We start from the raw sequence: 57,671 nt of genomic DNA, 5'->3' as shown, positions 1-57,671 counted from the left end.
GATAGAAGCGCCGGACGCGGGTGATCCCTTGCGCCAATGGCGGGTATTGAAAGATGGCACTTCGTTGTGGTGGAGTGTGCAGGCACGCAATAAGAAAAGTCTGACACTGAATATGAAGTCGGATGAAGGGCAGCAGATCGCCAGACAACTGGCGCTGGATGCCGATATCATCATCGAAAATTATCGGCCTGGCGTGCTGGAAAAATGGCAGCTCGGCTATGAGGATCTGAAAGCGATGAATCCGGCCACCATTATGGTACGCATTTCCGGTTACGGTCAGACTGGTCCTATGCGCGATTTGCCGGGCTTTGGTGCGATTGGTGAATCTATGGGCGGACTGCGTTATGTGTCTGGTCATGCCGACCGGCCGCCGGTACGGGTAGGTATTTCCATTGGCGATTCGGTGGCGGCTTTACATGGCGTGATCGGCGCGATGATGGCGCTGCGGCATCGTGATGTGACCGGTGGTCGCTGGAACGGGAAGCAGGGCGCAGACTGTGTCGCTGGTCAGGGGCAGATGGTGGACGTGGCCTTGTATGAATCAGTATTCAATCTGATGGAATCGCTGGTGCCGGAATTTGATGTGGCCGGTGTGGTCAGGGAGCGCACTGGCGGTGCTTTGCCCGGCATCGTGCCATCGAATACCTATACCACCGCTGATGGTGAAAATATCGTCATCGCAGGCAATGGCGATGCGATTTTCCACCGCCTGATGAAGGCGATAGGGCGGGATGATCTGGCTAATGATGCGCAATTGCTCAGAAATGATGGCCGGGTGCCGCGCACCGCAGAAATTGATGCCGCCATTCAGCAATGGTGTGGCACGCAGACTATCGATACGGCACTGGCTTGCCTGCAGCAAGCGGATGTGCCTGTCGGTAAAATTTACTCAGTCAGGGATATGATGCAGGATCCGCAATTTCTGGCGCGGCAAATGTTTGAGCAGCACAGCTTTGCTGATGGCAGTCCGGTCAAGCTGCCTGCCGTCACGCCCAAGCTGTCAGTCACGCCGGGTGCTACAAACTGGCTGGGACCGCAGCTGGGCCAACATAATGAAGAAATACTGCAAAGTCTGGGTTATAGCAGCGAACAAATCGCTGCGTTCAAGAGTAATCAGGTCATTTAATCAGATCCATTGAAGAAGGCTGAATAATCTATGATGAACAAACAATTCTGGAAACAATTTCTGATCGCACTCGTGCTGTTCCTGCTGGGTTACTTCACCTTTAATCATTAGAGCCTGTAAAAAAGCCTGCTGGCAGGAACTGTGCGTTCCCGGCAGCAGGCAATTTGTTGGGGTTGGGTGTGCTCAGATCAGTGTACGCACATATTCGCGGAAGCCAGCCAGCAGCATTTCTATCGACATCGCAGCCAGGATCAGGCCCATCAGGCGTTCGAATGCCGTCATTACGCGCGCGCCTAAGACTTTTTGCATGCGCTCTGCACCCAATAACACCACCAGCCAGACTATCGCCACCGTAGTCAGTGCACCGAGGTGTACCAACATTTCTTTATTGTTATCCGAAGAAAACAGCAGTACGGTCGCCAGTGCTGAAGGGCCAGCCAGGGCCGGAATAGCGAGCGGTACGATAAACGGTTCATGGTTTTCTTCGGTATCGCCGAAGATGCCACCCTCTTGTGGGAACACCATGCGCAGCGCGATCAGGAACAGAATCACACCGCCACCGATACGGATAGAGACTTCGGATAACTGCAGGGCAGTCAGGAAGTTTTTACCGAAAAACATAAACAACAGCAGCAACACGAAGGCAATCCCACATTCGCGTACAATCACGCGCCAGCGTCGCTCAGGTGCGACGTGGGACAGGGCAGCGACGAAAATCGGTACATTACCGAAGGGGTCGGTGACCAATATCAGTAAAATCAGGGTTTGAAAAAAATCTTGGGCCATGGATGCTGCTTTCTAAAGATGAAAACTTTTCCCCCAGGCAGCTTAGTGCATGCCAGGAAAAATGTGTACTAAATGTGTACCAAATGTGCGCTAATGAATGCGAAATGAGCTGCTTGTGACTCTGTACGTGCTGTCAGAGTTTGAGAAATTGTGCAGTACAGCATGAATTCTCCCGTGCATTGCAGCGGGTGTCAACCGCCAGCACGCCTCAGGCCGCACGTGGCGTGACAGAAAATAGAATATTGCCCCCAAATTGAATTTATCCGCGCTCAGGACTTTGCTTTACTATTACGTTGCTATTGCATGTAAGTAAAACTCGGGTTCAGCGCTGGCAGGAGAATAAGTATGACCAAAGAAACCCAACCCAGACCCGATACACCCTGTGTCGCTGTGTGCTCCACCACGTTTGACGATATTTGTCGTGGTTGTGGCCGTACGGTGGAAGAGGTGGCGCAATGGGTATTTATGGATGAGGCACAGAAAGAACAGGTTTGGCAACGCATCCTGGCTCAGGGTTATCCGCGTCGCAATACCTGAATTCATTTCGTAACAGCAGCAGGAACCGGAGTATAAAAATCAAATCCGGTATGGTGTGTGGAGACAAAAAATGACAGAAGCAAAAAAGCAAGGTCGCCGGCGGTTTTTGCTGGGTGGTTTGGGCATTAGCGGTGCGCTGATACTGGGCTGGGGCGTACTGCCGCCACGCCAGCGACTCAAGGGTAGTCAGGCCCTGCCTGTACATGAAGGCGAAATCGCGCTCAATGGCTGGATACGCATTGCGGCTGATGGACAGGTCGGCGTCGCGATGCACCGCAGTGAAATGGGGCAGGGCATCCATACTGCTTTGCAAATGCTGGTGGCAGAAGAGCTGGATGTGCCTCTGAGCAGCGTGACGCCTTTCGCTGCGCCTGTCGATAAAATCTATGGAAACATGGCCATGCTGGCCGATGGGCTGCCATTTCATCCGGATGATGATGGCGTCTTGAAGCGCGTGGCGCAATGGATGACCCTGAAAACTGCAAGGGAACTGGGTTTGCAAGTGACCGGTGGCTCGTCCAGCATAAAAGATGCGTGGCAGCCTTTGCGGGAAGCCGGTGCTACCGCGCGCGCCATGTTGCTGGCCGCCGCCGCCCAGCGCTGGCAGGTCGCGCTGAGTGAATGCTCGACGCAGGCTGGCAAGGTCTTGCACAGCTCGGGCAAACAACTGAGTTATGGCGAACTGGCTGTGACGGCAGTCAATATGCAGCCCTCCAATATTCAACTGAAAAAGCCAGCCGATTTTCGACTGATAGGCACGCCGCAGCCACGTCGTGAAGCAGCACTCAAGGTCAATGGTAAAGCGCAGTTTGGGATCGATGCGCGTCCGCCAGGATTGTTATATGCGGCCCTGAGCCTGACGCCGGTGATCGGCGGTAAGCCTAAAACCTGGAATAGCAAAGCCGCACTGGCACTGCCTGGTGTGAAGCAGGTGGTCGATCTGACTGCCGCTGCCGGTGAGCATGGCTATGCGGGTCTGGCGGTGGTGGCTGACACTTACTGGGCAGCCCGTCAGGCGATACCGGCACTTGCCATCGAGTGGGATGCCGGGCCCAACAGTCAGCTATCCAGCGCCAAGGTGTTTGCTGAGCTGGCAGAAAAATTAGAGCATGAATCCGGATTTACTTATTACCAGCGCGGTGATGTGGCAGCCGGACTCGCCAGCAAGCAGGTCGCAAAAACGCTCACTGCCGAATACCGTGCACCATTCCTGGCACATGCGGCGATGGAACCCATTAATTGTACGGCGCAGTGGAAGGACGGTCAGCTGGATTTATGGGTCTCCACCCAGGTGCCCAGTGTCGCGGTGGCAGTCGCGGCCTCTATGCTGAATATCGCAAGCGAAAAAGTTCAACTGCACATGTGTTATCTGGGTGGTGGCTTTGGCCGCCGGCTGGAAGTGGACATGGTGCGCCAGGCCGTCGCCATCGCGCGTCAGACCGAAGGGCGGCCAGTCAAGCTGGTCTGGAGCCGGGAAGAAGATACTGCTCACGATATGTACCGGCCAGCGGCGCTGGCGCGTTTTACCGCCGCGCTGGATGCGCAGGGCCAGGTGCTGGCTTATCTGAACCGTTCTGCATCCGGATCGGTCACGCATCAGGTCTTGCAGCGCAGCTTTGGTTTGCCAGGTGCCGGGCCGGATAAAACCACAGCCGAAGGCGAATTCGATCATGCCTATGCGCTGCCACATCAGAAAACCTCGCATGTAATCGTGCCCACGCCAGTTCCGCTCGGCTATTGGCGTTCGGTCGGGCATTCGCATAATGCATTTTTCAAAGAGAGCTTTATGGATGAACTGGCTGCGGCTGCACAACAGTCGCCGCTGGAATTCCGGCGTCAGTTACTGGCGCAACAGCCACGTCATCTGGCGGTACTGAATGCCGCGGTGGAAAAGGCTGGTGCGGTGCCTGCAGGGCGTGCGCATGGCCTGGCGATACACCGCTCTTTCGGCTCTATCGTGGCTCAGGTGGCGGAAGTGTCGATCGAGGCTAAGCAAATTAAGGTGCACAAAGTGGTGTGCGCGATTGATTGCGGGATTGCCGTTAATCCGGCCGGAATCGCACAGCAAATGGAGTCTGCTGTCATCTTTGCGCTGAGTGCGGCACTTTACGGCGAGATCACGATAGAGCAGGGGCGCGTCATGCAAAGTAATTTCCATGATTATGCGGTGCTGCGCATGAATGAGGCGCCGGTCGTGGAAACCGTGATCATACCTAGTGCCGAAGCGCCCGAAGGTGTGGGCGAGCCCGGCGTGCCGCCACTGGCACCGGCACTGGCCAGTGCTGTGTTTCAACTCACAGGGCAGCGTTTGCGCAGTTTGCCTTTAAAACTGGGTTAAGCCCGGTTAAGGGCGTAGTATGCGTTCAGAAGGTGGAAGAAAAGTAACGATATATGTGATCAGGTAAGAAATTTTTTTTATTTTTAGGAAAAGCCTGTAGCTTTATTATTATCACGCTTTATACTTCCTTGCACTTTTTGTTCGCCAGCCTGTTTTTGCTTTAATGGGCTGACACGGATTCTGAAATTTTTCTGTTAGGAACTGATATGTTGTTTTCGCAATCGCATTCTGTCTCGCTGTCCAAGCGTCGCCGTTCAGCCGGTTTTACCCTGATTGAAATCATGGTGGTCGTGGTGATTATGGGCATCCTTGCTTCCGTTGTTTTGCCTAAAGTGATGGGTCGTACTGATCAGGCGCAGATCGCTGCTGCCAAACAGGATATTTCCGTGATCATGCAAGCCTTAAAGCTGTACCGTCTCGATAATCAGCGTTACCCGACCACTGAGCAGGGTTTGCAAGCTTTGCTCACTAAGCCAACCACAGGCCCGGTAGCGAATGGCTGGAAAACCGGTGGCTATCTGGAAAAAATGCCGAAAGACCCTTGGGGTAATCCTTATCAATATCTGTCGCCAGGTGTAAAAGGCGAAGTAGATGTGTTTTCCTACGGCGCTGACGGTCAGCCTGGCGGTGCCGGCACAGATGCCGATATCGGCTCCTGGGATCAGTAATCTGTGAAAGCAGTATTGCGCCGGCAACGTGGCTTCACTTTGCTTGAAATGCTGGTGGTGGTGGTGATCGCTGGCATCATGCTGGGTATGGTCAGCCTGAACGCCATGCCCAGCGAGCGCCAGCGTCTGGAAACCGATGCCAAGCGCATCGCGTCTTTGCTGCAATTGGCGCGTGATGAAGCCATACTGCGCAATTTGCCGGTGGCTTTTGAAGCGGATCAGTTTGCCTATCGCTTCCTGATACGTCAGGATCAACAGTGGTCGCCGCTCAAGGATGAACTGCTGCGCGAGCGCCAGTTTGAAGTCTCTCCTATGGAATTGCTGATGGACCCGCCTGCAGCCAATGGTGCACTGGCTGCACGTGTTGTGTTTGGACGCGAGCCGGTGGACAAGCCCTTTGTGCTGACACTGCGTTCCGGCGAGGCCTCAGTCAATATACAGGCGGATGGGGTAGGTCATTTCAATGTTGAGTAAGTCTTTGTCTACGCGTCAGCAGGGCTTCACCCTGCTCGAAGTGCTGGTCGCACTGGTGATCGTTGGTACAGCACTCAGTGCCAGCCTGCGCGCCATCGGCAGCCTGACCCAGAACAGTGGCGATTTACGGGCCGCCATGATGGCAACCTGGTCAGCTGAAAACCGGCTGGCGCAAATCCGCCTTGCGCGTGAATGGCCAGCATTGGGAGAGCGCAGCTTTGAATGCCCGCAAGCAGAACTCAAACTGATGTGCGAAGAGCATGTGATTCCCACGCCGAATCCCTCATTCCGGCGGGTTGAAGTCTATGTGACTGAAATCAGCAAACCTGAACGCCGTATTATCAAGCTGACCCAGGTGGTGCCAAATGCCTTATAAGCTCAAGCTCACGCGCAGGCGCAGCGCCGGATTTACCTTGATTGAATTGCTGGTAGCGATCACCATCCTGGCGATCGTCGCCGTGCTGGGCTGGCGCGGGCTGGACAGCATCGTGCGTGCGCGTCAGGCGCTGAATGCTGAAATGGCGCAGACCCGTGGCATACAGCTGGCGTTTGCGCAGATGGAAAATGATTGCGCGCATCTGATGGATGCCGTGATGCTGCCGGGGCGCAGTGTACTCAATGCGGCGGGCAATAAGCTGGTGTTGATACGTTCCGTTTTTGAAGACGGGCAGCCAGTGCGCTATCAGGTGGTGGCTTATAGCGTAGCAGAAGGTGCATTGGGCCGTCGTGAGCTGACGCCAAGGCGCGAAATCACAGCCTTGGAACGTGACTGGGAAAGTGCAGTCGGCGACACCGATGGCGCGCGCGTCATCACCTTGCAAACCGGCGTGAATTCGATCGCGATGCGGACCTGGAAGCAGGGTGAAACCGGTTGGCGCGTCGGTGGCAACGATGTGCAGAATCCGGGCGGGCAAACCCCGCAGAATCCAGCTTTCCCTCCCACGCCTGCTGGTCCCAAAACCGAGAAATTATCTGGGCTGGAAGTCTCCTTGCAAGTCCAGGGGCGTGATGCGCCTATGATTAAAGTGTTTTTGCTGGGAGCGAGCTGATGGCGACTCTGCGACAAATACAGCAAAGACAAAGCGGTGTGGCCGTGGTCACCGCGCTGCTGTTGACCACCCTGGCCATTACCATTGTCGCCAGCCTGTTCTGGGAACAGCAGGTGCAGGTGCGCTCGATAGAAAATCAGCGCATGCAATTGCAAAAAAAATGGATCTTGCGCGGTGCCATCGACTGGGCCCGACTGATCCTGCGCGAAGATGCGCGCCAGTCGGCCAAAGTTGATCATCTGGGCGAGCCCTGGTCGGTCAAGCTGGAAGATACCCGGCTTGATCAATACGTAGAAAACGGGCGCGCCGATACCGAGGCCAGCGAAGCCAGCTTGTCCGGGCAAATCGTCGATGCGCAAGCGCTGTATAACCTGAATAATCTGGCCACCGATGGCATGGCAGATGCGAGGGAAGTCGCGGTTTTTGCGCGCTTGCTCAGTAATCTGCGCATGGCTCCGGAATTAGCAAAACGCGCGGCTGCTGTGCTGGCGCAAACCCAGAGCAAACCGGTCGTGCCTAAAGGTGCGCCCGATAGTACGCCACCCGATCCGAATAAAACCGTGACCGATCAGACTGGCAATGCACAATTTGAAGTGCAGTATTTGCGCTTTATGCAGGTCGATGATTTGTTGTCTGTGCCTGGATTTACCCCGGAAATGTTGCTCAAGTTGCGATTCTATGTCACCGTTCTGCCTCGTCGCAGCGGAATTACGCCGATTAATCTGAACACTGCACCACCGGAAGTGCTGTCTGCCCGTATCAATGGCGTCAGCATGGGTGATGCGGCTTTGATCGTCGCCAGCCGTGACCGTGCTTATTTCCGTGATTTGCCTGATTTTCAAAACCGTTTTCCTGAGAAAGCCAAGGGCATGACGGAAAAAGATGCGCAGGTCTGGACCAATTTTTTTGTAGTGAATGGCAAGGTAAAAATGAACCGTTCCGCTCTGGATGTGAGTGCGCTGATTGAGCGGGCGGATGATGCAACGACCACTGTGCTTTGGGTCAGGGAAAATTAAATAAAAAAATGGCAAGTACACTGTATATTTCTTTGCCCCCCAGGGGTGTGGCGCAATCCCGCCCCGACTGGCTAACCACTCCTTTATCCTTTGCGCTGTATTCAGCGGAAGGGCAACTGATGCAGCAAGGGCAGCAGACGCTGGCCCAATTACGCAGCCTGGCTGACGGTGCGCGCCAGTTATCGCTGTTGTTGGCAGCGTCGGATGTCAGTCTGCTCAGCGTGGCTGTGCCACCCATGACTGCTGCCAAGCTGAAACAGGCATTGCCGAACCTGATCGAAGAACAACTGAGTTCTGATCCGGCGGACGCCGCCATGGTCGCCGGTGAAGTGACTGATGGCAAGGTGCAGGTCGCTGTGACTGACCGCGCCTGGCTGGAGACCGCAGCGAATCTGGTCAAAGAATGGAATGTCCGCAAGATTACTGCCTTTCCAGCCCAATTGCTGCTGGAAGCCGCACCCGCTATGGATGCGGCCAGTGCAGCTTTCGAAACAGCCGAAGGCTATACCGAAATCAGCCTCAGAAAAGGCGTGCTCGACGGTGCCGGTCTGAGTCTGGCGGATACCAGTACCGAAGATGCTTTACGCATGCTCAAGCTGATCGCAGGCGGCGCTGCGCTGCATGTGCTGGTGCCGGCGCAGGAATTGCAGGCGGTGCAGAGCATCGCGCAAAGCACAGGATTGGGCGCAGACTGGAGTTTTGCGGCCTTGAACTGGAGCAGTCGTCTGGCGTCGGTATCGGCACGCGTGCCAGATCTGATGCTCGATATTTCAGCGCTGCACAAACCGGCGATAGACTGGGCTGCCTGGCGTTGGCCGCTGGGTTTGGCCGCAGCTGTGGTCGTACTGAATATCGCAGCCCTGAATTTCGAATGGTTCACGCTCAAACGTGAAGCCAAAGCGATGAATGACGCGATCGTACAGACTTACCGCTCCAGCTTCCCAAAAGATACCCTGAGCTCGGATTTACCTAAGCAAATGGAGCAGAAGCTGGATCAGGCCCGTCGTCTGTCCGGGCAGTTTGCGCAAAATGATTTTGCCATCATGGATGCCCAGTTTGCCCAGGTCTGGGACCGGGTCATGGCGGGCAAAGGCGCTGCTATCACTTATGTCGAATTCAAGGATCATGCCTTGCATGTGAAGCTCAAATCCGTATCCGGTGTTCCGGTTGATGAATTAAGGCAGGCACTGGCCGAGCAAGCCCTGAAAATGGAAGCTGGTTCCGATGGGGTATTACATATTTCCGCCGGAGGAAAAAAATAATGCAAAAAGAATTACTGGCCCAGTTTTTCCTGTATTGGAATGCACGCAATCCGCGTGAGCAAAAAATGCTGAGCGCGGCGGCCGTCGTGCTGTTGCTCACGCTGGTGTTCATGCTGCTGATCGATCCGGCTTTAAGCGGTGTCGCCCGTTTGCAAAAAGAGATACCGCAGAACCGCCAAAAGCTGGCTGAAATGACGGCGATGAATAATCAATACACGCAACTGGCCGCCAATCTGAATCAGATGGTGGAACCGGTCAGCCGTGAATCGATAGAAAATTCTTTGAGTGCGCGTGGTATGAAAGCGCAGACGCTGAGTGTGGTGGATGAAGTGGTGCGCTTACAGATACAGTCTGCGTCGTATGCCAATGTGATGGAATGGCTGGTCGAGCTGCAAAAATCTGCGCGTGTAGTGGTGGATGAGGCCAAACTGAATGCCTTGCCGGAAACCGGGCAGGTCAATGTGAATCTGACGCTCAGACAACAGCGTGCCAATCTGCAGTAATGGCAGAGCAGGTAATTTAGGTAATAGCATGATGAAACGTATTGTCTGGTTGTTGATCCCACTGCTGAGTGTGTTGATCACCATCCTGTTTTTTTTACCGGCCAGCTGGCTGGGTATGGCACTGGAAAAGCAAAGTAATGGCCGCCTGAGTCTGGGGGATGTACAGGGCTCGTTTTGGAACGGTTCGGCTTTTGTCGGTGTGGCGGCGGATAAAAATGGTCTGGTGACGCCACTGTTTCCTGGACGTTTTGGCTGGAAGATCTCGCCCTTGCTGCTGCTGGGACAACTGGATGTGGAGCTCAGTAATAGCCAGTCGCTGTCGCAAGCGGTCAGGCTGAACGGGAATTTTTCGGATTTTTATGTGAGCCCTTCGGTGCTGGTGTTGCCGACTGAGCGACTGGAAGGTTTAGGCGCTCCTTTGAATACCATAGGTCCGACCGGTAAGATGCATCTGAGCTGGCAGAATCTGCGTTTTTCCAGAGCAGGTAATCAATTAGAGTCCCAAGGTCAGCTGCAATTGATGATGACAGAGATGGCATCGCGCCTGTCGCCGGTCAAGCCTTTGGGCAGTTATGAAATGCGTTTCGATCTGCATGGATTGAATGCGGATGTGGGATTGGTGACCGTCACAGGTCCGATGATGTTAAGTGGTAAAGGCGCGGTAACAGGGGGCCGGTTTCAGTTTTCCGGTAAAGCCTGGGCGCAAGAAGGGCATGAAGCAAAGTTGGCAAATTTACTGAATTTGCTGGGGCAGCGCCGCAAAGACGGCGACAAGGATGTAATCGCGTTAGAGTTCAAATGAAAACATATCCAACAAAAAACAAGGCAGCCATGATTAGCCATTCCTTATGCAAACCTAAGTACCCGTTATCTGCGCTGGCCAGTGCCGCTGCGCTGGTGGCAGCCTGCTTTGCGGTGACACCGGTGTATGCACAGAATCCCGCCGCCAGCACCGTTGATCTGAACTTTGTAGCGGCCGATATCGAAGCCGTTGTGAAAGCCATCGGTCACTACACCGGCATGACTTTCATCATCGATCCGCGCGTCAAAGGGCAGATCAATCTGGTCTCAGAGAAATCGCTGAATAAGGAACAGGCCTTTAAACTGCTGACATCGACCTTGCGCCTGCAAGGCTATTCGGTGGTGTATGCCGATGGCTTTTATAAGGTAGTGCCGGAAGCCGACGCAAAGTTGCAGCCTGGTCCAACCAGCTCCACCCAGGGTGAGCGCGCTGAATCGGTCAAAGGCGATCAGGTTGCGACCCAGGTGTACCGCCTGAATTACGAATCGGCAGCGAATGTGGTGACTATCCTGCGCCCGCTGATTTCGCCGAACAACACCATCAATGCGAATCCGGGCAATAACTCGGTGGTGATCACCGATTATGCGGATAATCTGAAGCGCCTGAATAAGATCATTGCCTCGCTGGATGTACCGGCTGCGGTGGATCTGGATGTGATCCCGGTCAAACACGCAATCGCCAGTGATCTGGCGGTGATGGTGACCCGTCTGACGGAAAACAGTGCCGGTGCGCCTGATGCGGGCCGCACCATACTGATGGCGGATTCGCGTACCAATTCTTTGCTGTTACGCGCACCTTCCCTGGCACGCGCCAATCTGGTGAAATCCATCGTCGCGAAACTGGATCAGCCAACTACTTTGCCCGGTAATGTACACGTGGTCTATCTGCGTAATGCTGAAGCGGTGAAGCTGGCGGCGACCCTGCGCTCTATCGTGACTGGCGATACCAGCGCCCAGCCTGCCAGCTCAGGCTTGTCGAATGCTGGCGGTAGCACGCCAGGTGGCGGTGCAGGTGCCGGTGCGCAGACTGGTGGTGGTTTTTCCTTGGGCAATGCGGGTTCCAACACGGGCGTGACTGGTGGTGGTCTGCCGCAATCTTCCAGCAGCAACAGCGCGTCCCCCGGGGCTGCTGGTGGTGCAGCCGGTTTTATTCAGGCAGATGCCGCGACCAACACTTTGATCATCACTGCCAGCGATGCGGTGTATAAAAATCTGCGCGCTGTGATCGACCAGCTCGATGCACGCCGTGCCCAGGTCTATGTAGAGGCACTGATCGTTGAAGTGGCTGCAGATAAAGCCGATGAATTCGGTGTGCAATGGGCTGCCCTGACCGGGGATAGCAATAGCAAATATCGCGTCGGCGGCGGCAGTGTGTTCACCAAAGATGGCAATAATCTGCTGAGCCTCGCCACATCCAAAACACCAACACCGTCAAATGGTCTGACGGTAGGTTTGTTCCGCCAGATCGGCGGTAAACTGGGCCTGGGCGCGGTGGCACATGCCTTGCAGGGCATGAGCGGCACCAATATTCTGTCTATGCCGAATCTGCTGACGCTGGATAATGAAGAAGCGAAAATGGTGGTCGGTAAAAACGTTCCTTTCGTGACTGGTCAGTTCACTACCTCCACCTCGACCGGTGGTTCAGGCGTGAATCCTTTCCAGACCATAGAACGCAAGGAAATTGGTCTGAAACTGACCGTCAAACCGCAGATTTCTGAAGGTGGAACCGTCAAGCTTGCGATCTACCAGGAAAGCTCCAGTGTGGACGAGGCAGCAACCACGACCGCAGCAGGTCTGATTACCAAACAGCGTTCTATTGCGACCAATGTGCTGGTGGAAGATGGTGAAATTCTGGCACTGGGCGGTCTGATGGAAGACAGTGCATCGGATACTAATGAAAAAGTCCCTTTGCTGGGTGACCTGCCGGTGGTTGGCAACCTGTTTAAATACCAGACTGCTAAACGTGGTAAGACCAATCTGATGGTGTTCCTGCGTCCTATCGTGGTGCGCAATGCCGAGCAGAGTAATAGCATATCGCTGGATCGCTACGACTACATACAGGGTCAGGTGGCACCGAGCCGCAGTGGCGACATGATGGATTTTTCTATGCGTATGGAGAAGGGCAAGCTGATGCTGCCTGTCGATAGTGCCAAGACTAAGCAAGCGCCACAGGCCGGTAAAGAAAGCAAATAATCATGCTGGAAAATCGCTTATTGCCATTCGGGTTTGCGCGTGATTTTTCTATACTCGCCAGCCGTGACACGGCCTTGCCGGAAGCGCCGGTAGAAATCTCTTTATCTGACAAGACGCCGGCCACAGCGATTGCTGAAGTCGGCAGAAAGTTTGGCAAAGTTAAATACAGTTTGCTGTCGCAGGACGAGCTGGCTGCGCTGATCGCCAAGGCCTATGCGGGTTCTGGCGGTGATGCTGCCGATGTGGTGGGCGAGGTGGAATCTGATCTGGATCTGGCTAAGCTGATGTCGGACATGCCTGCAGTTGAGGATTTGCTGGAATCGGCCGATGATGCGCCGGTGATACGCATGATCAATGCCTTGCTGACCCAGGCTTTGCGCGATGGCGCATCGGATATCCATATCGAACCGTTTGAACAGATTTCTGTGGTGCGCTTCCGCGTTGATGGCGCTTTGCGGGATGTGGTCAGACCACGCAAAGCGATCCATGCTTCCCTGATTTCGCGTATCAAAATCATGGCGCAGTTAGATATCGCCGAAAAACGTCTGCCGCAGGATGGCCGTATCACGCTGCGTATCGGTGGCAAGCCTGTCGATGTGCGTGTCTCCACGCTGCCGACCGGACATGGTGAGCGCGCGGTACTGCGTTTGCTGGATAAAGAAGCCGGACGACTGGATCTGGGTCATCTGGGTATGAGTCAGGATGTCTTGAATCAGTTTGATAAGCTGATCGCACAACCGCACGGCATCGTGCTGGTAACCGGGCCGACTGGCTCGGGTAAAACCACCACCTTGTATGCCGCTTTGTCACGTGTGAACGCCGGTACCACCAATATTCTGACAGTGGAAGATCCTATCGAATATGAACTGGCGGGCGTCGGCCAGACCCAGGTCAATGCGCGTATCGACATGAGCTTTGCCAAGGCCTTGCGTGCGATTCTGCGTCAGGATCCGGATGTGATCATGATCGGTGAAATCCGTGACCTGGAAACGGCGCAGATCGCGGTACAGGCTTCGTTGACCGGCCATTTGGTGTTAGCCACTCTGCATACCAATGACTCTGCGGCAGCCGTCACACGTTTGCTGGACATGGGCATAGAACCCTTCCTGTTGTCATCGTCGCTGCTGGGCGTGGTTGCGCAACGTCTGGTGCGTAAGCTGTGTACCCATTGCCGTCGTGAAGAAGGTGGCAGATGGCATGCGGTTGGCTGCGATCATTGCGGACATACCGGCTATCAGGGACGGGTTGGTGTGTATGAATTATTGCAGACCACCGAAGAAATCCGGGCTCAGATTCACCACCAGGCTTCGGAGGCTGAAATCCGTGCCGCGGCACAAAAGGATGGCATGAAAACCATGCGTGAAGATGGCGAGCGCTGGTTAGCCAGCGGCATTACGACGCCGGAAGAATTACTTCGCGTGACCAAGGAGTAAGGCCGTGCCAGCATTCCGATATGAAGCCGTCGACAGCGCAGGCAGTGTCAGCAAGGGCGTGGTCAACGCCGACAGTGCGCGTGCTGCGCGCAGTGATTTGCGTTCACAGGGGCTGGTGCCGGTCACGGTAGAGGCGATACAGCAAAAAAATGATGGTCAGACCGGGGCTAAGGCCGGACTCTTTGCCGATAAATTATCGACCATAGAGCTGGCCATGTTCACGCGCCAGTTAGCCAGCTTGCTGGAGGCGGGGCTGCCGCTGGAACAGGCCTTGTCGGCCTTGCTCGATCAGGCTGAGCGCACCTTTATCCGCGATCTGGTGGCATCGGTGCGTTCGGAAGTGATGGCGGGTTCCGCCTTGTCGGATGCCTTGAAACAGCATGCCAACGACTTCCCTGAAATCTACACGGCGCTGGTCGCCTCTGGTGAGCAGATCGGTCATTTGTCACGCGTCTTGTCCAAGCTGGCTGACTATATCGAACGCCGTAATGCGCTGGTGCAGAAAGTCAAGCTGGCGTTTACTTATCCGGCCATTGTGACCGTCGTCGCGTTTGCGATTGTGATTTTCCTACTGACTTACGTGGTGCCGCAGATTGTGTCGGTGTTTGCCAATACCAAGCAAAAGCTGCCTTTCCTGACCGTGATGATGCTCGCGATTTCCGATTTTGTACGCAGCTGGGGCTGGCTGGTCGCGATTGTGCTGGTCGGTGCGTATTCGCTGTGGCGCGTCGCATTACGTGATCCGGATATTAAGATGCGCTGGCATCGCTGGTTGCTGGTCGCACCGGTATATGGACGCTTCGAGCGTAGCCTGAATACGGCGCGTTTTGCCAGCACGCTGGCAATTACTACCGGCTCCGGTGTGCCCATCCTGAAGGCTTTGCAAACCAGTCGTGAAACCTTGTCCAATGTGGCGATGCGCCTGCAGGTAGAAGAGGCCACCAACAGCGTGCGCGAAGGCGTCAGCCTGGCGCGTGCTTTGTCGGTGCATAAGCATTTCCCGCCTATGCTGATACACATGATACGGGCCGGTGAAGTCACGGGTGAATTGCCTGCCATGCTGGAACGTGCCTCGAATACCCAGGAGCTGGATCTGGAGCGCCGCGCACTCACCATGGCTAATATGCTGGAACCGCTGCTGATCCTCGCCATGGGTGGCGTGGTATTAATGATCGTATTGGCAGTGCTGATGCCGATTATCGAGATCAATCAATTGGTTCGCTGATAAGGAAAAAAATGAAGCGCTTACCTGTTATTTCTGGCTTGATTGCCTTTGCTTTGTTATGTATGACCCTGAGTTTTTGGGGATTGAAATTTTTTAAAGTCCAGAGCCGCGGTGTGGCCGCACCTGCACAGCAGTCGACACTGGAGCCGGGTTCCGGCCAGTGGGGCGGGATTTTTGGTGACAGTGCTTTGCCTCAGGCTGCCATCAGTAATCATCAGTTGAAGGGTGTGGTACTGGCACGCCGTGCGAATGAAAGCGCAGCCGTCATCAGCACCGATGGTAAGCCCGGTCGCGCCGTCGCGATTGGTGCTGAACTGGCACCTGGCGTCGTGCTGAAAGAAGTGCATGCACAGTATATTTTGATCTCAGATAATGGCGCGCTCAAACGCCTGGAGTTGCCGCAGAATGCAGTGATACAACTGGCCGCAACGCCACCTGTGGCTGCCTACGCGACACCGGCTGCACCGGAAAATCCGAATCCATCTCCGGTTGCACCGGCAGGCTTCCCGCCACATGGCGCGCCGACCAATACGCCACCAGGCGGGGCTCCTATGGTGGTGCCAGGATTCCCGGTCGCTTCTTTGCCGGCAGTGATGCCAACCGGGGCACCACAATGAGTGGTGTCGCTACGCTGCCTGAGGAAATTCGCCTGTCTTTGCAGCATGCGCATCCCAGCTGGCATGCAGTGCTGGAGCAGGGTTTATTGGCCCTGCAGCAGGCACAGCCAGCTTATCTGACTGAGTTATGCGCACAGCCTTATCTGCCAACCCAGCATAGGCTGTTTGCAGCCTTTGCGGTGCCGCGCGATCAGGTGCGCTATGTGTTAATCGGTGAAGGCCCTTATCCTCGCGAACAAAGCGCAACCGGGGTCAGCTTTATGGATGGTGCCGTCAGCGAAATCTGGTCGTCCACTGGCCTGTCGAAAAAAGTGAATCGTGCGACTTCCCTGAGAAATTTTTTTAAAATGCTGCTGGTCGCCGATGGCTATCTGGACGAGTCGGCAACCAGTGGTGATGCGATGCAAGGCGTGGCGCAAATTGCAGCTCAGTCTGGTTCGCCCTTGATACAGCATTTGGACGAATTGCAACAGAAAATGCAGCAGCAGGGCTTTTTATTGCTGAATGCTTCACTGGTCTTTCGTGATCATGTGGCGCCAGTGAAGGATGGCGTATCCTGGCTGCCTTTTCTTCAGCAGGTCTTACTCGCTTTAGCGGCAGATCAAAGCGATAGGCTGCCATCACTGGTACTATGGGGCAAGATCGCGGAACAGGTAAGAAAAATCCCGGCTGCGTCAGCCTTTCCGCATATAGTTGCAGAGCATCCTTATAATTTGAGTTTTATTGCAAATAAGAAAATGCAGGATTTCTTCAGGCCTATGCAATTGTTAAATAGTTTCTCATAGGAAAAATAATTTCCAGATATCTATAGCTTCAAGCCTCGCTTTATAGAATAATTTGCAGATATTCCAGATGTCCCGCAGAGTTTATAGACTGAATCTATGCTGAAGAAAATCGAAGTTTCAAAATTGCGAGTTGGTATGTTTGTTCAGGAGCTGTGTGGCTCCTGGATGGATACTCCGTTTTGGAAGAAGTCCTTTCTTTTGAGTGATATCAACGACATCCAGGAAATTCAGAAATCTAAAATCCGTGAAGCCTGGATAGACATCAGCAAAGGACTGGATGTGTTAACTGCGCAGCCCGCCGCGTCCGTGGTGCGGGCTGAACCAGAGCCCAAGCCTGAACCGCCGCCAGTGAAGTCACCACCTGCGCCTAAGGTGATTGAATCCGTTTCTATGGCCGATGAATTAGGGCGCGCGTCCCAGATCGTCAACAAATCCAAACAAGCCGTGTATTCCATGTTCAGCGAAGCCCGTATGGGTAAGGCCGTGGATATGGGCGGTGCACAGGCACTGGTTGAAGAGATTTCTGATTCCGTCATGCGTAATCCCGGTGCACTGATCGGTTTGGCGCGCCTGAAAACCAAAGACGATTACACCTATATGCATTCCATCGCGGTGTGCGCGCTGATGGTTGCCTTGTCCAAACAGCTTGGTTTGAATGATGAGCAAACCCGCGAAGCCGGGGTAGCTGGCCTGTTGCATGACATCGGCAAAATGATGGTGCCCGGCGATATTCTGAATAAGCCGGGCAAATTGACGGATGAAGAATTTGTGTCAGTGAAAGAGCATCCGGCTGCCGGTCATAAAATGCTGCTGGATGCGCAGGGCGTGAGTGCGATTTCCCTCGACGTTTGTTTGCATCATCACGAAAAAATGGATGGTACTGGCTATCCGGATCGTCTTAAAGGTGAAGAAATCAGCCTGTTTGCCCGCATGGGCGCAGTCTGTGACGTGTACGATGCGATTACCTCCAACCGCCCTTACAAGCAGGGCTGGTGTCCGGCTGAGTCGCTGCGCAAAATGGCAGAATGGAGTAAAGGCCACTTTGATGAAAAAGTATTCCAGGCCTTTGTGAAAAGCATAGGTATTTACCCGGTCGGTACCCTGGTCAGGCTGGAATCCGGTCGCCTCGGCGTCGTCGTTGAGCAACAAGTCGGCAAATCTTTGCTGATGCCCAAAGTCAGAGTGTTTTTCTCGATCAAATCGATGAGTTACATCGCGCCCGAATTGCTGGACCTGGCTGGCCCTGGTCTGCAAGACAAAATCGCTAACCGCGAAGACGCCTCCAAATGGGGGCTGAAAGACATAGACCGCTACTGGCTGGGCGACAATACAGCGCCGACCTGAAAAAATCCCGCCTGATGCGGGATTTTTTTATGGGTTTTTTATGGATTTTTGCTGAGTCTCGCAGACTGCGCAAACTCCTTCTGTGAGCGCGCTTTTTCTTCCAGTTGTTTCAACAGACTGCCACACACGACATCGCATAGCGTGTAGATCGACTCGTCGGCAATTCTGTAAAACACACTCGTTCCACGGCTTTCTTTGGCCACCAGACCGTGCTTATTCAGTATGGCTAAGTGGCGGGAAATGTTCGCGGAAGTGTAACCACAGAGCTCCGCCAATTCCCCGACATTGCGCTCCTGATTGCGTAACAGGCTCAGAATTTGCAGGCGTGTCGGTTCCGACAATGCAGCGAAATATCCTGCTACCTGGCTTAAGGCCTCTAAGCTCAACTCATCCATATCAACTTTCTATTTGGAAATTTATTGGTCACTACGCATGATTTAGCTTTCATTGTAACGCATATTTAATTCATTCTTTACTTGCGTATTTAATTAATTAGTTAAATAATGACGTTAACGAAGATACTAGTGATGAAGTAAAGAACTTATTTTGAGGTGAGGATGATGTTGATAATTTCTCGTTTGCGTTTTGCGCTTGCGACGCTGGTGTTGCCTGTGGCATGTGCTTTTGCCGCACAGGGGGAATTGGCGAGTGTGCTTGTTCAGCCAGCGGCCTCAGCCGACAATGCCAGCTTTGAAGGGGTGGTGGAATCGGTGCGTCAAACCGTGATTGCCGCACAGGTGGCTGGTGCGGTCGTTGCGCTGCCGGTCAAAGCCGGTGACAGCGTTAAGGAAGGCCAGGTCTTGCTGCGTATCGATGCACGTTCAGCGTTGCAGGGGAGTGTCGCCAGTCAGGCGCAATCAACCGCTGCACGCTCGGCGCTGGAGTTGGCTGACAAAGATCTGCAGCGTCAGAAACAGTTATTTCAAAAGCAGTTCATCAGCCAGTCTGCTCTGGAGCGGGCTGAGGCGCAATACAAGACTTTGTCCGATCAATTGAAATCCCAAATAGCCCAGGCCAATGTGGCTGATATTCAATCCGGATTTTTTGTGATCAGGGCGCCGTATGCCGGTGTGGTTTCTGAATTGCCGATAGCACTGGGTGATATGGCGATGCCAGGTAAGCCCTTGCTGACCATGTTTGATCCCAAGGGTTTGCGCGTGAGCTTTACTGTATCGCAAGCGGCAATGAATAACTATCAGGCCGGTCAGCCCATGAAGATAGAATTTCCGGGGCTGACAGCAGGTCGTCAATGGCTCACAGCGACCCAATATAAAGTATTGCCGACCATCGATGCTGCCACCCATAGCGCTACCCTGCGTATCGATTTGCCAGAGTCAGCGCAAGACATTGCTCCCGGCTTGTTTGCCAGAGTCTGGCTGCCACTAAAAGGGGGAGCGGGAAACCATTTCTATGTGCCTGCCAAGGCCATCGTCAAGCGTGGAGAAATGACGGGGCTCTACGTCATCGATAGCCAGCAGCGTGTGATTTTGCGTCAGGTCAGACTGGGTAAAACCCGCGATGGTGCGACCGAAATTCTGACGGGTATCAGTGCCGGAGAGCGCGTTGCGCTTGATCCGGCCGCTGCCGTGAGGGCAGTGCGATGAACGCCAGACTGGGTGTCTCCGGACGCATTGCCGCCTTTTTTCAGACCGCCAGAATTACCCCTTTACTGGCGCTCGCGGCATTCTTACTGGGTGTTTTTGCGATCATCGTTACGCCGCGTGAAGAAGAGCCGCAAATCAATGTGACGATGGCGAATGTATTGCTGCCTTTTCCTGGGGCTGCAGTAGCCGAGGTCGAACAAATGCTGGCGTCACCGGCGGAGCAAATGCTGTCGCAAATGCCGGGTGTTGAACACGTCACGTCCGTCTCTCGGCCGGGCATCGCTATCCTGACCGTGCAATTTAAGGTGGGCGTTGCACGTACTGAAGCCTTGGTGCATTTGTACGATACTGTGCATTCCAATGCGGACTGGTTACCTAAAAATGCAGGCGTGTTGCCACCACTGGTGAAGCCTAAGGGGATTGAGGATGTGCCTGTCCTGAGTCTCACGCTGTACAGTAAAAATCCCGATACCGGCGCCTATGATCTGGAGCGAGTCGCGCACAGCATAGAAAACGACTTGAAACGCGTACCCGGCACCCGGGGCGTGACGACTATCGGTGGTCCTGGACGTGCGGTATTGGTCGGGCTGGACCCTGTGCGTATGCAAGGTTCCGGTGTCACCCTCGCCGATATGCGCAATGCCTTGCAATCGACAAATATGGGTTTGCCTGTGGGCGAACTGCTGTCTGGTAATCAGGCGGTCGCGCTTGAGGCTGGTCCGTTCTTACGCGATGCCCGGGAAATTGCCGAGCTGGTCGTCGCTGTCCACAACGGTAAGCCCGTGTTTATGCAAGATGTCGCCACCATTAAAGATGGCCCATTACCGGCAGCACCTTATGTCTGGCATGGTGTCGCAGGAAAAAGTGGCGCTGAATATCCTGCCGTGACGATCGCGATCACCAAAAAATCGGGTGAGAACGCAATTGATGTCGCCAATGCGCTCACGACCCGCATTGAAGAATTGAAGAATACCGTCATCCCCGCCGATGTCCTGGTCGCTGAAACGCGCAACTACGGCCACACTGCGAACGATAAAGCCCAAAAACTGATACAGAAATTACTGTTCGCCACGCTGTCCGTGGTAGTGCTGGTTTTTGTTGCACTTGGTGCGCGTGAAGCGGCGATTGTTGGTGTCGCGGTGATACTGACACTGATGGTCACGCTGTTTGCTTCCTGGGCCTGGGGATTTACGCTGAACCGGGTATCGCTGTTTGCCTTGATTTTCTCGATTGGTATTCTGGTCGATGACGCGATTGTGGTGGTTGAAAACATCCATAGCCATCAGCGCCGTTTTCCAGGTAAGTCATTAAAGGAAATCATTCCCGGTGCAGTGGATGAGGTGGGTGGCCCGACGATACTGGCTACGCTGACCGTGATTGCGGCGCTGCTTCCTATGGCCTTCGTTTCGGGTTTGATGGGGCCTTATATGAGTCCCATCCCGATCAATGCGAGTATGGGGATGCTGCTGTCACTGGCGCTGGCCTTTGTAGTCACACCGTGGCTGGCCGGTATCTGGATGAAAGACCTGCATCGTACTGAAGCTGATGCAAAACCGCATGGTTTAGCCGCCAGGCTGCCCCCCTTGTTTGCACGACTGTTTCATCCTTTTTTGAATGAAGTGCATGGAAAGCGTCATCGCGACTTTCTGGGGCTGGCGGTGGCTGCATTAATCGCTTTTTCTATGCTGCTGCCAGCGACCGGTCTGGTGTTATTGAAGATGCTGCCATTCGATAATAAGTCGGAATTTCAGGTGATCGTCGATATGCCTGCCGGTACGCCGGTCGAGCAGACGGCGGCGGTGCTGCGTGAATTAGGTGCTTATCTGTCCGGCGTTCCTGAAGTGAGTGATTATCAGGCCTATGCCGGTACTGCCGCACCGATTAATTTTAACGGACTGGTCCGCCAATACTATTTGCGCACCGGTGGCGAAGTCGGTGATCTGCAAGTCAATCTGGTCGATAAGCATCAGCGCAAGGAACAAAGCCATGCCATCGCCAGCCGCTTGCGTCCGGCCTTGCAAGCGATAGGCAAGCGCTTTAATGCCAACATTAAAGTTGTAGAAGTGCCGCCTGGCCCGCCAGTTCTTGCGCCTATCGTGGCAGAAATCTATGGGCCGGAAGCAGAAGGACGTCGCCAGGTCGCCAAGGCAGTGCGGGAAGTATTCCAATCCAGTGCCGGTGTGGTCGATGTGGATGACAGCAGCATCGCATCGGCACCGCGTTGGGTGTTGCTGGTGGATAGACGCAAGGCAGCTTTACTTGGCGTATCGCAGGCCGACATCGTGACAGCTTTGCGTACGGGATTGGCGGGTGATGCAGCGACCTGGCTACATGATGAAAGCAAGTATCCCAATGCCGCCATCTTGCAACTGCCCGCAGAAAGTCATGGCGATCTGGATGGCTTATTGCAATTGTCAGTCAAAACTTCTGAAGGAAAACTGGTCGCGATACGGGAGCTGGTTACGCTGAGTCATAGCAGCCGTCAGCAACCCATTTATCACAAGGACTTAATGCCGGTGAATTATGTGACTGCCGACATGGCGGGCAAGACAGACAGTCCTTTGTATGGCCTGTTTTCTATGCGCAAAGCGATCAGCCAGATTCCTGTTCCCGGTGGCGGCGAACTGAAGGAGTATTTCATCCGCCAGCCCAATGATCCATATCGTGGCTACGCGATCAAATGGGATGGCGAATCACAAATCACCTATGAAACTTTCCGCGATATGGGCGCTGCCTACGCGATTGGTCTGATACTGATTTACTTACTGGTGGTGGCGCAGTTTGGTTCTTATTTGACGCCCCTCATCATCATGGCGCCTATCCCATTAACCATCATCGGTGTCATGCCCGGCCACGCTTTGCTGGGTGCGCAATACACAGCAACCAGCATGATAGGAATGATTGCGCTGGCCGGCATCATCGTCAGAAATTCTATTTTGCTGGTTGATTTTATTCAGCTCCAGGTGCAAACCGGCATGGCGCTCAAGGATGCAGTCGTGAATGCAGCAGCCACGCGCGCCCAACCCATCATGCTGACTGGCCTGGCCGCGATGATGGGCGCATTTTTTATTCTGGATGATCCGATTTTTAACGGTCTGGCCATCTCGCTTATTTTTGGCATTTTCATCTCGACGCTGTTAACCCTGATCGTGATTCCTCTGCTGTATTACATGGCCTATCGCGATCGCAAAGTATCTGTTACTCAACAAGGAGAAGTATCATGAACTCATGGCAAATCGTACGTATTTTCGCCGGTTTATTTATTTTGCTGTCACTGACTTTGGGCTTTCCTGACAGCCCCTGGTTTATTAACACATGGTGGCTGGCAGTGACAGCTTTTGTCGGCGTCAATTTAATGCAAAGTGGCTTTACGGAATGGTGCTTGCTGGAGTCGGTATTGCGTAAATTCGGAGTCAAAGCGGGGAATTAAAAACGACAGTGCATGGCGCTGAACAGGCAGCCATCAAAACTAAAAACCTTTCCAAAGACCGGAAATTGTATCGGGCATTGGGGAGGTTTTTGGTTTGCAGGGAATGACTAAGGGGGTGGAGATGGAATTGCGTTGGTTAGTCAGTGCTGGAGTGAAAATCATAATTTCATTATTCACTTTGAGTTAGTGGTTACTTTCTAATCTCAAGTACGGCTCGATTGACTTTTGCAAAGTCAATTCCGCTAAGGCAATTTACACGGAAATATAAATATATTTTCAAGCCTAAAAGCTATTGAAAATCGATTTTGATAGGGCTATATTTGGTGCTCAGCAAGACAAAACTGACTATATGTAGTGAGGATTGCTGTCAATGAGGAACCTTTGACAGGAGGGTTGCAGCCCTGCCTGTCAAAGTAAGAACACCTAAACAAAGTGCCCTTTTGCGAAGAATCTTAAGTGTATTTGATTGGAAGTCCATAAACAAGACATCCTTTTGATTGTTTAGGTGTGTCCTTAAATTAATTTTCTAGATTTTTTAAAGATCAAGAAGATGAAAGCTATAACGTGACCCCGTAAGTCAACTGACTTAAACAATAAAGGAAAAAAATGGCTCTACATATCAAATCAGACAACCCAACTAAACTGCTTGTCGAATTTAATTCGAGAATTAATCAAAACGATCAGAAAGGAAAAATAACCACTTGGGAACGTTCTAGGGATGGTAAGTTTTACACTCACAAAGCTGACAACTGGTCAAAAAAAGCTTGGTTTAAACCAGTTATTAAAAACGACATGCTTATATTTAATATATACGCACCACAAAATCAGCGATTAAGTACCGTGACTTATGGTTATTACCATGGCCACTTAAGTGAAACGTTATTAAATCACTTTGACTCAGCTTTTGAATATGCACTTACAACAGCACGCCCCACTGCTGGAGATCGTATTTCTTAATTCTTTATTCCATTAAGTTTAATAACCTCAAAGCACCGTCTTCTGCGCTATGGAGTCGGTGCTCGTTTCTATTTGCGAAACAATAAAATTCAAAACAAAAAATCACACAATACTTTAGTCGGAATGATTTGTAGGTTCCAATGGGGTTCATTTATTGCGCCTTAACGCGCTGCGTTTTTTTGTTTGCAGGATAAATAAAAAAACAAAAGTAAGCATCTGCCAGATGACTCATTCCCGCATGCGGCGCATCGTGATGCACCCTACCAAAGCTTAGGCATTATGGATTTACGAATGGATTGCACCTTACCGTGTACATTCAGCACAAACTCAAAGCAGTAAATCAAACACCCAATACTGATGCGCCTGCTGGCTTACTTTGTGTCTGTAGGGCGCATGAAATATAGGCCACAAGGTGGAATGAATTAGCATCGTGGTATGGCTGGGTGATGACAGCAGCAAGAAATTCTGTGTTTGTTTTATTATCTGTTGTAAGCGACACGCATACCTTGCGTAAGTCCTGATCTTGCAATGCATTAGCTCCTTTGCTACATTGCAGCCATGATAAAAACAAAAAAAATAGGTGGAAAGTTAGGGGCCAGTCTGTTTGCGCTGGTGTTTGCAGTGTTGTTTGGTGTTGGCGGCTGGGCAGTGGGTGTGTACCCAATGTTTAAGCAGTTGCAGGGTTGGTGGCGGGCTGCCGATCTGGTGGCGGTGCAGGCACATATCAACAAGCTTGAGTTGCGCGAGCACGAAGACGAATCCACAAGCTGGCAAGTCCTTGCCGAATTTGAATATCAATATAATGGCCAGACTTATCGCAGCACACGCATCAATATCGGTGGTGACAGCAGCGATAACATAGGCAGTTATCAACGCGATATCCATGCCCAATTGCGGGCGGCGCGCAATCAGGATCAACGCGTCACACTCTGGCTAGACCCGCAAGAGCCTGCCTATGCCGTCTATGACCGGCAAATACGCTACAAGCGCCTATTATTCCTGATCCCTTTCGCCACTCTGTTTCCTTTGATCAGCCTGGGTGCCTGGTGGGCACTCTGGGCAATCTGGTTCAAGCCTGATAAAGAGGTAGCAGATGTTGCCGCTGCAGGTGCTGGCGCTGATGCCGGATCAGCGCTCACGTCAGGCCATACGCTGTCCGGTAAGCTGGAAATACAGCCCGACAGTAGTGGGGCAGAGCTGGGTTTTTTTGCGATCTTCTGGAGTTTGTTGACCTTCCCCTTGTCCATTCTGGCGGTATCAGATGGTGGCAGCAAAATGCGCTTTTTGGTACTGCTGTTCCCGCTGATAGGTGTGCTGTTGCTCTGGCTGTCTTTACGTCTCGCTTTTCTACGCTGGCGCGTGGGGGAGACCAGTCTGTTCATGGCGCAGCAGCCATGTACCGGTGTTAAGGATTTGTGCATGCGCCTGTGCTTCAAACTGCCCTTGGGGCAGCGCATGCAAAGCGCAGGGACATATTACCCTGTGAAGGCCGAAGTGCTATGCGTGCTTGAAGACCGGCGCGGAGAAGACACCAGTAGCAAGACCCTGTGGTCGCAAGCATTGAACACCATACAGATATTGCATGGTGCGCAGAGTATGGATATGAAAATCCGCTTACCCAAAGACATGCCGGCAAGCGGCTTGCTGGATCACAAAGATGTGGAAGTGATCTGGAAATTGCAGATCAAGGTGTTGGGGGCAGACATTGAGTTTGTCCTGCCTGTGCAAGCCGGCACAGGGCTGGGGCGAAAAAAAACACTTAGCGACTTGATGGCAGTCCAGCCAGACCGCAGCATCTATGAGTTACCTAAGGCAACGACGCAGCCAGACCGCAGCATCTATGAATTACCTAAGGCCAGGGCGCAGGCAGATAAGCAAACACCTAAGGGCTTATGGGCCTATGTCTTCCTCTTTTGCATGGTGGCGCTATCTGCTTACCTGATGATTGATCATGGAGACGATGAGGCGAGTGCTACCCGTGCCGAAGCCCGCGCCGTGATTCCGGAAGAGACAGAAACCCTGGCGCAATTGCAGGCCAGGCTTCATGCTGGCGCCGATGTCAATAGCCGGGACAGTGAAGGCCGCAGCCTGCTCATGCAAGCGGCAGACGAAAACAATCTGGACAAGGTGCACTACCTGTTACAACAAGGGGCGCAAGCCGATCTGGCGACACCTCTTGATGCAGATGGCAATGGCGGGCGCAGTGCCGTGTTTGCTGCGATAAATAATGATGCTGCAGACATATTGCAGGCCCTCGCCGATGCAGGTGCAGATTTGCAAAAACCCGCCAACAAGGTGTGGACGCCGATGCACTATGCCAGCTATCGCGGTGCAATGAAAAGTCTGCGTTTTCTGCATGAACGTGGCCTGCCTGTTGACGAACGCTTTGCCGGTGAGCGTGGTTCAACACCGCTGATGGTCGCTGCACAATACCAGCAGTTATCTGTCATTGCCTTTTTGCTGCAAGCAGGCGCTGACCGCAATAAGAAAGACCTGTATGGCGAAGATGCCTGTGGCTATGCACGTTACTTCAAACAGGCGATGGCATCCAAGGCGCTGGAATGCCCATGAATTCAAGTAAATCAAAACGCCAGGGTCGTAAGGTGTAGCTAGTAGGGTGCTAATAGCCAGTGTAGCGAGTGCAGGGCGCATCGCGATGCGCCCTGCAAAAGCCGGTTTTTCTTACACCTTACCGTGTAAATTCAGCGCAAACTCAATGTAGTAAATCAAACACCCAGTAATCATGCGCCTTCTGGCTTACTTTGCTCTTGAAAGGCGCATGAAAACCAGGTGAGGACCGTAAGCCGTGATGACTTGCAGGGTGCAAAGGTCTTCAACTATTGCGCCGTATGAGGCAGGGGATTGCACCATAACGCACTGCGGCTAATACCGCCATGCGGCGCATCGCAATAGGCTCTGCTGCCTCTTGCTGCCTATTGCTGCCTATTGCTGCGTTTTAAGCGCAACGCCCATACTTTATTTCAGGTCCCGGGAGAAAATCCCGAGACCCAAGTTTTCACATACCAGTCTGTAAGCGCAGTGTCTTGACCGGCTGGAGTCCATCAAGGTAGCGATCAGCCGTTAAAGTGGCATTCAGTGTGCTGTTTAAATTGGTCTTGGCGTACCACGGTGAGGAGGTATTTCCGCCATCGCTGTAGCGCACTTCCATTGGGCGGTTATATAAGGATACTGAAACCAGTTTTGCATTGGGTTTTACGGGAATATTCACTCCCCAATAAACAAAACTGTCTCCGTTCAGAGGATCTGTTCCGCGTGCGCTTTGCATGATAAGAGCATAGGTATGTGTTCCGTCATCAAAGTCTGCACGCACGACGAAATCAGAGCCCCACCAGAAAAGAGCGGCATTCGCTTTGATCGCAGCGAAATCCGTCGCATTGGTAGGATCAACCACGCGTGGTAATCCGCCGCGATACTTGAGTGGAGCAAGAATAGTAGTGACCTCAGGATTTGTGTTACTGAATGCACCCCATAGCGTGTAGACCGGAACATCCCATTGTTGGGGGTAATTTATCTGTGCGCTCATCGTATCCTGGGGCTTGTCGATGTAGCGTGCGGATGTACTATCCCAGCGTTGGAAAGTCGATGGCTTACCATTCGTGCCTGGCTTGAAATTGTCGCGGCCACCCGTAGTTTTGAACAAGAATTTGGGGTTGGCGTTACCCGTTTGGTCGCGAGGCGAAGCCACGTTGCCGCTATAGCTTTGTGATGCGCCGTTGAAGTAGCGCGCCACAAACATACCTGAATAGTCACTCGCGAAATCAAAGGTTTCTCCGGCAGGGACGCAGGCGTTTCCGTTGCGTTGCATCGGTTCCTGGCGCTCTTTGCCAGTCTGGGTGCACACAGGATTGATAAAGGGATTCGCTTGTAAGGGATCGAAAGCCCAGGAATTACCAAACCCACCTCCATTGGCTTGCCCGTCTGCGCGCACATACTGCCCGGAATAGGGATGAATAGAGTCTGTATTTGCGGCGGCCCGGCTATACAGGTTATCGCCCCAATGCGGCTGATCAAATGCGTGGCCGAACTCATGGTTAAAGGTCAGGCCATAGTCGTCACCTGAGCCTACGTGCCCGCCCGCCAGGCCTCCGCCAACCCTGCTTTTTACGCCAAGGGTTCCATACCAGTGTGTGGCCGAACCTAATCCATTGGCAGTTTGTATCGTGCCTGTCAGCAGTCTCACAGAAGAAAGGACAGCGAACCCACTCCATTGAACGCAGGTACCTGCTGTCGCCTGTGAGCTGCTACAAGCTGGTGCCCGGTCCGCAATCAGAGCAGGCGATTTGATGGTTGTGCCGTTGCTGCTACGACCATCTTCGCGAGGCCCGATTGGTAACTGGTTCATGGAAACCGTCAGTGGAAAGGCGCTGTGGTTGATGGCCGTCAGTGGTAAGCGGGCGGCATATTCTTTACCAAAGTTTGCAGGGAGCGGCGTGGCTTGCGTATCTCCCCAAAGTAGCCAGTCCATGGTCACGAAGCTCAGTACAGGTGCTGGTCCAATTTTGAGTTCGCTGCTGGAAATTGCCTGGCTTGCTCCTCCGGCTTGTACCAGTAATTGCAGACCAGGGACGACCCAGGCGGCAGGAATGTTGCCGACAAAACTGGTCGCCATGCTTGGCACCGAATCGTCTACGCTCGCAGCCAAGGTAGATGGGCCGCCCAGGCAAACACTGCCCACTTCCTTGCCATCGACTTTTGCCGTGACGCGCACCTCCGGGGCTTTACCATTTCCAGTCACGCTGACTCTTATTGCGGTGTCTCGCTCAGCGCTAAGGTAGAAGAACGGGTGGGTGGTTTCCAGAAGCACGGTCTGCGCAAATTGAACCCGCTGAATGGCTGCGCTTGCATTCGCAGTGGAATTGCAACTGATGTTAGAAATAGCCGGCGCCTGATATTGCTGAAAGCTGAATCCTGACAGGGCAGGTGAAGGCGCTGGCGCTGAGTTGTTTCCATCACTGCTGGTACCACCACCGCCACCACCACCGCCACCACCACAAGCGACTAAAGCATTCAAAAGCAATGTCATTAAAGTTAAATTTTTTAGTTTCATATAAGGCTCTTTTGTGTTAACTGGGTAAAGCATCTCAAGAGATCAACGCTCAATGACTCAAACCATGCAAAATTATTCCTGATGAGGAGCTTCAAAACTAATGCCAAGAGTACTCGCTGTAACCAGCTGGTCAATTGTACTAAAGGGCAATTAGGGGATGTATCGCTTGGTGACATCGCAGGGCCAGGATGTATGACTTGTCAGCTTCAATTGGTATCGAACTTGATTAGCATAAACGGGTTTGTCGCTTTAGCGAACTTGAGCTACCCATTCAATTTAGTCTGCCATCGCTGACGTAAAACTGCCATTAACAGGGAATGCGACTCCCGCAGGAATTTAGACCGAAAGTGGGAATAAATTGTAGGACACAATGGTGTACATCGCTTGCGCCGTATGAGGTGCTGGATTGCAGCATAAAGCCTTAAATTTTAGATATAACCCAAAGCCGAAAATCAAACACCCAGTAATCATGCGCCTGCTGGCTTATTTTGCTCTTGTAAGGCGCATGAAATATGGGTGAAGCTGTAAGACGTAATGACTTGCAGGCTGCAATGGCCTTCATCTGTTGCACCATTTGAAGTGGTGGATTGCACCTCGTTGCGTTACGATTGCAGCCTTGGTCTAAGGCTCGTCGATTCAGCCAAATTGGAGTCAGGATTTGATGCGTGCTTTTGCTAAGTACAATTAATTAACCATGCGAATGACGAAAGTAAACAGATGAGTTTTATTGTTCAGATTATTGATGCAGCCTTACCAGGCGTGTGAGCTTTCCCTGAAATTTAGTCTGCCACAGGTGACGTAAAATTACCGTTACTTTGGGAAGACAGGAAATAAAAAAAATACTGAAACAGACTTATACGACCTAGTTCAAAGAGTTGGCCGTTCAGCGCGTCACCAATGGGGAATCCGTCTCGACCGTGGTGAAGGAGCTGGGTCTGGCTGACCAGACGTTGCGTAACTGGATCAAGGCAGCCGCACAAGGCAAACTCACAGGTGCAGGTAGTAAAGTGGTCACGCCCGAAGCGATGGAACTCTCCCGGTTACGAGCCGAGAATGCCAGACTGAAGCGGGAGAACGAAATTATAAAAAAGGCGGCGTACTTTGCAAAGGACATTCTGTGAAGTACGCCTGGATAGATGTCAATAGCAAGACCTATGCGTTGACCGAAATGTGGAGCGTGCTTGACGTCAGTATCAGCGGCTATCGCGCCTGGAAGCGCGGCGGTCGCCCCGACCGAAAACGGCTGACGGACGTGCAAATGCTGGCGCTTATCCGTGCCATTCATGTTGAACTCAAAGGCGCTTACGGTAGTCCGCGCATGGTGCGTGAGCTGCGGCGGCGCGGCTTTACGGCTGGCAAAGAACGGGTTGAGCGACTGATGCGTGAGTACGGTCTGCGCGCGCGACATAAGCGGCGCTACAAGGTCACGACAGACTCGAAACATGATCTGCTGGACAGGAATTTTGCGCCAGCCGCGCCCAATCAAGTCTGGACCTCGGACATCACCTATTTGTGGACGGACGAAGGCTGGCTGTACCTGGCGATTGTGCTGGATCTGTTTAACCGGGAAGTCATAGGCTGGTCGCTCAAGCCGCGCATGACGAGCGATATCGTGACAGATGCATTGACCATGGTCTGGTTTCGCCGCCGACCGGAAGCTGGTGTCATGCATCATTCGGATCGCGGCAGCTAATATGCCAGCCATGCCTTTCAGGGCAAGCTCAAGGAATTCGGCATGACGTGCTCTATGAGCCGCAAAGGAAATTGCCGGGAGTCGGAGCACTGCTCAGACGCGCCGACTGAAAGCTGGTTTAACAGCTTCAAGAACGAGCGTTACCATGGTTTGCGTTACGCTAGTCATGCTGAAATGAAGGCTGCCAGCTTCGAATACATTGAAGTCTTTTATAATCGAACCCGTCAGCATTCAACGCTAGGCTACCGGTCTCCAATTCAGTATCTCGATCACTGGAGAAGCGAGCAAAATCAGAAAAAGCTGGCCGCATGAAATTCATCTGATGGCAGACGAAATATCGAGGGAACCTCAAAGTGTCAATGGACTGTGTTTTTTTTGCGAAATTTAGAAAAATTCATGTCGTGGAAAACTCACATTCCCATGCAAATTTTTAGCTGAGCGTATTTGTAGAAAGTTCAAATGAAAAAAATCGTCTTTCGTTTTTTTGCGTTAGCCATGCTTGCTGGCCTATGCACTTCTTACAGCTTTGCGGAAAAGACGCAAACTGCACAAGGCTTGCAAATTACCTCTGGGCCCATTTCAAAACCGGGTATACCGGAGGAAGCATACTCTGGGTTTAACATCAGTTGTGACGAGCAGTTACAACCGAACCGAGTCGTCATTAGTGGCGGACTCAGTGCGGAAAGTATTAGTCCTAAGGATGGAAGCACGCAGCTCGAAAAGCAAATGTCTGCGATACGCGCCTATGTCGAAAGTAAAGGTGGCATCTTAATCGAAAAAGAACGCTTAAGGGCGGCGCGCAATCCTGAAAAGGCGAATGATGGCAGCATGAAAATGCCCTACATTCAGGTGCAACGCATTGAGGCCGAATTTCCGATCAACGCCCATCTTGACGAGTTGATCGAAAAACTCTTCAAATTGGGCTTAGATCGCTATGGAAAAGATGCTGGTATAGATGTCTATTCTTCGCGAGAGTATAAGAACATCAGTTTTTATCGTATTGCGAAACAAGATGAGCAATTAGCTGCCGCAGTTTCGCGTTGTATGCGCAAAGAGGCGCCAACAATTTGTCCAAATCTTGCTCCTGAAAGTTGCATCGCTAAGATGAAACTAGTCTCTGCCTATGCACAGACCGGTAGCATCGTGACCGCGGAAGCCTATCACAACACGCTACATCTATTACTTATCAAGCAGTCGGTTCCGCAAAGAGTTGAGCCTATCGAAACCGTTGGCACCCAGAATATCACCTTACAAATGACGATCGATGGTCGTATTGCCTGTGAGGCGACGAGTGCTTCTGCAGCGCAAGCTGGCATGGGCAAAAAAGGTGAGGAATGAAAAAAACGACCCGTATTATCCAGTTAAGTGGTTTTTTGATTTTAGCTCTGGCAGCCCTGAGTACTAGCGATATTTGGGCAGACATGAAATATGACATGGCGGAGCTCTTACCCTCGTACATGGCAGGTGAAAGCGCAAAAACAATCGATGCCTTGGGTTATCCTGAAGACCGCGATGCGAATCAACATTTGTCTCTGGAAGCGCGATTATTTTACAGCACCCTCTTAGGGCGACCAGTTGGCTTGACGAGTGCAGATATCGCGTTTGAGAATCTACCCAAAAATTTATCTTATGTTGGTTTTAGTTTTGCTGTGGCGGCCAGGCAAGCACTGCAACTTCCCAGTGGTGCTACCAGCACCAGCGCAGCCTTCCTTGAGGAATTCTTAACAGGAACAACGGAAGCTTATCCCATCAAGGATTTACCAATAGACCTGCCACAAGGCATGCATGCGGATGACCTCGCCATGCTGCATATTTATGCTCTTGTCATGTCAAATCAAGCCGACAGTACGGTGCAATTATTGGAAAAGCATTTGCAGAGTACGAATGATTTTACGCGGCATTTTGTGATCATGGCATTGCGCAGTATAGGAACAGCCAAGGCTCGTGAATTGATTAAGAGCCGCGCTAACAATTCCGATGACACAATCATGGCGCGTGATGCTTTGGGCTTGGTCGTCCCCAACTTTATCGAGCCTAAACAATATGCGAGTGAGGTCGCGATTACCAAACGATTTCGCAATACGATGTTAGCGCAAGCCAAAGAGAAAGATACTTCTTCGATTCTCCCAACGATGCTACTTGGTTTTGTCGGTGAAGATGCGCCAGCAGAGCAAATTGCCGCTGAACGAGACTTTTTGATGAATCTCTATGAAACTGCGGACAACGCCTTGTGGCGAAAATATATGTATGGCTACGCATCACTCGCTTTTCGATTCAAAGTACCCTATGAGCATTGGGTGCGTATGTATCAGAGCGATAGTGATCCATTAAGACGCTCATTTATCTTGCGCTCCATGGCGGCACAGTACCCAGATCTTTTTTTTCAACGTGCACTTTTGCTGTTTGAAAAAGAAAAAAATGGTGCTGTCCAATTGGAGTTTTTCTCCTTGTACGCTAATTTGATCGAAGGTGGGCAACTCTTTGGGCCCTTCGATGCGATTTGGATGCCAAACCTGCGTTATCGCTTGGCTTACCCTTGGTCTAAGGGCGGCAGAAAACGATCAGCCAGCGCCTTATTCGATGCATGGGCGAATGGGAAAATCGCTGAAGATACGCATTGGCCAGTCTGGATGGCAGATTTAATGCGAGCCGAAGATGAAGCAAAATTTTTGTTGGGCTATCTACGGATGAAAAATCGCGATGCGTATTCTGCTTATGCCTTAAGGCAGATTAAAGATAAACGTATGTTACCTGTGATTCGTTACTTGATCAGTGTCGAAACCAAAGGTGATGTGAAACAAGCGACGCAAGAAGCGTTTGATGGTCTGGAGAATAGAAATGCCGGTAAGGAAAATTCCTGCTGTGGTCCAAGCGAAGTCTGTCTTCGCGAACAAATTCTTGATGCCGCAGTTCATGAGGCGAAGCTTAGCTCGCAAAGTCAAGCGCAACACTATCTAAAAAATCTCCCAGGAACGCAGATGAAACTAGAGTTCATAGATGACTTAAAACGTCGAGCCAAAGTTTCTACGAATGGGAAAAATGTAAAAACCTGGGAATATTGGTTAGGCTGTTGGCGGCCTGAAGTGCCAGCTACGAAATAGCGCGTGTAGGGCGCATCGCGATGCGCCGCATTTGACCGTTATGCATAGCGCCCGATCCAATATGGCTTCTTCATTCGGGTCGAAGGTTGCTCCTGTTGGAACGCACATCAATTATTGGAAGCAGGCGTTTATCCTAAGGATTTGGCAGACTGCGTTTAGATCAGCCTTGATGAAAAAGCGAGTCCATACGACGCATCGTGATGCGTCCTACAAAAGCCGTTTTCCTGACGCCCTACCGTGTTAAATTTCAGGTGAAACGCAAAGAAAAAAATCAAAGCCCCAATACCTATGCGCCTTCTGGCTTACTTTGCTCTTGAAAGGCGCATGAAAACCAGGTGAGGACCGTAAGCCGAAATGACTTGTGCGGCGCAATGGCCTTCATCTGTTACGCCATTCCCATCCTTGAACTAGGTAAAAAAGACGCTATCTCTGGCTGTGCAGGAATGGCGTCTTGATATGTTTCATATCTGACGGAACAGGATTTGTTCAAGGATATTTTTGCGATCCCCAGCTTAATCCTGCGGCCGGATAATCAGTTTGCCGGTGGCTTTTCTGGCGACTAGCAGATTCATGGCTGTGGCGCAGTCGTTCAGGCTGTAGCGTCCCGAAATGTGCGGGCGGATTTTTTTCTCATGGAACCAGCCGACCAGTTGCTGCATCGCTTGCAGATTGGCGGCGGGTTCACGGCGCACGAAATCGCCCCAGAACACGCCCAGTATCGAGGCACCTTTGAGTAAGGGCAGGTTGAGCGGGATTTTTGGGATTTCACCATTTGCAAAACCGATCACCAGGTAGCGGCCGCGCCAGGCGATGGAGCGGAAGGCGGCTTCGGCATAGTCGCCGCCGACCGGATCAAAAATCACATCCGGACCTTGTTTGCCGGTTGCGGCTTTGAGCTGATCGCGCCAGTCGGCGTCGCTGTAGTTGATGCAGATATCGGCGCCGTGTTCTACGCAGACAGCCAGCTTTTCTGCGCTGGAGGCGGCTGCAATCACGCGCGCACCGGTGGCTTTGGCTATCTCTATCGCGGCAATGCCGACACCACCGGACGCACCCAGAACCAGCACGGTTTCACCGGCTTTCAGCTGTGCGCGGTCCAGCAGTGCATGGTGCGATGTGCCATAGGTGAGGGTGATGGCGGCAGCGGTATCGTCGTCCATGCCGGCCGGAACCGGGAAAATCGCCTGCTGCGGCGCTAATAACTGTTGTGCAAATGCACCATGTCCAACGAAGGCAATCACGCGGTCGCCGGCTTTGAAATGCTTTACTTCAGCGCCGGTGGCCTGCACGATGCCGCATGCCTCGCTGCCGGGAGTGAAGGGTAATTCGGGTTTGAATTGATATTTGTTTTGGATGATCAGGACATCGGGGAAGTTGATGCCTGCTGCCTGTACCTGGATCAGTACTTCTTGCGGGCCTGGTGTTAAGTCAGGAATTTCGCAGACTTCCAGGGTCTCAGGTGGTCCCCATTGTTTGCATACGACAGCCTTCATTGTTCGTCTCCGGGTTAAATAATAGTACGGTCGTTAGATTTTGATTATGCCTGATTTTTTTCATTGGAAAGAAATTTGTTTTTGTGCATCGGGTAGAATGCCCGATATGAAAATTCTACTCAGTAATGATGATGGTTATCTCGCTCCTGGCATCCAGCAACTGGCGCAGGAGTTGTCGCAATTTGCAGACGTGACGGTGGTCGCGCCTGACAGTAACCGCTCCGGTGCATCGAATGCATTGACGCTGGATCGCCCGCTCTCGGTACAGCGTGCGCCGAATGGTTTTTATTTTGTGAATGGTACGCCGTCTGACTGTGTGCACATTGCACTGACTTCTATCATGCGCGAACGTCCCGATTTCGTCATTTCCGGCATCAATCAGGGCCAGAATATGGGCGACGACACCTTGTATTCGGGCACAGTGGCGGCGGCTACCGAAGGCTATTTGTTTGGTATTCCCGCGCTCGCATTTTCACAAGTGGATAAAGGCTGGCGTGAGCTGGAATCTGCCGCGCAGATCGCGGCCGCAATGGTCAGGCATGGTGAGTTTGGGCTGGCTGCGCCTTATTTGCTGAATGTGAATATACCGAATCTGCCACGCGCAGACATTCAGGGTGTGCGTAAGACCCGGCTGGGTAAGCGCCATGCATCTGAACCGGTGATTGCGATGCGTGATCCGCATGAGCGTGAAATTTACTGGATAGGGCCACCCGGCGCAGTCAGAGACGGCGGCGAGGGGACGGATTTTGATGCGACTGCACGCGCGTTTGTGTCAGTGACGCCGCTGCAAATAGATCTGACCAATTTCCGTCAGCTGGATGCATTGAATGTGGATGGCTGGACTTTGGGTGACTTATGAGTTCGGGTGAGAAGCGTTTCCCGCTGTCGCTGTCTTCTGTGGTCGATAAAAAAACTGCCAGACCGGAGCGTCGTATTGTCGATGGCTCGTCGCAGACTGCAATGCAGAATTCGCAGTCTGCGCGTCTGGGTAAGGTGGCTGTGCCAGTGGCGGTATCGAGTGTGACTGAGCGGCCAGCGGTGCCGGATGGTGTGCGCCGTGCCATGGTGCAGCGGGTTGCGGAGCAAGGGGTCAGAGACGAGCTGGTGCTGGCTGCGATGCAGGCGATACCCCGGCATTTGTTTCTGGAGTCAGGCATGGTTGGTCAGGCCTATGTCGATGCGTCTTTGCCTATCGGCTATCAGCAAACTATTTCTCAGCCCTACATCGTGGCACGCATGATAGAAATCCTGCGTAACGGTGCCATGATGGACAGGGTGCTGGAAATCGGTACAGGGTGTGGTTATCAGGCTGCGGTCTTGTCTTTGCTGGCAAAAGATGTGTACTCAATCGAGCGCATCAAGGCCTTGCATGAGCTGGCAAAAAGCAATCTGCGTCCTATGCGCATCGCCAATATCCGCCTGCAATATGGTGATGGTATGCTGGGATTGCCGCAGGTGGCCCCGTTTGACGGTATCATACTGGCTGCCGCCGGCTTGGAAATTCCGCCTGGCTTACTGGAACAATTGCGCATCGGAGGTCGTCTGGTTGCGCCGGTGGGTGGTAAGAAGCAGGAATTGCATCTGATTGAGCGCCTCAGTCAGAAAGAATGGCGCAAAACCATCATAGAATCCTGTCATTTTGTCCCTTTGCAGCCGGGCATGGTGTGAACCTTAGGCGCTCTTCATCAGGCAAATCAGAATCAGCATGAAAAAAACAGAATATACACTTAGTCTCGTCTTCCCCTTGGCGCTCGCTGGCTTGCTGAGCGCCTGTACTTCGGTGCCGAATCAGGCGCCTATCGTTGACCGCAATCCTGCGCCTGTGGTGGCGGAGCCTGTGCCGCAACCAGCACAGCCTAAGCCGGTAGTGAAAGTGCAGGAGCCGGGTAAAACCTATGTCGTTAAGCGTGGCGACACTTTGTACAAAATCGCGCTGGATCACGGTCATAGTTACAGCGATCTGGTGGTTTGGAATAATTTGAAAAATCCAAATGACATCAAGGTCGATCAGGTATTGCGTGTCAGCTCGCCTGATCAGGCAACTGCCGGTGCGGTACAGACTATCCCTGTGGTGGGCGCTTCAGGTGTTGAGGTCAAGCCTTTATCTGCGCCGGTATCGACGAATAAGATCTCTCCTAAAGGCGATAAACGCCCTTATAGTGAGGCTACGCTGGCTGAGTTGCAAAAGCCGGATGTCAGTGCACCTGCGGTAGTCGCACGTGCAGATGTGGTGGTTCCAGTTAAGGGAGTCGAAAAAACGCAGGAAAAAACGCCGGAAAAAACGGCAGAGAAACCAGCTCAGCCTGCAGTGGCTGACAATGACAGCGTGGAGTGGGTATGGCCAGTGGATGCAAAACCGCTTGCCACATCGGATGAAAGCAGAAGTAAGGGCGTGGATTTTCCGGGTAAGTCGGGTCAGGATATTCTGGCTGCCGGAGCCGGACGTGTGATGTATGTGGGTAGTGGCATACGCGGATATGGCAATCTGGTGATTATCCGTCACAACAGTAATTTATTGTCGGCTTATGCACACAATAAAGCCATTGTTGTGAAGGAGGGACAGATGATTGCAAAAGGGCAAAAAATTGCTGAAATGGGCAATTCAGATAGTGATAATATTAAATTGCATTTCGAAATCAGGTTGAATGGTAAGTCTGTCGATCCTTTGAAATATCTGCCTGCACGATAATTCCCTGGCGCTATCCTCAGCCTGTAAGCTGTATTTGGTTTGTTTTTGCTTTGTATTTGGTTTGTTAATGCTGGCTCTGAAACATAGTACGTAGTAAGCGAGGTCACTCTGCTTCCTGGACTGATCCCATGTTCATCAACGTAATCAGCTTTGGTCTACATTATGCAAAAAACTGCAAATAGCCATAAGGAAGAGTTAGCGTCTTTTAGTGAAATTGATGCGTTAGCAGATGAGGATGTTGCTGACGACGAAACCGAAGAATCTGCCGATGATGAGGAGCGCGATTCTGCGCAGGCGACTGATCCGGTTTCTCTGGTTGTTGCCCCCATCGATGAATTGAAAAATGTATTGGCGGCAGAATTATCGACCGATACCACGCAGTATTATCTGAATCAGATTGGCACCCGTCCTTTATTTGATTCGACAGAAGAGCTGCACTATGCCACGCTGGCCAAGCAGGGGAATTTTGAAGCCAGGCAGAAAATGATAGAGCACAATCTGCGCCTGGTGGTGTCGATTGCCAAGCATTACATCAATCGCGGTGTGGCCCTGCTGGATATGATAGAAGAAGGCAATCTGGGGCTGATGCATGCGATTGATAAGTTTGAGCCTGAGCGCGGCTTCCGCTTTTCCACCTATGCGACCTGGTGGATACGCCAGAGTATAGAGCGGGCCATCATGAATCAGGCGCGCACCATACGTTTGCCGGTGCACATGGTGCGTGAGTTGAACCAGATACTCAGAGCAAAATATCACCTGGAATCGCAGCGGCGCGACGGGCGTGATGCTAATTTAGAAGATATCGCTTTGCTGGTGGACAGACCAGTCGATGAAATTCAGGATATTCTGGCTTTGTCTGAGCATGCGACTTCGCTCGATACGCCGCTCGATAATGATCCGCAATCCAGTCTGATGGATATGCTGCCCGGCGATAGTGATGATGGTCCGGATGCGCGGGCTGAGCATCATGAAATGACGGTGCTGGTGCGTGACTGGCTGTCAAAATTGCCCGATAAACAGCGTATTGTGGTGGTCAGGCGTTTCGGTCTGGATAACGACGATCCGGCCACATTAGAAACCCTTGCCGATGAAATGGGGATTACACGTGAGCGTGTGCGCCAGATACAGCAAGAGGCATTGATCAAACTGAAGCGTTCTTTCCTGTCGCGCGGCGTCAGTCGGGATGCGCTGATCTGAATTGTCCGTTTCCATGCATGGAAAACTGCGTTGAGGCGGCTACATCTTTTATAATTCGTTTTTGGATTTTCTTAACTGGCACCGCAGGGTGCCGAATTTTTTTTCATGAATACATTAGAAATTAAGTCGCTGGACATGGATGCCAGGGGCGTTGGTCATCTGCAAAATGAAGACGGCAGCCAGGGAAAAGTGGTGTTTGTTGAGGGGGCATTGCCAGGCGAACTGGTGGAATTTAACCCATACAAAAAGAAACCCAGCTGGGAAGTGGCCACTTTAGGAACGATACACCGCGCATCCTCGCAGCGAGTCGAACCTAAGTGTGAGTTTTTCGGTACTTGTGGTGGCTGTTCTATGCAGCATTTGCAAGCCGATGCGCAGGTCGCGATGAAGCAGCGTGTACTCGAAGATAACCTGTGGCATATCGGTAAAGTCAAAGCGGAAACTATGCTGCGCCCGGTCTATGGGCCAACCTGGGGTTATCGCTACCGCGCGCGCCTGTCGGTGCGCCATGTGATCAAAAAAGGCATGGTGCTGGTCGGCTTCCATGAGAAGCGTTCGCGTTACGTGGCGAATATGGAAACTTGCCAGATATTGCCACCGCATGTATCTGCCATGTTGATGCCTTTGCGTGACTTGATTACTTCGCTGTCTATTGTCGAGCAATTGCCGCAGATCGAGCTGGCCATCGGTGAGGGTGCGACAGTGATGGTATTGCGTATCATGGCGCCGCTGACGGCGGACGATGAGGTGAAACTCAAAGCCTTTGCGGATCAGCATCAGGTGCAGTGGTGGTTACAGACTAAAGGCCCGGATTCTGCCGAGCCTTATTATCCTGCGCAAAGTGATTTGCATTACCTGTTGCCAGAATTCGGTATCAAAATGCCATTCAAGCCTACCGATTTTACGCAGGTCAATCATCAGATTAACCGGGTGTTGGTGGCGCGTGCCTTGCGTTTGCTGGATGTGCAGAAAGATGAGCGGATCGCCGATCTGTTCTGTGGGTTGGGTAATTTTACCTTGCCGATCGCGACGCTGGCGCGTGAAGTGGTGGGGATAGAGGGTAGCACGGCATTGACTGAGCGTTCGCTGGAAAATGCGCGTCTGAATGGCTTGTCCGACAAAACCAGTTTCAGTACCCGTAATCTGTTTGAGGTGACTGCGGATGATTTGATTGCGCTGGGTAAGTTTGACCGTTTTCTGGTCGATCCGCCGCGTGATGGCGCGATGGCGCTGTGTCAGGCGCTGGCTGAATTGTCTCAGCGTGCGCCGGAAATGCGCCCTAAGCGGCTGGTGTATGTCTCTTGTAGTCCATCCACCCTGGCGCGCGATGCCGGCATCCTGGTAACTACAGCCGGTTATCGTCTGAGTTATGCCGGTGTCGTCAACATGTTCCCGCACACTTCGCATGTGGAGTCTATGGCTGTTTTTGACCTGGCAGACTGAGAATAAGCTGGTCAACACATGATCTTGGCGGATAGATATGCTGTCTTTCCGCCAAGTCATGTTTGTGCGTTTGATTCATGCTAAAATCTAAGGTTAGATGAATTCTTGAGTTTTTGTCTTAACCCTTTCTTTTTATTGGAGTTTTTAGATGGCTATCGAACGCACATTGTCTATCATCAAACCTGACGCGGTTGCAAAAAACGTAATCGGTCAAATTTACAGCCGTTTCGAAGGCGCTGGCCTGAAAGTGATCGCTGCACGTATGGCACAATTGTCCCGCGCTGAAGCAGAAGGCTTCTACGCTGTTCACCGTGAGCGTCCTTTCTTCAAAGATCTGGTTGACTTCATGGTTTCCGGTCCAGTTATGATCCAGGTTCTGGAAGGCGAAGGCGCAATCCTGAAAAACCGCGATCTGATGGGCGCAACTGATCCTAAGAAAGCAGAAAAAGGCACAATCCGTGCAGATTTCGCTGATTCCATCGATGCAAACGCAGTTCACGGCTCTGACGCTGCTGAAACAGCGGCTGTGGAAATCGCTTACTACTTCCCAGCATTGAACGTCTACTCCCGTTAATCCGGGTCTGGATCTGTTTTTAGTTTGATTTGTCCTGGCATCGCGAGCAGTGTTTGCGGTGCCAGGCGAAAGAAAAGTCATGACGGCACTTGTAAACTTACTTGATTTTGATCCTGAGCAGCTCATTGCCTATTGTGGTGAGTTGGGGGAAAAGCCGTTTCGTGCCAAGCAGTTGCAGCGTTGGATACATCAGTTTGGTGTGAGCCAGTTTGATCAGATGACTGATCTGGCGAAGTCTTTACGTGAAAAATTGGCGACGCGCGCGATGATAGCTGCGCCCAATGTGATCAGTGATAACACCTCATCGGATGGTACCCGTAAGTGGTTAATTGATGTGGGTCAGGGTAATGCTGTTGAAACAGTGTTTATTCCCGAAGAAAACCGCGGCACCCTGTGTATTTCTACCCAGGCTGGCTGTGCGGTGAATTGCCGTTTTTGTTCTACCGGCAAACAAGGTTTTAATCGTAATCTCAGTGTGTCTGAGATTATTGGTCAGCTGTGGATGGCTGAGTTCGAATTGCGTAAGACCAAAGGTATTGCGACCGGCCCTAAGGGTGAACGTCAGATCACAAACGTGGTGATGATGGGTATGGGCGAGCCTTTGCTGAATTTTGATCCTACCGTTGCTGCTTTGCGTCTGATGCTGGACGATAATGCCTATGGCTTATCGCGTCGCCGTGTGACGGTGTCGACCAGCGGTGTGGTGCCGATGATGGATAAGTTGTCGCAGGAATGCCCTGTGGCGCTGGCGGTCTCGTTGCATGCCTCGAATGATGCACTGCGTGATGGTTTGATTCCGTTGAATAAGAAATATCCGCTTAGCGAACTGATGGCGGCTTGCCGTCGCTATCTGGAGTTTGCTCCGCGCGACTTTATTACCTTTGAATACTGCATGCTGGATGGTGTAAATGACAGCGACGAGCATGCACGTGAATTGATACGTTTGGTGCGTGATGTGCCTTGCAAGTTCAATCTGATACCGTTTAACCCTTTTCCGGAATCCGGCTTGAAACGTTCCGCCAATCCACGCATCAAGGCATTTGCCCAGGTGTTGATGGATGCGGGTATCGTGACCACCACCCGCAAAACACGCGGTGATGATATCGATGCTGCATGCGGACAGTTGGCGGGTGAAGTGAAAGACCGTACCCGGGTGCAGGAACGCATGCAAAAGATGGCAGAGTACCAGAAGAAGTTTGGCGAAAATTTCGGCAAAATTGTGGAGATTACTCAGTGATATTTTCCAGATTCAGTACACGTTATAAACGCTTGGCCGCATTCGTGCTGGCTGTTTCAATGTTAGGTTGTGCTTCAAAGGGCGCGCTCGATGTGGAAAAGGAGGGCGTGACTGAATCAGTGGAAAAACAGGAGTTGCAAAAGCGGGCTGCAATACGCATGCAACTCGCTGTTGGCTACTATCAGCAGGGGCAACAAAAAGTCGCGCTGGAAGAGATACGTCAGGCTTTGACAATTACCCCTGACTTGCTCGATGCCTATGCATTGCGTGCACTGATTTTCATGGATATGGGCGAGAAACAGCTGGCCGAAGATAATTTTTTGCGCGCGCTGAAAATAGCCCCTGCCAATGTCGATATTGCGAATAACTATGGCTGGTTCTTGTGTCAGAACGGTCGTGAAAAGCAAGGCCTGCAATATCTTGAACGCGCGATGAAAGACCCGAATTATGCGACACTGGGCAAGGCGTTCAATAATGCAGGTTTGTGCAGCTTGCGTCTGCGCGATTCTGGCGCGGCTGAAGTGTATTTTTTACAGGGCTTCCGCCAGGAGCCTTCTAATCCGGGTATTAATGCCAATCTGGCCAAGATTTATTTTGACCGCGGTGATTATGCTCAGGCCCGCTTTTATATCGGGCGTGTACTGAAAATGGAAGTGATGGCCGCCGATGTGCTTTGGCTGGCAATCAAAATCGAAAAGCGGTCTGGAGATGAGGCTGCAGTTGCTGGTCTGGCCACGCAATTGCGCAGACGTCATCCTGGTTCGAAAGAATTTTTGCTTTTGCAAAAGGGTGCATTTGATGAGTGAAGGTGATTTGGATGTGGTTGGTGATGCGAATTCATCAGATGTGGCCGCAAAAGAAAAAGACCTGAAACAGGATGCCGGGCAGCAGCTCGCTCTAGCCAGATCCCGTATGGGGCTGAGTGTGGATCAGGTAGCTGAACATTTAAAGCTGTCGCCTAAGCAGATACAGGCGATAGAAGCGAATGCATTTAACTTGTTGCCAGAGATGGTGATCGTACGTGGCTTTATACGCTCCTACGCGAAGTTGGTGAAACTCGATGCCCAGGCCTTACTGGTGACTTTGCCTGCAGTTGCAGCTCACAACAGGCCAGTAGAGGCGGATTTTCGTCCTACGTTGGCAACACCTTTTCTGGAATCGAAAACCCGATTTCTTGCGAGGTCTGATCAGACCAATCGCAAGTATCTGATCGGCGCCATATTGCTGGGTCTGGCTGCTTTGGTCTTTGTCGGTGTGCAAAAGCTGGAGCAAACGGAGTGGTTTGCGAGGCAGCTTGCTTCATTCAATGCACCGGTAGCGGCGCCAACTGCTGAGCCTGTGCCTGCCTCTGTGGCGGCTGAGTCAGTGCAGGTCAGCCAGCCCGCCAGTTTGCCTGTCGCGAATCAGATTCAGCCGGAGAAAAGCCTGACTGAAATTTTGCAGGCCCCTGCATCTGCAGTGAAGGAAGCGCCGGCTGAGGCGGAGCCCGCGCCTGTAAAAGAAGTGCAGACCCCAGTGCAGGACAATGCCTTAACACTCAAGTTCCGCCAGGATTCCTGGGTGCAGGTTAAAAAAGAAAATGGTGAAGTAGTCGCATCCCGTTTGTTCAAAGCAGGATCTGAAGAAAAATTTGATTTGTCGCTTCCTCTGCAACTGAGAATCGGTAATGCCGCTGGTGTGGATGTTGTGGTGCGTGGCGCTGCGATGCCCGTCGCAGTGAATAAAGAAACTAACGTCATTAATCTGAATATTAAATAATAATGGATCCGTTTTTGTCTGAGATAGTCTCTGGTCCTGCAGCACGTCTGCAGCGCCGGTCTGCAAAAGTTGTTTATGGCGATAAGATCGTCGTAGTTGGCGGTGGCGCTCCGGTCGTGGTGCAATCGATGACGAACACGGATACCGCTGATGTAATCGGTACTGCGATACAAATCAAAGAACTGGCACGTGCCGGTTCTGAGCTGGTTCGCATTACCGTGAATAATCATGAGGCTGCACGGGCGGTGCCGGATATTCGCAATCAGCTCGATAAAATGGGTATTGATGTGCCGCTGGTGGGTGACTTTCACTATAACGGCCATACCCTGCTCAAGGAAGTACCAGAGTGTGCGCAGGCCTTGTCCAAGTATCGCATCAATCCGGGTAATGTAGGGCAGGGTGCGAAGCGCGACACTCAGTTTGCGCAGATGATAGAAATCGCCTGCCAGTACGATAAGCCGGTGCGCATAGGCGTGAACTGGGGCAGCCTGGATCAGGCTTTGCTGGCGCGGATTATGGATGCCAACGCGGCCCGTTCCCAGCCCTGGAGTGCGCAGTCCGTGATGTACGAGGCGCTGATCACTTCAGCGATTGAAAATGCGGAACGTGCAGAAGAGCTGGGTTTGTCCGGCGATAAGATTATTCTGTCCTGTAAGGTGTCCGGTGTGCAGGATCTGATCGCGGTTTATCGCGAATTGTCAGCGCGTTGCGACTATCCTTTACATCTTGGTCTGACAGAAGCAGGCATGGGTAGCAAAGGCATCGTCGCGTCAACTGCAGCCTTGTCTGTGTTGCTGCAACAGGGTATAGGCGATACGATCCGAATCTCGCTCACACCTGAGCCTGGCGGTGATCGCTGCAAGGAAATCGTAGTAGCGCAGGAAATACTGCAAACCATGGGCTTGCGTAAATTCACGCCTATGGTGATCGCTTGCCCGGGTTGTGGCCGGACTACCTCTACCGTGTTCCAGGAGCTGGCGGATGATATCCAGACTTTCCTGCGTGATCAGATGCCAGTCTGGAAGACACAATACCCTGGCGTGGAAAATATGAATGTCGCAGTAATGGGTTGTATCGTCAATGGGCCGGGTGAATCCAAACATGCGCATATCGGCATCAGCTTGCCTGGTACCGGTGAATCACCGGCAGCACCGGTGTTCATTGATGGCGAGAAGGCGATGACGCTGCGCGGCGAAAATATCGCACAAGAATTCCAGAAAATCGTGCTGGACTATGTGCAGCGCAATTACGCTCAGAAATAAGGATGGGCTCAGTCCGCGCTGTAGTCGCTGCGGTCAGTTCTGAAAGATTAATTTGTTAGGCTTGTTATGTCAGAGAATAAAAAACTAGAAAAAATTGTTGGCGTAAAAGGGATGAACGATATTCTTCCTGCCGACGCTGGTATGTGGGAGTTGTTGGAAAATACAGTGCAGTCTGTATTGAAAAGCTATGGCTTCCAACAAATCCGCACCCCTATCGTTGAGCCTACGCCTTTGTTTGCCAGAGGTCTGGGTGAAGTGACGGATATCGTCGAAAAAGAGATGTACTCTTTTGAAGATTCGATGAATGGCGATAAGCTGACGCTGCGTCCGGAAGGAACTGCCGGTGTGGTGCGTGCTGCGATTGAGCATAATCTGGTGTATGACGGTCCTAAGCGTCTGTGGTATGTGGGACCGATGTTCCGCCATGAAAAGCCGCAGCGTGGCCGCTACCGTCAGTTCTATCAAACCGGTATTGAGGCACTGGGCTTTACCGGTCCCGATATCGATGCAGAGCTGATCCTGATGTGTCAGCGCTTGTGGGATGATCTGGGTTTGCAGAATGTACGCCTGGAATTGAATTCCATCGGTGATGCCGGTGAACGTAACGCACACCGTGCGGCACTGATCGCTTATTTCGAGCAGCATATCGACATACTCGATGCGGAAGCCAAGCGTCGTCTGCATGCAAACCCTTTACGCATACTCGATACCAAAAATCCGGCGATGCAGGAGATGGTGAATGCGGCGCCTAAGCTGATCGAGTATCTTGGCAGCGAGTCGCTGGCCCACTTTGAAGGGGTGCAGGCGATACTGCGTCAAAACAATGTGCCATTCACGATTAACCCTCGTCTGGTGCGTGGCATGGATTACTACAACCGCACAGTATTCGAATGGGTGACCGATGAGTTAGGTTCTCAGGGTACCGTGTGTGCCGGTGGTCGTTACGATACCTTGTTCTCCACCTTTGGCGGTAAGCCAACCCCAGCCTGTGGCTTTGCAATGGGGATGGAGCGTTTGCTGGAATTAATGAAGGCAAACGGTGAAATGCACGAACCTGCGCAATGTGATGTCTATCTGGTGCATCAATCCACTGAGGCGCAGATGCAGGCGATGGTGCTGGGTGAACGTTTGCGTGACGCGGGTCTGAACGTGGTGTTGCATTGTGCGACGGCGACCGGTGTCGGTAGTTTTAAATCGCAGATGAAAAAAGCGGATGCGAGTGGTGCAGCATACGCTGTTATCATAGGCGAGGACGAAGCAGTGAATCAGCAGGCTTCGGTCAAGGCCTTGCGCGCTGATGAGCAGGAGACAAATCAGGTGACTGTGCCGTTTGACACTGTGGTGGATTATTTGCTGGATCAGATCGCCGGTGAGCACCACGGCGATGACTGCTGCGATGACCCTGATCATATTCATTTACATTAATTAAATTAGAAAAATATGGCTTACGATTTAGAAGAACAAGAGCAGCTTGATACCCTCAAAGCGACTTGGAAGCAGTATGGCAATCTGATTACCTGGACCCTGATCGCGGCGCTGGGCTCGTATGCGGGCTGGGTGCAGTGGAATAATTATCAGCGTAATCAGTCGGGTCAGGCTTCTCAGTTATTTGAAGAATTGTCGAAGTCTGTGGCGGCTAAAGATGCGCAGAAAATTCAACGCGTATCGGCCGATATGAAGGAGAAATATCCTTCTACAAATTATGCGGCGATGGCTGCGCTGACCACGGCAAAAGCGGCGTATGAAGCGAATGACCTGAAGGCTGCCAAGGCAAATCTGCAATGGGTGATTGATTCCGGTAAAAACGAAGAATATAAAGCGCTGGCAAAGATTCGTCTGGCTGGTGTTTTGCTGGATGAAAAAGCCTATGAAGAAGCGCTGAAAGTGTTGTCGGCTGAATTCCCGGCCGAGCTGCAGGCAGAAGTTGCGGATCGCAAGGCGGACATTCTGGTAGCTCAGGGTAATACTGCGGATGCAAAAAAATCCTATCAGCTCGCTCTGGATAAAATGACGGACAAAAGCCCCGCCAAACAACTGGTGCAGTTGAAACTGGATGCATTGGGTGGTGCTGTAGCTCAGGACAAACAATAATCGGAGTGTGTATGCATGTGTTTCTGAAGTCGCTTCCTATCGCTTTGCTGGCAGGTCTGACAGCGTGTTCTTCTTTGAATCCGTTTTCATCCAAATCGGATGCGAAATCGCCAGTCGCGCTGGTCGAGATTAAATCCAGTCTGGCAGTGCGCCAGGCGTGGTCTGTTTCTGTTGGTTCCGCAGGTAACCAATTATTTGCACCGGCAGCAGATGCTGGCAAAGTTTATGCAGCTGCAGCAGATGGTACCGTCATCAGAATTGATCAGGCTTCGGGAAAAACTGACTGGCGCGTGAGCGCCGGTGTCAAGCTCACTGCTGGCGTCGGTGTTGGCATGAATACCGTAGTCGTTGCGGCAGAAAAAGGTGGCTTGCAGGCGTTTACTGCGGATGGCACAGCGAAATGGAAGATTCAGGAAAGCAGTGAAGTGTTATCTGCGCCTGTGGTTGGTGGCGGACTGGTGATCGTACGCGGTAGTGATAATCGCATCAGTGCCTATGATGTCGATAGCGGTGCAAAAAAATGGACGGTGGAACGCCAGTTGCCAGCGCTGACCTTGCGTGCAGCACCTGGTCTGGTGATTTACAACGATACAGTGATTGTCGCTTTGCCGGGTGGCCGCATGCTGGCTTTAGCGCTCAGCAATGGCGGCGTGCGTTGGGAGGCTGTGGTTGGTGAGCCGAAAGGTGCGACCGAGCTGGAGCGTGTGGCTGACGTATCCGGATTGCCATTTGTGGTTGGAAAAGATGTCTGTGCCAGCTCTTATCAGGGCCGGGTGGGATGTTTTGATGTGAAAACAGGTGCAGTGCGCTGGACCAAGAATTTGTCCAGCCAGGTTGGTGTTGGTGCCGACGAGCGTTTCGTGTTTGCTGCCGATTTGGCCGGCGTAGTGAATGCGTATGCAAAAGAGGGTGGCGCCAGTGCCTGGAGAAATGAAAAGTTAGGTTATCGTCAGTTGTCTGCACCTGTCTCTTTTGGGCGTGCAGTGGTTGTCGGTGATTATGCAGGTTATCTCCATTTTCTCTCAAGAGAAGATGGTTCTTTCATCGGTCGTCTCAGTACCGATGGTAGTCAGATTTTGGGAACGTCAGTTGTGGCGGGATCGAATCTGATTGTTCAAACAAAGTCAGGATCAGTTGTCGCTATCGCGACCGAATAAATTAAATGAAGCCGGTTATTGCACTTATAGGTCGACCTAATGTCGGCAAATCCACGCTGTTCAATCGGCTCACCCGTTCACGTGATGCCCTGGTGGCCGATTTACCGGGCTTGACCCGAGATCGCCACTACGGTGAGGGCAGGGTTGGAGAGCGTCCCTTTCTGGTGATAGATACAGGTGGTTTCGAGCCTGTTGCCAAGGAAGGTATCGTTCACGAAATGGCCAAGCAGACCAAGCAGGCGGTCGCTGAAGCCGATGTGGTTATTTTTATCGTTGATGGTCGTCAGGGACTTACCCCGCACGACAAAACAATTACTGATTATCTGCGTAAATCAGGCAGATCAGTCATGCTGGTCGTGAATAAAGCAGAGGGTATGCGTTACACCTCAGTCACAGCTGATTTTTACGAATTAGGCATGGGTGATCCGTATGTGATTTCTGCGGCTCACGGTGATGGTGTTGCCGATCTGGTGGAAGAAGCGCTGGATATCGCCTTTACTCAGCGTCCTGCCGAGGACGAGTCTGAGCTGCCGCAAGAAAAAGGCATACGTATCGCTATCGTTGGTCGCCCTAATGTGGGTAAGTCGACGCTGGTCAATACTTTGCTGGGTGAAGATCGTGTGATCGCATTCGATATGCCGGGCACTACCCGTGATTCGATAGAAATCCCGTTTGAGCGCGATGGGAAAAATTACTCCCTCATCGATACGGCGGGTATCCGTCGTCGCGGCAAGGTATTTGAAGCAATTGAGAAATTCTCTGTTGTCAAAACCCTGCAATCCGTTTCAGAAGCCAATGTGGTTTTGTTGATGCTGGATGCGCAGCAGGATATTTCTGAACAGGATGCGCATATTGCCGGCTTTATTCTGGAGTCTGGCCGTGCCCTGGTGGTTGGCGTGAATAAATGGGATGGCTTGCAAAGCGACAGGCGTGATGAGATCAAGATGGATATTGAACGTAAGCTCAATTTCCTGACTTTCGCAAAATTTCACTTTATCTCTGCACTCAAGTCGACAGGCATAGGACCTTTAATGAAGTCGATAGATGCAGCTTACGAAGCAGCGATGGTGAATCTGTCTACGCCTAAGCTCACACGTGCCCTGATTGAGGCGGTTGAGCATCAACAACCTAAGCGTAAAGGCTCTATCCGTCCTAAATTGCGCTATGCGCATCAGGGTGGTCAGAATCCGCCGATTATCGTTATCCACGGCAATGCGCTGGATGCGGTGGGTGATGTCTATAAGCGTTATCTGGAAAAGCATTTCCGCGAAACTTTCTCGCTGACGGGTACTCCGCTGCGTATAGAAATGCGCTCCGGTAAAAATCCTTTCGATAAGTCGAAATGATGTTCATTTTTTAAAAATTTTTATTTTTAGCAATAATCAATTTGCGCTAAAGATAAAATGTAGTTTAGAGTTATTCCGTAATACAACTTGGGGTAGGGCTTGATACTGAGCAATTCGCCCCAATCTCCTGATCACAACAACACAATGGAGCTGCTATGAGTAATAAAGGGCAATTGTTACAAGACCCGTTTCTGAACGCTTTGCGTAAGGAACATATTCCTGTTTCTATTTATCTGGTTAACGGTATTAAACTGCAAGGACATATTGAGTCTTTCGACCAGTATGTGGTCTTGCTCCGCAACACAGTGACACAAATGGTATACAAACACGCCATTTCTACCGTCGTCCCAGCCCGTGCGGTGAGTATCAATTCTGAAGCGGACGCTGAGTAAATTTTGAATTTTTGTATTTTCTTTAGGTTGGCAGATTAATGCGTGCCATTCTTGTCGGGGTTGATTTTGGTCGGGAAGATACGACTGCAAGTCTGGAAGAACTAACGCTGCTAAGCCAATCTGCCGGTGTACAGCCGGCACATGTATTGACTTGTAAACGCAATGCGCCTGATGCAGCTTTGTTTGTTGGTTCTGGTAAAGCGCAGGAGATAGCAGATTTGGTGGCTGACGATCAGTTAGAGGTCGTCATCTTTAATCATGCCTTATCCCCTGCTCAGCAGCGGAATCTGGAGCGCGTTTGTAAGGTGCGTATTGTGGACCGTACCAGCCTGATACTGGACATTTTTGCGCAAAGAGCAAAAAGCCATGACGGTAAGCTGCAGGTCGAGCTGGCTCAGTTGCAGCATTTGGCGACCCGTCTGGTGCGGGGCTGGACCCATCTGGAGCGTCAAAAAGGTGGTATCGGCTTACGTGGTCCAGGTGAGACCCAGCTGGAGACGGACCGACGCTTGCTTGGCGATCGCGTCAAGATGCTGAAGTCGCGTCTGGATAAGTTACAGAAGCAACGTGAAACCCAGCGCCGCGCGCGAGGCAGGAATCAAGAGTTTACGGTGTCCCTGGTCGGGTACACCAATGCAGGAAAATCCACTTTGTTCAATGCGCTGACCAAGGCGGGTACCTATGCAGCAGATCAGTTATTTGCAACGCTGGACACGACTTCGCGGCGCTTGTATCTGGGTGAATCTGGCAGCATCGTGATTTCAGATACCGTTGGTTTTATTCGTGAGTTGCCACATCAATTGGTCGCCGCGTTTAAGGCGACCCTGGAAGAGACTATCCATGCAGATCTGTTGCTGCATGTGGTGGATGCGGGCAGTGCGGTACGCGAGGATCAGATGGCACAGGTAAATCTGGTTCTGAAAGAAATTGGTGCGGATAATGTGCCGCAGTTGATCGTCTTCAACAAGATAGATTTGACAGATACTGCGCCCAGTGTCGGCTATGACGAGTATGGTAGAATCGAACGTATTTCCGTAAGTGCAAGAACTGGTGCTGGCCTTGATTTATTGAGGCAGGCAGTTGCGGATTTTGCGCTGCAAAAGGCGCAACAGATTTCGGGGAAAAAGGGCCAGGCACCTGATCCCGACGATATCCGTTTTTTGTAACAGTAGTCCAACCTACTAATTTTGGATAGCAAAAGAATGATTGCTTCGTTTCTCAAAAGAATCGGTTTGACTTTGTCTTTAAATGACCCGCAATGGGGAAGAGGATCTAACAATCCTAAGGACGATAAAAAATCTCCCGATACGCCGCCGGATCTGGATCAGGTCTGGAAAGATCTGAATCAGCGCATCGCGCGTTTGCTGGGCGGTAAAGATGGTGGTAACGGCGGTGACGGCAATGGCTTCTCCCCTGATCCTGCCAGCGCCCGTTTTGGCGTAGGTGCAATCGCCGTTGTATTTGCCTTTGTCTGGCTGGTCAGCGGTGTGTTCATCGTTCAGGAGGGGCAGACTGCAGTCATTACCACTTTTGGAAAATACAGTCACGTTACCGGTGCCGGTATGAACTGGCGTTGGCCTTATCCTATTCAGCATCATGAAATCGTCAACGTTTCGCAGGTGCGTACTGTGGAAGTCGGTTACCGCAAATCGGTGAAGTTGAAAGAGGCCAGAGAATCACTGATGCTGACGGATGACGAAAACATTGTTGATATTCAGTTTGCAGTTCAGTACAAGCTTAAGAGCGCTGCTGAATGGTTGTATAACAACCGCGAACTCGGCAACAGCCGCGATCAGGATGAAATGATACGTCAGGTTGCTGAAACTGCGATTCGTGAAATCGTCGGTAAGAGCAAGATGGACTTCGTGCTGTATGAGGGGCGTGAAAAAGTCGCGCTCGACACCAGCGCATTGATGCAGCAGATACTGGACCGCTACAACGCAGGCGTATTGGTCACCAACGTCACCATGCAAGGTGTCCAGCCACCGGAACAAGTGCAGACAGCATTTGATGATGCGGTAAAAGCCGGACAGGATAAAGAACGCCAGAAAAATGAAGGCCAGGCCTATGCCAACGAAGTAATTCCTAAGGCTAAGGGTGAAGCGTCGCGCTTGTTGCAAGAGGCTGAAGGATATAAGTCACGTGTGGTGGCGAACGCTGAAGGTAATGCATCCCGTTTCAAACAGGTCTTGTCTGAATATCAGAAAGCACCTGCAGTGACCCGCGATCGCATGTATCTGGAAACCATGCAACAGATATTCTCCAGTACTGGCAAGCTGATGCTGGATACCAAAGCAGGCAGTAATATGTTGTATCTGCCATTGGATAAAATGCTACAGACGCCTGATCCTGCTGCAAAACCAGTGGCTCCGGTGGCGCCGCCTGCAACTGAGCAGATTCCTACCGTTGAAATGCGTTACAGTAAAGATGGGCGATCCAGAGATAGCCGTGATTCTCGTGATCGGGAGACAAGATAATGAGTAAATTAGCTAGTGTATTCGCCTCTTTAGTGGCAGCGCTGATCTTCGCGTATTCGACAATTTTCGTGGTTGATCAAAAGTCGCACGCTATCGTCTTTTCCTTCGGTGAAGTGAAGTCCGTGATCAGTGAACCTGGTCTGCATTTCAAGTTGCCACCACCGTTTCAGAATGTCTTGTTTTTAGATAAGCGCAATCTGACGATAGACTCTGCCGAAGCAGATCGTTTCATCACTGCCGAGAAAAAGAACATTTTGGTGGATTCTTATGTGAAGTGGAAAATCACTAACCCTAAACTCTACTTCGTGAGTTTTGGCAGTGATGAGCGTAAGGCCCAGGACCGTTTATCGCAAATCGTGAAAGCTGCTTTGAATGATGAAATCACCAAGCGTTCAGTGCGTGATGTGATTTCCGGCGAACGCGGCAAAGTCATGGAAGCGATCAAAGCCAAGGTCACTGAAGAAGCACGTCAGATCGGTGTGGATATTATTGACGTACGTTTGAAGCGCGTTGATTACGTAGAGCAGATTAATAACTCTGTGTATGAGCGTATGAAGGCGGAGCGTACACGTGTTGCGAACGAATTGCGCTCGACTGGCGCGGCAGAATCTGAGAAAATTCGGGCTGACGCTGACCGCCAGCGTGTTGTGATTCTGGCGGAGGCTTATCGCGAAGCGGAGCAAATGAAGGGTGCTGGTGATGCTGAAGCGTCGCAGATTTATGCGCAGGCATTTGGACAGAATCCAGAATTTTATAAATTCTATAAGAGTCTGGAAGCCTATCGCAGCACTTTCCGGAGCAAATCGGATGTGATCGTGGTTGATCCTAGTTCTGATTTCTTCAAATATTTTAAGGGTTCTAATCCTGCCGGTGCGACTGCCGCGCCAGCGAAAACGAAATAAGCGTTTCATCCTGACTTACTGACCCAGACTAGCGATCCGCACCTTAACCGGTGCGGATCGCATTTTGTTGCGGTCTTTCTTTTTTTGAATGTTTTTCATGCCAAACTGGCTTTTACCTGAGAATATTGCAGATATCTTGCCGTCTGAGGCGCGCAAGATTGAGGATTTACGTCGCGTTTTTCTGGATCATTTCCGCCTCTACGGCTATGAAATGGTGATGCCGCCTATGCTGGAGTACATCGAGTCCTTGCTGACCGGTGCCGGGCAGGATATGGACTTACGTACTTTTAAACTGGTGGATCAGATTTCTGGCCGCACCATGGGTTTGCGTGCGGATATGACGACCCAGGTGGCTCGCATCGATGCGCATTTGTTGAATCGCAATTATGTGACTCGCCTGTGCTATGCGGGCAGTGTATTGCATACCCGTCCTTCGGGTTTGCATGCAACCCGTGAGCCAGTTCAGATCGGTGCTGAAATCTATGGTCATGCTGGCTTGGAAGCGGATGCGGAAATCCATGAAATCGTGATCGGTTGCCTGCAGGCGGTTGGCGTTAATAATGTGCGTCTGGATCTGTGCCATGTTGGTGTGTTGCGCTCCATCCTGGAGTTGGATGCGCGTGCCAAGGCTGACGAAGATAAGCTGTATGCCTTGCTGGAAGCGAAGGATGTGCCTGGTATAGACGCGATCAGTGCTGCCTATGCACCGGTAGTGCGGTCTGCTTTGCTGGCCTTGCCTTCGCTATATGGCGATGTGAGCATACTCAAAACCGCGCGTATGCGTCTGCCGCAAGTGGCTGGCATAGAAAAAGCATTGAGTGAACTCGAAGTATTGTCTAATCTGGTTGGCGCAGATCATGTCATCATCGATCTGGCCGATTTGCGTGGCTACCACTATCACAGTGGTGTGATGTTCAGTGCCTTTGTCAGCGGCTTACCGAATGCAGTAGCACGTGGTGGTCGCTACGACCATGTGGGTGAGGCTTTTGGCAGGGCGCGTCCGGCGACCGGGTTCTCGCTCGATTTGCGCGAACTGGCCAGGCTGATGCCTGCTGCGGGACGTAAAGTCGCCATCCGCGCTCCCTGGAGCCGTGATTCTGCGTTGCGTGAAAAAATTAAAGCATTGCGTGATGCTGGTGAAGTAGTTATACAAAGCATGCCAGGTCATGAGAATGAACAAGACGAATTCGACTGCAATCGCGTAGTTGTTTTCGATGGTGAAAATTGGATTCTTCAAAATGTGGACTAAGTGATGTCGAACAATAAAATCGCAAAAAATGTCGTAGTTATCGGTACTCAGTGGGGTGATGAGGGTAAAGGTAAGATCGTAGACTGGCTGACTGATCATGCACAGGGCGTAGTACGCTTTCAGGGTGGTCATAATGCAGGTCATACGCTGGTCATCGGTGGCCAGAAAACCGCGCTGCAATTAATCCCGTCCGGGATTATGCGTGAAGGTACTGCCTGCTACATCGGTAATGGCGTGGTGTTATCCGTGCCTGATCTGCTGCGTGAAATCGATAAGCTGCAAGCGAATGGTGTTGAAGTCGCTTCGCGCCTCAAGATTTCCGAGGCTTGCCCTGTGATTCTGCCTTATCACACTGCATTGGATGCAGCGCGTGAAGCGGCGCGTGGTGCGGCAAAAATCGGTACTACCGGCAAAGGTATAGGCCCTGCTTACGAAGATAAAGTAGCGCGCCGTGCAATCCGCGTGGCTGACTTGTTGAATGCAGAGCGCTTTGCAGAAAAACTCAAAGAAAATCTGGATTACCACAACTTTGTGCTGACGAATTATCTGCATGCACCTGCGGTGGATTTCCAGAAAACGCTGGATGATGCGCTGGCCCTGGTGCCGCGCCTGCGTCCTATGGTGGCGGATGTGTCGAGTGAATTGTATGCCGCGCATAAAGCGGGTGCCAGCCTGCTGTTTGAAGGTGCGCAGGGCAGTTTACTGGACGTTGATCATGGTACCTATCCTTTTGTCACATCGAGTAACTGTGTAGCCGGTAATGCGGCAGCTGGTGCCGGTGTTGGCCCTAACATGTTGCACTACATTCTGGGCATCACTAAGGCCTACACAACCCGTGTGGGTTCCGGTCCTTTCCCGTCTGAATTGCCTACCGATGCAGGCGTCGGCCATCATTTGGCCAGCGTTGGTCATGAGTTTGGTACTGTGACTGGCCGTGCGCGTCGTTGCGGCTGGTTTGATGCAGCTTTGCTCAAGCGTTCGGTGCAAATTAACGGTGTGTCCGGCATGTGCCTGACTAAGCTGGATGTGCTCGATGGTCTGGAAAGTCTGAAGCTGTGCACAGGTTATCTGATCGATGGTAAGCCAGTTGACATTTTCCCGGTCGGCGCGGAAGAGGCATCCCGTTGTGTGGCTGTCTATGAAGAAATGCCAGGTTGGACTGAGTCCACCGTTGGTGCTAAAACGATGGAAGCGTTGCCGCTGAATGCGCGCAATTACATCAAACGTATTGAAGAGTTGGTTGGTGTGCCGGTAGATATGGTTTCTACTGGCCCGGATCGCGAAGAAACTATCGTTCTGCGTCATCCGTTTAATTAAGAAAGAAATAAGAAATATGAATACTCCTGAATCTGACGATAAGCACCTGTGGGTTTCCTGGGACGCTTATCACCGTTCTATCGAACAGCTGGCTTTGAAGGTGCATGAGTCAGGCTGGAAGTTTGATCAGGTACTGTGTCTGGCGCGTGGCGGTTTGCGTCCTGGTGATATTTTCTCGCGTATCTTCGATGTGCCGCTGGCGATTTTGTCGACCAGCTCTTACCGTGAAGAAGCAGGCACTGTGCAGGGCTCGCTGGATATCGGTAAATACATTTCGATGACTAAGGGTTCTTTGCAGGGACGTGTTCTGGTGGTGGATGACCTGGTCGATTCCGGCGTTACCCTGGAGCGTGTATTGCATCATCTGCGTGAAAATTTCCCTGGTGTGACTGAGGTAAAGTCCGCGGTAATCTGGTTTAAAGCATGCTCTACAGTAGAGCCAGATTATTATGTGGATCACCTTCCTACGAACCCATGGATACATCAGCCGTTTGAAGAATATGACGGTATCCGTCCGCATCAGTTGAATGCGTGGCTGAAAAGAGGCGAAACTGCGTAAGTCTGGCCCAATTTGAAAACAGAAGCTCAGGCTTCTGTTTTTTTATGTGTACGTAAAGGATGTGACTGGGTTCGGTGCGGACAGTTGCTGGTGAGGTGAGTGTAAGGGTGGGTATCGGGTGCAGAATGCAAAAAGCCCGGTCAATTTTCACTGACCGGGCTTAGCAATCTTGGTGCCCACGGAGGGACTCGAACCCCCACACCTCGCGGCACATGGACCTGAACCATGCGCGTCTACCAATTCCGCCACGTGGGCAACGGAAGACCGCTATTATAGGGTAATGTGCGTGGTTTGCACAGGGGGTAAGGGAAATTTATGCTGTGCGGTGGCAGGGTGCTTGGTAAAGGGTGTTGATTCTGGGGTGATTGCGGGCTGAACAATGCAAAAGGCCCGGTCAATTTTCATTGACCGGGCCTAGCAATCTTGGTGCCCACGGAGGGACTCGAACCCCCACACCTCGCGGCACATGGACCTGAACCATGCGCGTCTACCAATTCCGCCACGTGGGCAACGGAAGA

General features: G+C 51.9%; 49 protein-coding genes, 2 tRNA genes and 1 pseudogene (1 of these 52 running past the window's edge). 46 read left to right on the top strand and 6 right to left on the bottom strand.

What is annotated here, in order from left to right:
- Positions 1-1,126, top strand: partial view of a CaiB/BaiF CoA transferase family protein gene (locus tag EYB48_RS14065; protein ID WP_162020994.1) — the 3' portion only. 170 nt of this gene lie to the left of the window's left edge; 1,126 of the gene's 1,296 nt are visible here — the last part of the coding sequence; its start codon lies off the left edge, out of view; its stop codon occupies positions 1,124-1,126.
- Between the two features lie 183 nt (positions 1,127-1,309).
- Here the strand turns inward: EYB48_RS14065 and EYB48_RS14060 are convergent, their stop codons facing one another.
- The gene (locus EYB48_RS14060; RefSeq protein WP_162020993.1) at positions 1,310-1,912 is read right to left on the bottom strand and encodes a MarC family protein; all 603 of its coding nucleotides are present in this window, start codon (positions 1,910-1,912) and stop codon (positions 1,310-1,312) included.
- Positions 1,913-2,257: 345 nt separating this feature from the next.
- Between EYB48_RS14060 and EYB48_RS14055 the strand changes: the two genes are divergently transcribed.
- From EYB48_RS14055 to EYB48_RS13980, 16 genes are all read left to right on the top strand, one after another.
- Positions 2,258-2,449, top strand: coding sequence for a DUF1289 domain-containing protein (locus EYB48_RS14055; protein ID WP_162020992.1), 192 nt, complete (start codon positions 2,258-2,260; stop codon positions 2,447-2,449).
- Between the two features lie 70 nt (positions 2,450-2,519).
- On the top strand, positions 2,520-4,787 hold the full coding sequence (locus EYB48_RS14050) for a xanthine dehydrogenase family protein molybdopterin-binding subunit (RefSeq protein ID WP_162020991.1): 2,268 nt from the start codon (positions 2,520-2,522) through the stop codon (positions 4,785-4,787).
- Between the two features lie 206 nt (positions 4,788-4,993).
- Positions 4,994-5,455 carry a type II secretion system major pseudopilin GspG gene (gene gspG / locus EYB48_RS14045; protein ID WP_162020990.1) on the top strand — a complete coding sequence of 154 codons (462 nt, stop codon included), beginning with the start codon at positions 4,994-4,996 and terminating at the stop codon, positions 5,453-5,455.
- A gap of 3 nt (positions 5,456-5,458) precedes the next feature.
- Positions 5,459-5,929: a type II secretion system minor pseudopilin GspH gene (gene gspH / locus EYB48_RS14040; RefSeq protein ID WP_408058300.1), complete on the top strand. Its 471-nt coding sequence runs from the start codon at positions 5,459-5,461 to the stop codon at positions 5,927-5,929.
- Entirely contained in the window at positions 5,919-6,305 is a 387-nt protein-coding gene (gene gspI, locus EYB48_RS14035; protein ID WP_162020989.1) for a type II secretion system minor pseudopilin GspI, read from the top strand. The genes gspH and gspI overlap by 11 nt, the downstream gene beginning before the upstream one ends.
- Positions 6,295-6,978 (top strand): PulJ/GspJ family protein, encoded by a 684-nt coding sequence (locus EYB48_RS14030; RefSeq protein ID WP_162020988.1) that lies wholly within the window; start codon positions 6,295-6,297, stop codon positions 6,976-6,978. The genes gspI and EYB48_RS14030 overlap by 11 nt, the downstream gene beginning before the upstream one ends.
- Positions 6,978-7,994 carry a type II secretion system minor pseudopilin GspK gene (gspK, locus tag EYB48_RS14025; protein ID WP_202927790.1) on the top strand — a complete coding sequence of 339 codons (1,017 nt, stop codon included), beginning with the start codon at positions 6,978-6,980 and terminating at the stop codon, positions 7,992-7,994. Before EYB48_RS14030 ends, gspK begins: the two co-directional genes overlap by 1 nt.
- A gap of 8 nt (positions 7,995-8,002) precedes the next feature.
- The gene (gene gspL, locus EYB48_RS14020) at positions 8,003-9,256 is read left to right on the top strand and encodes a type II secretion system protein GspL (RefSeq protein WP_162020987.1); all 1,254 of its coding nucleotides are present in this window, start codon (positions 8,003-8,005) and stop codon (positions 9,254-9,256) included.
- Complete coding sequence (gene gspM, locus EYB48_RS14015; protein ID WP_162020986.1) at positions 9,256-9,759, top strand: type II secretion system protein GspM; 504 nt, start codon at positions 9,256-9,258, stop codon at positions 9,757-9,759. Before gspL ends, gspM begins: the two co-directional genes overlap by 1 nt.
- A gap of 28 nt (positions 9,760-9,787) precedes the next feature.
- A complete protein-coding gene (gspN, locus tag EYB48_RS14010; RefSeq protein WP_162020985.1) occupies positions 9,788-10,561 on the top strand; it encodes a type II secretion system protein N in 774 nt (257 codons plus the stop codon).
- The gene (gene gspD, locus EYB48_RS14005) at positions 10,558-12,753 is read left to right on the top strand and encodes a type II secretion system secretin GspD (protein WP_235935141.1); all 2,196 of its coding nucleotides are present in this window, start codon (positions 10,558-10,560) and stop codon (positions 12,751-12,753) included. Before gspN ends, gspD begins: the two co-directional genes overlap by 4 nt.
- A 2-nt stretch (positions 12,754-12,755) precedes the next feature.
- Positions 12,756-14,186 carry a type II secretion system ATPase GspE gene (gene gspE / locus EYB48_RS14000; RefSeq protein WP_162020984.1) on the top strand — a complete coding sequence of 477 codons (1,431 nt, stop codon included), beginning with the start codon at positions 12,756-12,758 and terminating at the stop codon, positions 14,184-14,186.
- 4 nt (positions 14,187-14,190) lie between these two features.
- Complete coding sequence (gene gspF / locus EYB48_RS13995; RefSeq protein WP_162020983.1) at positions 14,191-15,411, top strand: type II secretion system inner membrane protein GspF; 1,221 nt, start codon at positions 14,191-14,193, stop codon at positions 15,409-15,411.
- A gap of 11 nt (positions 15,412-15,422) precedes the next feature.
- Positions 15,423-16,028 (top strand): type II secretion system protein N, encoded by a 606-nt coding sequence (locus tag EYB48_RS13990; protein WP_162020982.1) that lies wholly within the window; start codon positions 15,423-15,425, stop codon positions 16,026-16,028.
- Positions 16,025-16,813, top strand: coding sequence for a uracil-DNA glycosylase family protein (locus EYB48_RS13985; protein WP_162020981.1), 789 nt, complete (start codon positions 16,025-16,027; stop codon positions 16,811-16,813). Before EYB48_RS13990 ends, EYB48_RS13985 begins: the two co-directional genes overlap by 4 nt.
- Positions 16,814-16,909: 96 nt before the next feature.
- On the top strand, positions 16,910-18,157 hold the full coding sequence (locus EYB48_RS13980; protein ID WP_162020980.1) for an HD-GYP domain-containing protein: 1,248 nt from the start codon (positions 16,910-16,912) through the stop codon (positions 18,155-18,157).
- 38 nt (positions 18,158-18,195) lie between these two features.
- Here the strand turns inward: EYB48_RS13980 and EYB48_RS13975 are convergent, their stop codons facing one another.
- Positions 18,196-18,552, bottom strand: coding sequence for an ArsR/SmtB family transcription factor (locus EYB48_RS13975; protein WP_162020979.1), 357 nt, complete (start codon positions 18,550-18,552; stop codon positions 18,196-18,198).
- Positions 18,553-18,717: 165 nt separating this feature from the next.
- On the opposite strand from EYB48_RS13975, the gene EYB48_RS13970 reads away from it, so the two are divergent.
- The 5 genes from EYB48_RS13970 (at position 18,718) to EYB48_RS13950 (ending at position 26,719) form a co-directional block, all read left to right on the top strand.
- Positions 18,718-19,761 (top strand): efflux RND transporter periplasmic adaptor subunit, encoded by a 1,044-nt coding sequence (locus EYB48_RS13970; protein WP_162020978.1) that lies wholly within the window; start codon positions 18,718-18,720, stop codon positions 19,759-19,761.
- Positions 19,758-22,985, top strand: coding sequence for an efflux RND transporter permease subunit (locus EYB48_RS13965; protein ID WP_162020977.1), 3,228 nt, complete (start codon positions 19,758-19,760; stop codon positions 22,983-22,985). The genes EYB48_RS13970 and EYB48_RS13965 overlap by 4 nt, the downstream gene beginning before the upstream one ends.
- Positions 22,982-23,191: a YgaP family membrane protein gene (locus EYB48_RS13960; RefSeq protein ID WP_162020976.1), complete on the top strand. Its 210-nt coding sequence runs from the start codon at positions 22,982-22,984 to the stop codon at positions 23,189-23,191. Before EYB48_RS13965 ends, EYB48_RS13960 begins: the two co-directional genes overlap by 4 nt.
- A gap of 606 nt (positions 23,192-23,797) precedes the next feature.
- Positions 23,798-24,148, top strand: coding sequence for a hypothetical protein (locus tag EYB48_RS13955; protein ID WP_162020975.1), 351 nt, complete (start codon positions 23,798-23,800; stop codon positions 24,146-24,148).
- Positions 24,149-24,706: 558 nt separating this feature from the next.
- Positions 24,707-26,719 carry an ankyrin repeat domain-containing protein gene (locus EYB48_RS13950; protein WP_162020974.1) on the top strand — a complete coding sequence of 671 codons (2,013 nt, stop codon included), beginning with the start codon at positions 24,707-24,709 and terminating at the stop codon, positions 26,717-26,719.
- Between the two features lie 445 nt (positions 26,720-27,164).
- Here EYB48_RS13950 and EYB48_RS13945 read toward each other — a convergent pair whose 3' ends face one another.
- Positions 27,165-29,216: a M66 family metalloprotease gene (locus tag EYB48_RS13945; RefSeq protein WP_162020973.1), complete on the bottom strand. Its 2,052-nt coding sequence runs from the start codon at positions 29,214-29,216 to the stop codon at positions 27,165-27,167.
- A gap of 875 nt (positions 29,217-30,091) precedes the next feature.
- On the opposite strand from EYB48_RS13945, the pseudogene EYB48_RS13940 reads away from it, so the two are divergent.
- The 3 genes and pseudogenes from EYB48_RS13940 to EYB48_RS13930 all read left to right on the top strand — a co-directional run bounded on the left by EYB48_RS13940 (position 30,092) and on the right by EYB48_RS13930 (position 34,010).
- A pseudogene (locus EYB48_RS13940) lies at positions 30,092-31,221 on the top strand (IS3 family transposase).
- Between the two features lie 147 nt (positions 31,222-31,368).
- Positions 31,369-32,247, top strand: coding sequence for an SIMPL domain-containing protein (locus EYB48_RS13935; protein WP_162020972.1), 879 nt, complete (start codon positions 31,369-31,371; stop codon positions 32,245-32,247).
- Positions 32,244-34,010, top strand: coding sequence for a hypothetical protein (locus tag EYB48_RS13930; RefSeq protein WP_162020971.1), 1,767 nt, complete (start codon positions 32,244-32,246; stop codon positions 34,008-34,010). Before EYB48_RS13935 ends, EYB48_RS13930 begins: the two co-directional genes overlap by 4 nt.
- 512 nt (positions 34,011-34,522) lie before the next feature.
- Here the strand turns inward: EYB48_RS13930 and EYB48_RS13925 are convergent.
- Positions 34,523-35,503, bottom strand: coding sequence for an NADPH:quinone oxidoreductase family protein (locus EYB48_RS13925; protein ID WP_162020970.1), 981 nt, complete (start codon positions 35,501-35,503; stop codon positions 34,523-34,525).
- Between the two features lie 106 nt (positions 35,504-35,609).
- Between EYB48_RS13925 and surE the strand changes: the two genes are divergently transcribed.
- The 21 genes from surE (at position 35,610) to EYB48_RS13820 (ending at position 57,153) form a co-directional block, all read left to right on the top strand.
- Positions 35,610-36,362, top strand: coding sequence for a 5'/3'-nucleotidase SurE (surE, locus tag EYB48_RS13920; RefSeq protein ID WP_162020969.1), 753 nt, complete (start codon positions 35,610-35,612; stop codon positions 36,360-36,362).
- Positions 36,359-37,171, top strand: coding sequence for a protein-L-isoaspartate(D-aspartate) O-methyltransferase (locus tag EYB48_RS13915; RefSeq protein ID WP_162020968.1), 813 nt, complete (start codon positions 36,359-36,361; stop codon positions 37,169-37,171). The genes surE and EYB48_RS13915 overlap by 4 nt, the downstream gene beginning before the upstream one ends.
- Positions 37,172-37,208: 37 nt before the next feature.
- On the top strand, positions 37,209-38,192 hold the full coding sequence (locus EYB48_RS13910) for a peptidoglycan DD-metalloendopeptidase family protein (protein WP_162020967.1): 984 nt from the start codon (positions 37,209-37,211) through the stop codon (positions 38,190-38,192).
- Between the two features lie 162 nt (positions 38,193-38,354).
- Entirely contained in the window at positions 38,355-39,389 is a 1,035-nt protein-coding gene (rpoS, locus tag EYB48_RS13905; RefSeq protein ID WP_162020966.1) for an RNA polymerase sigma factor RpoS, read from the top strand.
- Between the two features lie 105 nt (positions 39,390-39,494).
- Complete coding sequence (gene rlmD, locus EYB48_RS13900) at positions 39,495-40,832, top strand: 23S rRNA (uracil(1939)-C(5))-methyltransferase RlmD (RefSeq protein ID WP_162020965.1); 1,338 nt, start codon at positions 39,495-39,497, stop codon at positions 40,830-40,832.
- Positions 40,833-40,980: 148 nt separating this feature from the next.
- On the top strand, positions 40,981-41,406 hold the full coding sequence (gene ndk / locus EYB48_RS13895) for a nucleoside-diphosphate kinase (protein WP_050412223.1): 426 nt from the start codon (positions 40,981-40,983) through the stop codon (positions 41,404-41,406).
- Positions 41,407-41,485: 79 nt separating this feature from the next.
- Positions 41,486-42,643 (top strand): dual-specificity RNA methyltransferase RlmN, encoded by a 1,158-nt coding sequence (gene rlmN, locus EYB48_RS13890; RefSeq protein ID WP_162020964.1) that lies wholly within the window; start codon positions 41,486-41,488, stop codon positions 42,641-42,643.
- A complete protein-coding gene (gene pilW / locus EYB48_RS13885; protein ID WP_328823413.1) occupies positions 42,640-43,449 on the top strand; it encodes a type IV pilus biogenesis/stability protein PilW in 810 nt (269 codons plus the stop codon). The genes rlmN and pilW overlap by 4 nt, the downstream gene beginning before the upstream one ends.
- Positions 43,442-44,401: a helix-turn-helix domain-containing protein gene (locus EYB48_RS13880; protein WP_162020963.1), complete on the top strand. Its 960-nt coding sequence runs from the start codon at positions 43,442-43,444 to the stop codon at positions 44,399-44,401. The genes pilW and EYB48_RS13880 overlap by 8 nt, the downstream gene beginning before the upstream one ends.
- Positions 44,402-44,415: 14 nt before the next feature.
- The gene (ispG, locus tag EYB48_RS13875) at positions 44,416-45,663 is read left to right on the top strand and encodes a flavodoxin-dependent (E)-4-hydroxy-3-methylbut-2-enyl-diphosphate synthase (protein WP_235935138.1); all 1,248 of its coding nucleotides are present in this window, start codon (positions 44,416-44,418) and stop codon (positions 45,661-45,663) included.
- A gap of 66 nt (positions 45,664-45,729) precedes the next feature.
- On the top strand, positions 45,730-47,088 hold the full coding sequence (gene hisS, locus EYB48_RS13870; protein WP_162020961.1) for a histidine--tRNA ligase: 1,359 nt from the start codon (positions 45,730-45,732) through the stop codon (positions 47,086-47,088).
- A 15-nt stretch (positions 47,089-47,103) separates the two neighbouring features.
- Positions 47,104-47,754, top strand: a complete 651-nt coding sequence (locus EYB48_RS13865) for a YfgM family protein (protein WP_162020960.1) — start codon at positions 47,104-47,106, stop codon at positions 47,752-47,754.
- 11 nt (positions 47,755-47,765) lie between these two features.
- Positions 47,766-48,911 carry an outer membrane protein assembly factor BamB gene (gene bamB, locus EYB48_RS13860; RefSeq protein ID WP_162020959.1) on the top strand — a complete coding sequence of 382 codons (1,146 nt, stop codon included), beginning with the start codon at positions 47,766-47,768 and terminating at the stop codon, positions 48,909-48,911.
- Between the two features lie 5 nt (positions 48,912-48,916).
- The gene (gene der / locus EYB48_RS13855; RefSeq protein WP_162020958.1) at positions 48,917-50,257 is read left to right on the top strand and encodes a ribosome biogenesis GTPase Der; all 1,341 of its coding nucleotides are present in this window, start codon (positions 48,917-48,919) and stop codon (positions 50,255-50,257) included.
- Positions 50,258-50,412: 155 nt separating this feature from the next.
- The gene (hfq, locus tag EYB48_RS13850) at positions 50,413-50,649 is read left to right on the top strand and encodes an RNA chaperone Hfq (RefSeq protein WP_162020957.1); all 237 of its coding nucleotides are present in this window, start codon (positions 50,413-50,415) and stop codon (positions 50,647-50,649) included.
- A gap of 38 nt (positions 50,650-50,687) precedes the next feature.
- Complete coding sequence (gene hflX, locus EYB48_RS13845; RefSeq protein WP_162020956.1) at positions 50,688-51,815, top strand: GTPase HflX; 1,128 nt, start codon at positions 50,688-50,690, stop codon at positions 51,813-51,815.
- Between the two features lie 36 nt (positions 51,816-51,851).
- On the top strand, positions 51,852-53,126 hold the full coding sequence (hflK, locus tag EYB48_RS13840; protein ID WP_162020955.1) for an FtsH protease activity modulator HflK: 1,275 nt from the start codon (positions 51,852-51,854) through the stop codon (positions 53,124-53,126).
- Positions 53,126-54,028 (top strand): protease modulator HflC, encoded by a 903-nt coding sequence (hflC, locus tag EYB48_RS13835; RefSeq protein ID WP_162020954.1) that lies wholly within the window; start codon positions 53,126-53,128, stop codon positions 54,026-54,028. The genes hflK and hflC overlap by 1 nt, the downstream gene beginning before the upstream one ends.
- 97 nt (positions 54,029-54,125) lie before the next feature.
- Complete coding sequence (locus EYB48_RS13830; RefSeq protein ID WP_162020953.1) at positions 54,126-55,277, top strand: ATP phosphoribosyltransferase regulatory subunit; 1,152 nt, start codon at positions 54,126-54,128, stop codon at positions 55,275-55,277.
- Between the two features lie 3 nt (positions 55,278-55,280).
- Positions 55,281-56,594 (top strand): adenylosuccinate synthase, encoded by a 1,314-nt coding sequence (locus EYB48_RS13825; RefSeq protein WP_162020952.1) that lies wholly within the window; start codon positions 55,281-55,283, stop codon positions 56,592-56,594.
- 16 nt (positions 56,595-56,610) lie between these two features.
- The gene (locus EYB48_RS13820) at positions 56,611-57,153 is read left to right on the top strand and encodes a phosphoribosyltransferase (RefSeq protein ID WP_162020951.1); all 543 of its coding nucleotides are present in this window, start codon (positions 56,611-56,613) and stop codon (positions 57,151-57,153) included.
- A 170-nt stretch (positions 57,154-57,323) separates the two neighbouring features.
- Here the strand turns inward: EYB48_RS13820 and EYB48_RS13815 are convergent.
- Positions 57,324-57,408 (bottom strand) — tRNA-Leu (locus EYB48_RS13815).
- A 169-nt stretch (positions 57,409-57,577) separates the two neighbouring features.
- Positions 57,578-57,662 (bottom strand) — tRNA-Leu (locus EYB48_RS13810).
- Between the last annotated feature and the right edge of the window lie 9 nt (positions 57,663-57,671).

It is taken from the genome of Cognatundibacterium crateris (assembly GCF_010078235.1).
In the GTDB taxonomy this organism is placed as follows: domain Bacteria; phylum Pseudomonadota; class Gammaproteobacteria; order Burkholderiales; family Burkholderiaceae_D; genus Undibacterium; species Undibacterium crateris.
Note: the sequence above shows the minus strand (reverse complement) of the source record. Positions and strands in the feature narration are given on the sequence as shown.

Coding starts and splice junctions, on each gene's coding strand:
- EYB48_RS14060 (WP_162020993.1), bottom strand. CDS start 1,912: ATGGCCCAAGATTTTTTTCAAACCCTGATTTTACTGATATTGGTCACC.
- EYB48_RS14055 (WP_162020992.1), top strand. CDS start 2,258: ATGACCAAAGAAACCCAACCCAGACCCGATACACCCTGTGTCGCTGTG.
- EYB48_RS14050 (WP_162020991.1), top strand. CDS start 2,520: ATGACAGAAGCAAAAAAGCAAGGTCGCCGGCGGTTTTTGCTGGGTGGT.
- gspG (WP_162020990.1), top strand. CDS start 4,994: ATGTTGTTTTCGCAATCGCATTCTGTCTCGCTGTCCAAGCGTCGCCGT.
- gspI (WP_162020989.1), top strand. CDS start 5,919: ATGTTGAGTAAGTCTTTGTCTACGCGTCAGCAGGGCTTCACCCTGCTC.
- EYB48_RS14030 (WP_162020988.1), top strand. CDS start 6,295: ATGCCTTATAAGCTCAAGCTCACGCGCAGGCGCAGCGCCGGATTTACC.
- gspK (WP_202927790.1), top strand. CDS start 6,978: ATGGCGACTCTGCGACAAATACAGCAAAGACAAAGCGGTGTGGCCGTG.
- gspL (WP_162020987.1), top strand. CDS start 8,003: ATGGCAAGTACACTGTATATTTCTTTGCCCCCCAGGGGTGTGGCGCAA.
- gspM (WP_162020986.1), top strand. CDS start 9,256: ATGCAAAAAGAATTACTGGCCCAGTTTTTCCTGTATTGGAATGCACGC.
- gspN (WP_162020985.1), top strand. CDS start 9,788: ATGATGAAACGTATTGTCTGGTTGTTGATCCCACTGCTGAGTGTGTTG.
- gspD (WP_235935141.1), top strand. CDS start 10,558: ATGAAAACATATCCAACAAAAAACAAGGCAGCCATGATTAGCCATTCC.
- gspE (WP_162020984.1), top strand. CDS start 12,756: ATGCTGGAAAATCGCTTATTGCCATTCGGGTTTGCGCGTGATTTTTCT.
- EYB48_RS13990 (WP_162020982.1), top strand. CDS start 15,423: ATGAAGCGCTTACCTGTTATTTCTGGCTTGATTGCCTTTGCTTTGTTA.
- EYB48_RS13985 (WP_162020981.1), top strand. CDS start 16,025: ATGAGTGGTGTCGCTACGCTGCCTGAGGAAATTCGCCTGTCTTTGCAG.
- EYB48_RS13980 (WP_162020980.1), top strand. CDS start 16,910: ATGCTGAAGAAAATCGAAGTTTCAAAATTGCGAGTTGGTATGTTTGTT.
- EYB48_RS13975 (WP_162020979.1), bottom strand. CDS start 18,552: ATGGATGAGTTGAGCTTAGAGGCCTTAAGCCAGGTAGCAGGATATTTC.
- EYB48_RS13970 (WP_162020978.1), top strand. CDS start 18,718: ATGTTGATAATTTCTCGTTTGCGTTTTGCGCTTGCGACGCTGGTGTTG.
- EYB48_RS13965 (WP_162020977.1), top strand. CDS start 19,758: ATGAACGCCAGACTGGGTGTCTCCGGACGCATTGCCGCCTTTTTTCAG.
- EYB48_RS13960 (WP_162020976.1), top strand. CDS start 22,982: ATGAACTCATGGCAAATCGTACGTATTTTCGCCGGTTTATTTATTTTG.
- EYB48_RS13955 (WP_162020975.1), top strand. CDS start 23,798: ATGGCTCTACATATCAAATCAGACAACCCAACTAAACTGCTTGTCGAA.
- EYB48_RS13950 (WP_162020974.1), top strand. CDS start 24,707: ATGATAAAAACAAAAAAAATAGGTGGAAAGTTAGGGGCCAGTCTGTTT.
- EYB48_RS13945 (WP_162020973.1), bottom strand. CDS start 29,216: ATGAAACTAAAAAATTTAACTTTAATGACATTGCTTTTGAATGCTTTA.
- EYB48_RS13935 (WP_162020972.1), top strand. CDS start 31,369: ATGAAAAAAATCGTCTTTCGTTTTTTTGCGTTAGCCATGCTTGCTGGC.
- EYB48_RS13930 (WP_162020971.1), top strand. CDS start 32,244: ATGAAAAAAACGACCCGTATTATCCAGTTAAGTGGTTTTTTGATTTTA.
- EYB48_RS13925 (WP_162020970.1), bottom strand. CDS start 35,503: ATGAAGGCTGTCGTATGCAAACAATGGGGACCACCTGAGACCCTGGAA.
- surE (WP_162020969.1), top strand. CDS start 35,610: ATGAAAATTCTACTCAGTAATGATGATGGTTATCTCGCTCCTGGCATC.
- EYB48_RS13915 (WP_162020968.1), top strand. CDS start 36,359: ATGAGTTCGGGTGAGAAGCGTTTCCCGCTGTCGCTGTCTTCTGTGGTC.
- EYB48_RS13910 (WP_162020967.1), top strand. CDS start 37,209: ATGAAAAAAACAGAATATACACTTAGTCTCGTCTTCCCCTTGGCGCTC.
- rpoS (WP_162020966.1), top strand. CDS start 38,355: ATGCAAAAAACTGCAAATAGCCATAAGGAAGAGTTAGCGTCTTTTAGT.
- rlmD (WP_162020965.1), top strand. CDS start 39,495: ATGAATACATTAGAAATTAAGTCGCTGGACATGGATGCCAGGGGCGTT.
- ndk (WP_050412223.1), top strand. CDS start 40,981: ATGGCTATCGAACGCACATTGTCTATCATCAAACCTGACGCGGTTGCA.
- rlmN (WP_162020964.1), top strand. CDS start 41,486: ATGACGGCACTTGTAAACTTACTTGATTTTGATCCTGAGCAGCTCATT.
- EYB48_RS13880 (WP_162020963.1), top strand. CDS start 43,442: ATGAGTGAAGGTGATTTGGATGTGGTTGGTGATGCGAATTCATCAGAT.
- hisS (WP_162020961.1), top strand. CDS start 45,730: ATGTCAGAGAATAAAAAACTAGAAAAAATTGTTGGCGTAAAAGGGATG.
- EYB48_RS13865 (WP_162020960.1), top strand. CDS start 47,104: ATGGCTTACGATTTAGAAGAACAAGAGCAGCTTGATACCCTCAAAGCG.
- bamB (WP_162020959.1), top strand. CDS start 47,766: ATGCATGTGTTTCTGAAGTCGCTTCCTATCGCTTTGCTGGCAGGTCTG.
- der (WP_162020958.1), top strand. CDS start 48,917: ATGAAGCCGGTTATTGCACTTATAGGTCGACCTAATGTCGGCAAATCC.
- hfq (WP_162020957.1), top strand. CDS start 50,413: ATGAGTAATAAAGGGCAATTGTTACAAGACCCGTTTCTGAACGCTTTG.
- hflX (WP_162020956.1), top strand. CDS start 50,688: ATGCGTGCCATTCTTGTCGGGGTTGATTTTGGTCGGGAAGATACGACT.
- hflK (WP_162020955.1), top strand. CDS start 51,852: ATGATTGCTTCGTTTCTCAAAAGAATCGGTTTGACTTTGTCTTTAAAT.
- hflC (WP_162020954.1), top strand. CDS start 53,126: ATGAGTAAATTAGCTAGTGTATTCGCCTCTTTAGTGGCAGCGCTGATC.
- EYB48_RS13830 (WP_162020953.1), top strand. CDS start 54,126: ATGCCAAACTGGCTTTTACCTGAGAATATTGCAGATATCTTGCCGTCT.
- EYB48_RS13825 (WP_162020952.1), top strand. CDS start 55,281: ATGTCGAACAATAAAATCGCAAAAAATGTCGTAGTTATCGGTACTCAG.
- EYB48_RS13820 (WP_162020951.1), top strand. CDS start 56,611: ATGAATACTCCTGAATCTGACGATAAGCACCTGTGGGTTTCCTGGGAC.